Source organism: Streptomyces sp. NPDC058371 (genome assembly GCF_042723265.1).
GTDB lineage: Bacteria > Actinomycetota > Actinomycetes > Streptomycetales > Streptomycetaceae > Streptomyces.
In genome coordinates, this window is sequence record NZ_JBHXJC010000015.1 from 106,944 (window position 1) to 163,636 (window position 56,693).

Genomic DNA, 56,693 nt, shown 5'->3' on the forward strand with positions numbered 1-56,693 from the left:
TGCGAATTACGTCAGGCCTTCGGGTCAAACACACTTGATAAAGCGAGCCAAAACACAGCTCTCACACCAGTGATGACACAACGCTTCAACAGAATGTAAAGCAACTATTTAGCCTCAGTTGTGACATGTCATTTGCAACTAGGTTTCCTCCGGCTTCTATCCTGTTTTATTGCATGATTGCTTCACGTACCTAGGAAAGGTCGGATCGCACTCCTTTTAGATTGACGGCTCTCCTGTGTGTTAGCCAACCAATATAAATTCCTCACTGCACACCGTCTTCCTACCTGACAACCCGGCATTGGACAAATATGTTGCACCATCCGTTTTCCCTCGATGTAAGAAGCAGACAGCGGAGTCGATTGAGCTTCTGTCGACTGTGCAGAAATGCACCTTTTCTATGCAATTGCAGCCGACGAGAAACGGGCCCTGACCTGCGGAAATGCGCCCAGGCGGCCAAACTCCGTCGCGCCGGGATGATTCCCTTTGGTGGGGCGCGATAGGGCCTCAGGCGGGCGTACAGGGCCGTCATGGTATTCATGGAGGACCTAGAGGAGGGGAGGGGTCGCGACGAGCCCCTCCAGGGGCATGGATCGGCAGGATCCCTCCGAGCGCCTTCTGGGACCTGACTAGGTGCGTGCTGCGGATCGGAACGCGTCTGAGGCAAAAAGAACCGACTCTGATGGCCACAGCCTGCGCATCCCTTTGGCCCTACACTTCACACCAGGAGGGCGGAATGCACTGAGCGTGTGCGCAACCCCAGCCTGCGATGCCATCAGTACCGCGTTGCCACGAGGTTTCTGCAATCGGCCGACATGCCGAGGTCCCACCCGGGGCGAGGCAACGCATGAAAGTGCTTGCAGAGGGGCCCCCTCCTACCGAGCCGGGGTTCTCCTTGTGGTTGGGGGTCCGCATCCGCAGTTCCCGGAAAGGGAAACGCCACTCCACGACTCGACCTGCCTCTGTTCGGCTCCACTTCTCTTGAACGCGTCACCGCAGTTCTGCTTCCCTCAACGCAGACGCCTCATGTCCGATCCTTGGGAGACCGCCGGCATCGCAAACCTGGGTATTTACGCAGACCTACATCTGCCCGTCGTCTTCGCTTCCAACTCCGGTTCCGCCAGCACCGCAGGGCCAGCAGAAGACCGTACGCGGCAGGAGAGGACATTCCCGCGAAGGTCCTGCGTGCAAAGACGCGGCGGGGGAGTAGCTTCCAGTACCCAACCCCAACCCCCGGACCTGGGCCGGGGTTCTCCTTGTGGTTGGGGGTCCGCATCCGCAGTTCCCGGAAAGGGAAACGCCACTCCACGACTCGACCTGCCTCTGTTCGGCTCCACTTCTCTTGAACGCGTCACCGCAGTTCTGCTTCCCTCAACGCAGACGCCTCATGTCCGATCGTTGGGAGACCGCCGGCATCGCAAACCTGGGTATTTACGCAGACCTACATCTGCCCGTCGTCTTCGCTTCCAACTCCGGTTCCGCCAGCACCGCAGGGCCAGCAGAAGACCGTACGCGGCAGGAGAGGACATTCCCGCGAAGGTCCTGCGTGCAAAGACGCGGCGGGGGAGTAGCTTCCAGTACCCAACCCCAACCCCCGGACCTGGGCCGGCCAGTCGTGAGGCCAACGGTCTGTGCGATCACCGTCCGTGCTCTGTGACCGAGTGTGCCCACATCGGAGCCCGCCTCGATAGGGCCGAGCAAGGAGGATCAGAGGTGCGGAAGCATTGGGGCCTGCACGCCGCTCATCACCGACAGATTTAGTCGAACCACCCAAGCAGTCAGAGGCTCGGCCGACTGCGTAGCGGAGAGGGCGGGCAATGTCACTAGGGAACACGTAAGAGCATTCGAATCGCGGTGACGGACTGACTGCAGGCTCCCGTCTACCATGGGTGATCTCCCCCTAGAGCACTTGATCGACAGGACAGCCGCGTTGAGGCCGCAGCGATCGCTCCCAATCGCCGAGAGCCAGGGGAGTGCCGTAAGCCCCTGGCTCCTGACGCGGATTGCCGCTTCCTGATGGGCCGGTCTCGGTCGCCGTATCTGCGAATGCGCGGCGAGAGCTATGGGCGGCCGCGCTCTCTACTCGCTCAGGGTGGACTCAGCTTCGAGCAGTCAGATCTTTCGGCCAAGGCGTTGTCGTTCTAAGTCCTCGGTCCCAGCATCGGCCTCGGTGGAGGACTCACGGCAGAAGGCGATCGACCGCTTTATGCCAGTTTGCGCATGGCCTCACGTGCCCCCTGACCTGCGCTTTCTCCGCTACGCGGACGAACTCGGTGCGGCTGGACTGATTGCCCACCCCCGGAGTGAACGACGCTCAGAAGGCGATCTACGGCTTTCGGGGGCCTCTCCAGGCGCACTCTCTGCGCTGCCTGGGGCTCAAAGGGGTGGGTTCGGAGGGAAGACGGACAGCCGTGGGGCGCTCGGCTCGGCGATCCGCTGCCGCAAGCTGGAGCTTCTGCGTGGGCACCCTCGTTTGGACTGGGGGCGCGACTTCCCGCGGTCCATCGGCGGATCACCTACATGTCGGGCCGCCGACCCCCGGGAATGGCACAGTCCGTGGACGCCGGATGATGGACGGGGGAGGAGGGCAAAGTGAGCTGCCCGCAAGGTCCCAGGGCGTATGCCGGAGTCGACGCTCAGCACCATTGATGAGGTTAATTAAGTACGTCGTTGGCAAGGAAAGCGGCGCGCTCCTCCCGTTCACCCTTCGCTGGATCCTTCACCGAGACAATTCCCGCACCGAGTAGCTCATCAAGTGCGCTGGACGCCGCGGGGAAGGTGACCTTGAGGGGAGCTTCGACCGCGAGGGCAGTAACGATGGGGGACTCCCGGCAGTTGCTCCATCAACCGGAGTACACCACCGCGCCCTTGCGCGGCTGCGGGCGGAGAACCTGGCTCTCGCGATAGTCAGCCAGTCGGTGGCCTCGGTGCCGCTGGCCGCACCGAGACAGCCGCCGCCCCCGATTGCTGCGGGTCGAAGTGCCTGCCGTCTGGGTCTCAACATGATCCACGGCACACACAGCTTGACGTCTTGCGTTCCTTTGATCGACTAGCCACTCCTGTGGTCGGTGGCTAGACTGCGACCGATACCAGACACACCGGGGCCCCCGCGAGAGCGGGGGCCCCGGTGTTTTGCCTGTCGTCGGCGCCGCCTACTCGGCCGAAACCGCCGCCACCCGGCGGCTGCGCCGCTGACGGTGAGTTGCCAAGTCAGTGGGCGGCATGGCGGGCGCCTTGCGAATAGCGGCCTTCCGCTTCAGAGCTTCCTGATGTTCCTCGACGGCGGCCCGATAGCGCTCCTCGAAGTCTTCGACGTCCAAGCAGAACGACTCGTCCATGTGCCTGATGGCGTCCTCTGCCTCGGCTGGCGTTGTGAAGCCGGCCACCTGAGGATTCAGCTGGTAGACGCCCTGCCGCTCCTTCCAGACAATCCGAGCGAACTGCAGGTGCTGGAGACTCAGGCCAACGGCTGAGCGCTTCATTCCGAGAGCCGATGCGATGTCTTCCTGCGTGATAACGATGCGACCGCCAGGTTCTTGGACCCCCAGCAGGAACAGCATCACGCGCAGTGCAGGCCCGGGAACACTGGGAACGTATGCAAAGGCGCTGGGCGACGTCCAGAGCTCCGGAGCACGCTCCTCGGCAGCTTGTGCTGACATCTATCCCTCCGACGCTCTGGGCTTCTTGGGTGCCCTGTTAGGAAGCATGAGCTGTGTGAACTCCTCAGGAACAGCCGGATCTTCAGCCAATTCCTCGATGAGCTCGAGCTGATCGACCTTCCGAGTCGCAGGCTTCCTGCTCGACGATCGACCAGGTTCCTCCACCTCAATCGTCCCACCCCTGAGAACGACCTGCGGATTCAGCTGGTACAAGCCGCGTTGAACCATGTGGACGAGCCCAAGGTCGAAGAGACGGCCAATAGCCCTGTTGACGTGCACCCGGTTGAGCTGCAAGGCGTGAGCGATCTGCTTCTGCGTTGCCCTGATCGTCCCTCCTGGCTCCTGGCTCCCCATCAGGTAGAGCAGGGAACGAAGGCAGGCGATGTCGTCATGGAAGTAGATGGCCATCCACTTCAAGAACTCGAGGCTGTCCATGCTGAAGGCACCGCCGAGGAACCCCACGCTGGTGGGGTTCCTCTCCACAATCGCGCGATGGCCTTCAGGCAGCTTGACAACTGTGGCCGGCTTTGTGCGCGGCACTCCACGGGCCCTGCGGTACGGGCTGGGTGCAGGTGCGTTCCTTTTCGGCCCCGGTGCTGCCTCTCTATCGGGAGCCCGCTGCCGCTTCGGGTCCTCGGAGGGGAGTGCTGACATGGGTGCATGTACTCCTCATGATCGATACCAGACGATTAGCACCCTATCCAGCGCAACTATATGTGGCAAAGACGCCATGCATAGTGGCATCGCGCGTGTCGAATGTAGCCCGTGAGGTACCTTCGCGCGCCTCTCGGAGGCACGCGCTGACCTCAAATCGCCTGCACGTTCGAATCTGCCGTACTGCCGAGCACCTCGACCTCCGCGGGCCTCAGGAGTCAATGATGCAACTATATGTTGCAAAACGCGCATCGACAGCACCTCAGGGGCAACATCGACCTGCCCCAACGTTGCCCCTGGCGTACCTTACTTGCAGGTAACAAGGCACTGACCTGCACTGATGCTGACGACCAAATCTTATAACGTGCGCGCGCGCGTGATACTGTGCCGGACCTTCCTCGTCAAGGACAAAGCCCCGTAAGTTCAGACCGCAACTCACACGCGTCTCTCCTCCCCTCAGCCAGCTTCTCCCCGCACCCAACCCCTCTCTCACTTCGGCCTTCTTCCACGACTCACTCAGTTCATCCTCCCCGTCACCATTCGGTCCTCCGACTTGCTCGCGCCCCACGACCCCTCACCCCCTCGAAGCTGAGCTCTGCCAACTTGCCTTCGACCAATGGCAAAGCAGGGATGCGCAAGTCGATCGTTCGTCCCACGTGCCCAAGGAGGGCGCTCCGCGCCCGAGTGGTGCGTCAGCGACGTTAGGAGCTGGCGCAGGGCGCGTGGGGTGGGCTGGTCCAGGCCGCCAAGGGCCTGGCGCTGGGGGTCTGGGGGGCGAGTAGGCCCCCAGTACGGGGTGCAGGGGGCGTCGCCCCTTGCCGGGGTCGGGGGCTGGCCCCCGCAATGCGGGTCCAGGGGCCGCTCGCCCCTGGCGGGGTCCAGGGGCAGCGCCCCTGGGATGTACGGTCCGCACTTTTCGAAGCTAGAGACGCCTCAATTCACGCACCCGATCAGCTCCGCGTTCCGCGTTGCGGACCTTGCCCCAAGTTCCTTCCGCATTCGGTCCCGCCCGACGGAACTAAGCAGCTCAGCGCCGTTATCTGCCTTCTTGCCCGCCAAGTATCGGTTGCTGGCGGCGTAGGAGGAGCCTCTCCGAGCTGATCGTTCTGCGCTGCCCACCGGACGTGGGGAGTGTGGACGTGAATCAGTACAGGCGGCTGGCACAGCAGCACTGGCGGGAGTTCCGGCCCGGGCGCATCACGGAGATCGATGACCCTGAGGCCTTCTTCACCGAGCTGGGCACCGATGTCCAGACCGAGGTACGGCAACGGTGGACCGCTGAGCGCGTCGCCGCGTCCGCCGTGGCGGGGGAGTCCTACCTCGAGCGGGCCAGCCGACTCCAGCAGATGCGCCGCGATGCCGAGGCCGAGGTCCTGCGCGAGCTCGTACTGCTTCCTGCCGACGACGACATCGACCTGGCAGACGATCCGCACCTCACCGACACCGAAGCAGCCGAAGAGCAGTGGCGTGAGCACCACCTTCACGAACTGCTGGACGGCCGCAGTGTTCCGGGGGACTTCGGCGCCGCGGACCGTCTCCGGCTCCGCGCCGGCGCCCCAGCCCGGCTACTGGAGCTGACCGGGCTCTCCGATGAGGCACTGCGCCGGCAGGGGCTGCTGTGATGGCGGCCGAGGAAGGGGCGTTTCGCCCCGAGACCCAGAACGATCTCGCTCCGGCGGCGCCGATGGCCCGTCTGGAGGCCAATCTCGCGGCACTGCACGTGCTGCGCCAGATTCAGCGCGAGGAACGGGAAGCCACCGGCGATGAGCAACGGGTGCTGGCCCGCTGGTCGTCGTGGGGGTCGTTGCCGAACGTCTTCGACCCGTCCGGGGAGCGCACCAAGACCCGGCGTGAGCAGTACGAGGCGGCGAACGCCGAACTGCGAGAGCTGCTGAGCGAGAAGGAGTACGCGGCCGCCCGCCGCACCACGCTGAACGCGCACTACACGGATGCGGCGTATGTGCGGATCATCTGGCGGGCGCTGCAAGCACTCGGGTTCGAGGGCGGTCGGGTGCTGGAGCCGGGATCCGGTGTCGGCACGTTCATCGGGATGGCGCCCGAGGGTGCGGAGGTGACCGGTGTCGAGCTGGACTCGGTCACCGCCGCGATCAGCAAGGCCCTCTACCCGCAGGCGCGGATCCTCAACGAAGGGTTTCAGGACTCCCGGATCAAGAGCGGTGAGTACGACGCCGCGATCGGGAACGTGCCGTTCCACTCGGCACGGCTGACCGACCCACGGCACAATCCGGGCAACTTCCCCATGCACGACCACTTCATCATCAAGGCACTGGAGGGTGTCCGGGTTGGGGGAGCGGCCGCGTTCATCACCTCCACCGGCACGATGGACAAGACGTCCAAGGCCGCTCGGGCGGAGATGGCCGAGCTCGCCGATCTCGTGTGCGCGATCCGGCTGCCCAACGGAGCGCACTCCGCTGCTGCCGGCACCGATGTGGCCACCGACTTGCTGGTGTTCCGCCGCAAGGCGCCCTCCCACAAGCGCCAGGGCGCGATTTTCGCCAAGACCGAGACGCTGACCACCGAAGACGCCAAGTCCATGGACGTCAACGAGTACTTCAAGGGGCGCCCCTTCAACGTGCTCGGCACCCTCGTTCCCGGTCGCCGGCGGGGCGGCAAGTACCGGCCGGAAGTGAAGGTCAAGCGAGGTGACACCGCGGCCCGTCTGCAGGACGTGCTGGACCGGGAGATCGCGGCCGCCGTCGAGGACGGCATGGTGATGACCGCGAACCCCGAGCGCCGCCAGGAGGAGCTGCTCGGCCCCGATGCGCGCACCCAGTTCGGTGAGGACGCGGAGCGGTTCGACGGACGGATCATAGAGCTTGAGGACGGCAGCTTCTGGGCGGCCCGGCTGGAAGACAGCGAACCGCACCCCTGCGCCAAGACCCAGCGCAAGGAACTCAAGGCGCTGCTGGACATCCGCGACGCGGTGTCCGATCTCCTGGACGCCGAGACGAGCCCGGACTCCGACGAGGCCTACCTGGCGTTCTTGCGGAGCGCTCTCAACGCGAACTACGACGCCTACGTCAAGAAGTACGGGCCCGTCACACGCTTCACCCGCCAGGAGCGCACCCGGAAGCTGGCCTGGGACGACGTGCCCGAGGAACTGTCCGAGCAGCTCATGGACGCCTCCCTGGAGGTCACGGGCCGCCTCGGGTCAAAGCAGCAGGCCGCGATTGAGAACCTCGGCGACGGTGTCCTCAACGACGACGACCTGAAGGTCCTGCTCGACTGGAAGGCCACCAGCGCTCCCAAGGCCCTGCGCAAGCCGCTGGATGAACTGCGCGCTCTGTACAAGGAATTGAAGGACGCCGGAAAGCTAATCACGTGGGCCCGGGTACCCCCGACGCAGGGCGGTTTCGCGGACGACCCGCACGCCCCCCTCGTCTACGCTCTGGAAGAGTTCGACGAGGAGACAGGCACCGCGACCAAGGCGGAGATCTTCACCCAGCGGGTCACGGCCCCCCGCCAGGTGCCCGACCGCGCGGAGACCCCCGAGGAATCCGCCGCGATCAGCCTGGACATGTACGGCGAGATCCGTCTCGACGTCGTGGCCCGCCTCCTCGACTTGGCCGACGAACAGGCCGCGCGCACCGCGCTGGGCACCGTTGTGTTCACCGAGCCCCACACCGGACGCCTCGTGCCGGCGGCCGAGTACCTGTCGGGCAACGTCCGCATCAAGCTCACCCAGGCCCGCGACGCCGCCGACATGGACGAGGCCTTCGCGGTCAACGTCGCCGCCCTTACCGAGGTCCAGCCCGCGGACGTCCCACCGGAGGAGATCAGGGTCAAGCTCGGCGCTCCGTGGGTCGCCGCCCCGTATGTGCAGGAGTTCCTGCGGGAGTTGCTGCGCGATGACTCCATCAAGGTCGAGCGAGCCGCAGGCTCCACCTGGACGGTCAACTGCCGCACCGAGCGCAACGTGATGACCACCGCGGTCTGGGGCACCGAGGAGATGCCCGCCGTCCAGATCATTCGCGCCCTGCTCAACCAGAAGCCCATCAGCATCAGCCCCAGCTACCCCGAGGAAGCCTCGACCGCGGAGAAGGCCCGGCTGCGGGCCGAGGCGATGACCGCGACGACCATCGCCAACAAGTACGCCGACCGCATCAACGACGAGTTCCGCAAGTGGCTGTGGCGGGACGACGAGCGCGCCGAGACCCTCGCCGACCTCTACAACACCCGCTTCAACAGCATCGTCCTGCGCAACTACGACAACACCCCGGCGATGTCGTTCCCGGGCCTGTCCAACGAGTTCTCCCCGCGCCCGCACCAGCAGGCCGCGGTCTCCCGAATCCTCAACGAGCCCTCCGCGCTCCTCGCCCACGAAGTCGGCGCCGGCAAGACGCTCGAAATGTCGATGGGCGCCATGGAGCTGCGGCGCCTGGGACTTGCCCGAAAGCCCGCGATCGTGGTGCCTAACCACATGGCCGAGCAGTGGACGCGTGAGTTCCTCCAGGCCTACCCCGGCGCCAAGATTCTGACCGCCTCCACCAAGGATCTCTCCACCCGGCGCAAGCGCAAGAAGTTCGCGGCCAAGGCCGCCACCGGTGACTGGGACGCGATCATCATGACGTACGGCGTCATGAAGGCGATCCCGCTCTCCTCGGCCGAGCACGAGAACTACATCTCCAATCAGCTCGCCGACTTCGCACGCGACCTGGAACAGCGCCGCGCCAAGCTCATCGCCGACGGCGAAGACCCCGAGGACGACGACACCGTCAAAGCGGTCGAGGGCAAGAAGCTCGTGCGCGAGCAGGCCCTGCGCGACCGGATGCGGTCGATCCGCGACGGCGGCCTCAGCTGGGAGCAGCTGGGCATCGACTACCTGTTCGTCGACGAAATCCACAACTTCAAGAACCTCTACAACCCCTCCAACAACGCCGGGCTGTCCATATCCGGGTCGATCCGCGCCACCGACCTGCACATGAAGCTCGAGTACATGCGGGGCAAGTACGGGTCCCGCGTGGTCACCGGCGCCTCCGCGACCCCGGTCGTCAACTCGATCGCCGAGGCGTACGTGTGGATGAAACTCCTGCGCCCCGACATCCTCAAAGCCCTCGGTCTGGAGTCCTTCGACGACTGGGTCGCCAACCACGCCGAGATCGAAACCAGCATCGAGATCGCACCCGAAGGCGGCCTGCAGACCAAGTCCCGCTTCGCCCGCTTCACCAACATGCCCGAACTGCTCACCGCCTGGTGGGTGCCCACCGACGTCAAGACCGCCGAAGACCTCGGCCTGCCCGTGCCCGCGGTGGCCAAGGGCGGGCCGCAGATGGTCGAGTGCCCGCCCACCAGCGTCAACGCGGAGATCGCCGCGGAGGCCAAGTCCCGTGCCAGGGACATCCGCTCGCGGGCGGTGTCGCCGGACGAGGACAACATGCTCAAGCTGGCGTCCTGGATGCGCCAGGCCGCCCTCGACCCTCGCCTCGTCGGCAAGGCCCTCGACCCCGACGAGCCCACGAAGATCTCGATGGCCGCCGACAAGATCGCGGCCCTTTACCACCAGCACAAGAACGACGACTACGGCGACGACCTGCCCGGAAGCCTCCAGCTCGTCTTCGCCGACCTCGGCACCCCCTCCAAGGAAGCCCTCAAACAGGGCAAATGGACCGTCTACGACGGGCTGCTCATGGAGCTCGCCGCCCGTGACGTGCCCACCGAGGGCATCCGCTTCATGCAGGAGGCTCAGACCGACCGCGAGAAGGCAGCCCTCTTCCGCGACGCCCGCAACGGCAAGATCTCCGTCCTCATCGGATCCACCGAGACCATGGGCACCGGGACCAACGTGCAGCGCCGCGCCATCGCGGTGCACCACCTGGACTGCCCCTGGCGCCCCGTCGACCTGCACCAGCGCACCGGACGCGTGGTGCGCCAGAAGAACCTCAACTACGACCTCGGGCGCGAGGTCCACGTCTACAACTACGTCACCCAGAACTCCTTCGACGCCTACGTGTGGCAACTCGTCCTCGGCAAGGCCCGCTTCATCACCCAGCTGATGAGCGGCAAACTGACCGACCGCACCATCGAGGACATCGCGATGGAGGACTTCGAGCACATGCTCGAAGCCGTCAGCATCGGCGCCGGCGACCCCCGCCTGCTGGAAGTCGGGCGGCTGCAGAAGGAGATCGACGGCCTGGAGGCCGAGAAGCACGCGCACAACGCCGCCCAGGCCGGACTGCAGTACACCATCGACACCCAGGCTCAGCTCGCCGAGCAGCTGCAGGCCGACATCGACCTGCTCAACGGCTACATCGGCACCGCCACCACCCCCGGCACACGCCAGTCCACCCGCGGCGACGACTTCGCCTTGACCGTCCTGGGACGCACCCACACCAAGCGCAAGCAGGCCACCGCAGCCCTGGCCTTCCGCCTCGTCGACGTCATCGACGAGCTGCGCGGCAAGCCCGCAGGCATTGAGCCCGTCGAGGTGGCCGTCCTGGGCGGCGTCCCCGTCTACGCCCGCATGGGCATGTTCGACCTCTACCTCAACTTCGGCACCAGCGTCGGCGTTGGAGAGGAAGTCAAGGTCGAGCCCGCCCGGATCCGCAACGACCCCGGCTCGGCGGCGGGCACCATCCAGTCCCTGGAGTACCGGCTCGCACACCTGGAAGACGACCTCGCCCAGGCCCGCACGGACCGCAACACGGCTCTCGGCGAGGTGGAAAACGCCCGGGCCCACATCGGCAGCGTCTACCACGACGGCGACAACCTGGCCGAGACCAAGGCCAAGGTTGCCGCCCTGATGGCCGAGCTGGACGCCGAGTCGGAAGTCAAGAGCAGCGGACCGGCCAAGGCCATCCCCAGCTACGCCACCGGTGGTGGATCCCAGGAGCCCGCGATGGCCCGTGGCGGAGGGGGCGGGGGCTCCCGGCGTTCACGCTCCCGCAGCCGCTCCGCCGGCGCGGCCGGAGGCACCGACGCCACCAGCGACGACCTGGGAGAGAATCCCGAGCGGCCCGAGCACTACAGCGACCGCCTCAGCACACTGATCGCCGAACGGCTGCTCACCGAAGCCCTGCGCACCGTCGTGGAAAGCCACCCCCAGGCCGCCACAAGCCCCGGCGGACGCAAGCTGGCCAAAGCCGTCGACCGCTTCCACGACGAAAGCCGCGAGCTGCGCCGACGGCGCCTGGACGGCCAGCCCATAGCCGCCAGCGCCGCGATCGTGCCTCCCCAGTGGTGGCGCACCGCCATCGCGGAAGCCACCCAGGCGCTGGGCAGCAACCCAGCCGCCACCGACCTCAAGCGGCTGGACCGCCTGGCCGCGCTGCACGAAGAGCGCTGGAACGCCACCCTGGCCGACCCGGCCGCCCTCGCCCAGTGGGAGGACTCTCCCGAGCCCACCGCGGACCCGGGCGCCGGCGACAGCGGCCGCGAATACGTACGCCTCGACGACCTCGGCCTCAGCGCCAAGTACACCGTGGGCACCGACCCCGTCACCGCACACACCCTGCTGCGCGAACTGATGGAGGACACCCCAGTCCTGCTGAGCATCGTCAGCTCAGGACGCCAGCTCACCGCCCGGCGCCGCGACCACAGCACCATCGAAGCCGTCTCCAACGACGCCCGCTTCCTCGGCGTGGCCCGCCGCACCCCCACCCCCACACCGACCCAGACCACGCCCGCAACCGCAGAGCCCAGCAGCCCCGCCGCAGAGGCGACCGGTGCCGCTCCCGCAGCCGCGCCGCTGCCTTCCACCCCGCCCCCGTTCAACCCCCACGACCTGCGGCACACACCGTCCCCCACTCCGGCCCTGACCCAGGAAGACCAGACACCGGACGCGCCGACCGGCGAGACGCCGTCGCAGGACGCACCCCTCGACGCCGGCGCCGCCACCCGCCAGGAACCGGGCGAGCACGCAGCACAGGGCCCCGCGGAAGACACCGAGCTCGGGAGCAACCAGCAGGCGTCCACGGCCGAGACACCCGCTGAGAAAGAGGCGACAGCGCCCGAGCCTGAGGCACAGCCGGACACTGGTGCCCCCCTCGCCGAAGGAGACGCAGACCCCAGCCCCACGCCGCCCGAAGCAACGGCAGCCGCCGCCTCCCGCAGCCCCCGCGAACCAGGAGATGCCGCTCCAGCCAACCGGCCTGCCCGCACCGAGCACCGCTTCACCTCAGTGACGGCCGCCCGCAACCACCTCAGCAACGGGGTCCGCGACCCGCGCTGGAGGCGGCAGCCGCGCACCCACAACGGTGTCGCCATCAGGGGCGCCACCAAGCAGGAGAAGGCCCAGGTCCGCATCGACACCTACTCAGCCGGCTGGAACATGGACCTGGCCCGAAACTCGCAACTCTCCGACCTGGGGAACTTCCTCGTCACCCGCGAGGGCCGCGGCAAATGGGACGTGTACCACGTCGGCTCGGGCACGATCATGACCGACCGGGCCGCCTACCGAAACAGCGCCGACGCCCTGGACTTCGCCAACGCCCTGGAAGACGCCCGCGACGTCCAGGGCCGCCCCATTGACTGGGGAGCGCCCTACATCGGCGACCGGCTGGGCCTGGCCGACGGGCGAAACGAGATCGAAGCGGCGATCGCCCGGGGCGCCCAGCCCGCGCTGACGGCGACCTCTCCACAGGAACCGGACCTGCCCGCCGACGCCACCCAGCGACCGGAGCAACCCGCAGAAACCGAACCCGAGGCGCTGCAGCTCTTCTCCGCTGAGGACCAGGATCCCCCCGCGCCCGCCAGGCCCCAGGCCGAGAAGATTGAAACGCCGCAATCGGTGCCCGTGTTCACCACGCACAAGCAGTGGCAGGACGCCTTCGTCCAGGTCGACGGCGCCGAGGTCGCCCTGAGCCGGGCCGCCGGCGAGACATGGCCACAGGACTCCATCCCCCACGCGTTCACGCAACTGCGCAAGCACCTGCTCGCCGCGGTCGCCGCCATGGAAGACGGCGACTACCACGACACCGAAAGTTCGCTGACCCGGAGCCTGGAGCAGGCAGAGCGGCTACTGCGCAGCCTGCGCGGAGGCGACCGCGCCACCATGGGCCCGCCCCTGGAGACCTTCGCGAACCTGACGCGGACCTTCCTGGCCAGCCACCGCGCCACCCTCACCCAGCGCGGCGCACAAGACAGCCTCACCCGCACCATCGAGGCCGCCGCACGCGCCCAGTTCGAAGACTTCATGCGCACCTGGAGCGCCCAGAACACCGAGGTCACCCAGGCCATACGCGACGGCGCCGACGACGACACCGTACGCGCCATAGCCGCCGCGGCCGCGCCGCAGGCAGAGGACGAAGAGCCGATCCCTGACCCGCCCGATGACGGCACGGCCACCCCCGTCGCGGCCACTCCCGCAGCAGCAGCCGAGGGCGACAGCAGCGGCGTCCCGCAGACGGAGTCGACGGAGCCGCCCGCCCCGTTCCGTACGGACGAGGACATCGCCGAAGCCCTCGCCCGCCTGGAAGAGCCGCTGGGCAGGTGGACCGCAACCGGCCTTCGCGACGACCTGTTCATCCGCGGCTCCCACACCGAATCCCACCAGCGCGCGGCGGCGATCGAGCGCCTGCGTCAGTCGGGCAGGCCGAAGACGCGCGCACTGCGCGCCGCCCTGGAAGCGGCCGACGCCATCCTTCAGGAGATTCAGGAGCGGCCGGGTGTCGACTTCTCCGGCCGGGCCAAGCCCGCCCTCACCGCGCTGCGCGAGGAGCTGCGGACCATCCTCGCGCGGGCCACGCAGACACGCCCCAACAGCATTCCCGCTCCGGCGTTCGCCCTCGCCTCACAGCCGGGCCCGGACACCGCACCGGACGCCCCGCGTGACGCCCCGGCGGGGGCGTACCCTCCGGCCACGTGGCGGTGGGAGATCACCGAAGACCGGCCCGAGCCCTACTGGAGGGAGTACGACACCGTCTCTGCCGCCATGGGTGAACTGAACTCCCTGGTGGCGCTCGCTCACGCCGACATCCCCCCGGAACTGCCCGCCGACACAGCCCCCGAACTCGCCGAGATCCTGGCCGAGTTCAACGCGTCCTGGAGTGCGACCCACACTCTCGACAGCCGCGACTGGGCCGCTGCCCTGCAGGCATACACCCGCGCCCAGCTCGCCACGCTCGCCCTGGCTGCCCGCAAGGAGCTGGGGACGACCCTGTCGGGGAACCTGCGTCATCTGGCCCGCCGAGCTGCGCTGCACGTAGACCGGCTGGCCCACACCCCCCAGGACGAGCCGGACGAGGCCTGGCTCGAGGAGTTGGCCACCGCCGCCTACGAGCCGTTCAACACGAGTGAGGAGATCAACGAGGCCCTGGCAGTCCTTCGCGAAAGGGCCACCGACGAGTTCAGCCGAGCACAGCTGGCTGCGGCTCTCACTCCGCGGGGCGAGGGCGCCCACCTGCAGGCCATGCACGGCCTGGCCCGTGCCGTGTTCACCTCGCCGGTACCCAGCAGCCAGACCACGGGCGCGCTGCCGACCTACCTCGGGCGACTGGCCCACACCCTGCTCACCCACCCCGGCATCGCCCACGCACCGCTGCAGGGGCAGAGCCGTCCTCTGCACGCCCACTACCGCGACCTGCCCCCGGCCGCGCCGTTCACCACCACCGACGGTGTGAGGGACGACGCCGCCATGCAGCAGTCCCACGAGAGGGTGACCACCTGGGCCAAGCGCGCGGCCGAGCAGTACCGCGTGAATGAGTCGGCCGCCGAGCGGCGTCTGGTCGCCGCGTGCACCGAGATCCAGCAGCGGCCCCTGACCGCGGCCGACGAGCACATCTACGCGTCCTGGCCGCACCTACTGGCGACCGCCGCCGACCTGGCCCGCCAGGTCATGCGCGAGCACGACGACAAGGGCCAGCACGCGTACCGGGAGAAGAGCTTCTCCGACTTCGCCGAAGCGGGCATGTGGCACGCCCGGCGCCTGCACAGCACCCTGATCGAAGAAGAGGGCGCTCTCGACGAGGAGTTGCAGGCGCTCACGCGCACCGCCCTCGCCGACCAGACGCTTCTTGCGGCCCTGGGCACACCAGCCTCCCGACTGACCCGCCACGCCCCCGTACCGTTCGCCCCAGCCCTGAACACCTGGCTCGCCGAACGCGCCGAGAGGATGCCACCGCTCCTGCGGCACACCCTGGCCTCGGATACGACGCCGACCGGGTTCACCGGTGTCTTCGGCCGCCTGGCAAAGACGCTTGCCGAAAGCGCCACCGGCACCGATGTGCCGCGCACCGGCCGGCGTCTGCCCCTTCCGCCGCAGTGGGAGCAGCACGCCACGGCCGTCGACGCCCTCCTGGACGCGGCCGCCGACGATCCGCGCATCACCGCCCTCGTGATCAGCAACAACCCCTCCGACGACCTCATCCTCAAGGACGTCCATGACTGGATCCTCGAACACGTCATCACCCACCTCTCCGAGCCCGGGGCGCCCGGGGACGAGGAACTGATCGACGCGTTCTTCGGCGACACCGACACCCTGGACTCGTTGGTCACCCACATCACCGCCCAGACCGCCCAGACAGCGCGTACGGGCCTGATCCCCGAACCCGCCGCCCTGTTCGCCGTGCAGAAGGGGGAACAGCTCCGCGTCTACCGCGGCTGCGATCTGGAAACGTGGCTCGGCCCGGACGACGGGTTGATGCTGCTGCCCGCCGATGGGGCAAGCGCGCTGTGGTCGCGCGGCAACGGCCGTATCGGCGCCCTTCATGCCCTCCCGCAGCAGGAAGCCGAGCAGTTCGCGGCCGCCGCACAAAACCAGACTCCCGCCCAGGCCACGGCCCTTCTGCAGGACGAGGCACAGGCCTGGCCCGGCCTGGCAGCGCTCGATGAGCCGGTACGCGAGGCGCTCGTCGCCTTCGCCACCCTCTCTCCCGACACCCAGCCCGCAACCGCACCGACCATCGCGATCACGGTCACCGAACCCGAACCGGGGGAGTGGGACCCGGAGATCCTCCACCCCACGCCCTACCCGCCCCGGTCACAGGCCGTGGAGAGCGTCGACATCCTGCTCTACGACATGCGCGAGTGGCTCGCCGGCCATGCCGAACTGCTCGAGGACCTCGTGCAGTGGCAGGCCGAGGACGCCCGGGACGCCGTGGAGGAGGCCGAATTCGGGGTGCCCGAGGCAGGCGGCAACGGCGGTCCCGCCGAGCACTGGCTCCAGGTCGCCACGGCCGGTCAGTGGCTGCGGGTGATCCACCAGCGATTGACCGACAGCGACACCGCCCGCCCCGTGAACCAGGCGCTGAAGGAGCTCACCTCGCTGCTGCGCTCAGTGGACAACTACCTGTCGCGGGCCGCCGTCCGCGGCATTCCCGCACCCAGCCTCCAAGAGCTCGCGGCCGCCGCCGCAGCCGCGCCCGCGCCGTTCGCACGGGCCCAGGACGCCACGGCCGCCCTTGCCGGCCTCCAGGAGGCCTGGCGTGTGTGGGCCCGGGAGCTGGAGCCCATGGAGCAGCTGGGCGACGTGGAACGGCACACGGTCATCCGCTTGCACGCCCTGCTGGATAACCCGAAGCCCGGCGCCACACCCAACGGCTGGTACGCCCTGCTCGCGGGCGCCGGTGACCTCGCCCGGGGCGCATCCAGCGAGGTCGCGGACCGGATGCTCGGATGGGCGGGCCTCGCCGACGCCATCGAACAACTGCGCGCCCGGTGGGCTGCCACCATGCGCTCCGCCCCCGGCCTCGCCTCCGAAGCGGCACGCCGCAGCGGGGTGCTGCACCTGAGCAGGCCCGAACTCGACGCGGCCAACCCGCCGACCGACGCCGTGGAGTTCGCGGCCCGGCACACCTACCTCATCAGCCTCGCCCAGCGGCTGATGGTGGAGGAGCGGGGACTGCGTGCCGAGGACCGGCCGGACGAGCGCACCCTGCTGCGGCTGATCAGCCTCGTCACCGACCAGCACGCCGACATCAGCCAGAGTCTGTCCCCGGTGCTGCCCGCGCTCCTGCACGAAATCAGCGAGCGCGCGCTGAAGGTCTGGCACGTCCAGTCCGAGGAAGGCCACCGCAATCACGGCGAGCTCCTGATGTCGCTGAGCAGCACCGCGCGCCGGCACGCCGCCATCATGCAGAGCTTCGTCGACGAGGCCGACCCGCAGGTCCAGCAGGAAGCCGCGGCACTCGCCGCACAGGCCACAGCCGACCCGCAGCTGATGGCCGCCATCACCTACACCGCCTCCCCGTCCGCCCCGGTCCCCCAGGCGCCCGCCCTGTGGGCCTGGCTCGAAGCGCGGGGAGAGGACATGTCGCCGCGTCTGCGGCGAGCTGTGCACAGCGACATCGGCCCCATGGGCGACTTCACCGGCCTGTTCGGCTCGATCTGGCGTTCCCTGCGCGCCGCCGCACCGGGGCAGGACACCTCCCCGGGGCGGCTGCCGTCCGCCGGCACCCCCCTGCCCGCGCGCTGGCAGAAGTGGACCACTGAGATCGCCTCCCTGACGGACGCGGCCAGCAGCGACATCGACCTGCGCCTGCGCCTCGACGCGAGCCTCGGCGACGACCCGGAAGATCTGATCACCGCCTTCACCGAACAGCACCTCGCCGCCGGACAGGACATGCTGCCCGCCGGGCTGCTCGAGCTGTACTTCGCCGAGGACAACGCGCCCACCACTGCCGCCGACGCTCTGCACACCTACCTGATCACCGAGGTCACCGCACGCCTCACCGCCGCTGCCGCGACACCCGGGCCCGGGACGCCCGTTGCCGCTGGTGAGCTGGCCGCGTGGCACCTGGCGGACCCGCAGGGCATGGGCGACACGGAGGAGCCCTACCCCGACCAGGCCGCCGCCCGTACCGGGGCCCTGCGCGTGGCCGCCGCCCTGGGCGCGTTCACCCGCACCTGGCGCGGACGCCAGTACGTCAGCGAGAAGGCGCTCAGGGAGATGGCCGACGAGGCCGGCGCAGCGTTGTGGCAGGACGCGACCGCGCCGCAGCCCGGCATCCTGCCCGAGGCCGCCCAGTGGTGCCACCGGCTGGTGGACCTCGCCCACACCTTCCAGTTCCGCCTCGACGAGGACGGCATCCACGAGTCCACCATCATCGATCTGGCCTCGGCCGCCTACGACCACGCTTCCCGCATGCACCTCACCGCCCAAGCGGCGTCCGGGGACACCGAGTGGCCGGCCGGCACGGAAGGTCCCGAGCAGATCCGCGCCAGCACCCTCGCCCAGACCATCGCCGAACACATGCCCGCCTCCCAGCTGATGCGCAGCGCCGCCGGCGACACCTGGGACGAAACGATCACCTACACCGCACCCGAGCTGTATGCGCTCGCCCGGAGCCCGGGTTTCGATGCCCCGGTCTGGGAGAACGGCACGGTGAGCCTCACCGGCGACGGTGCGCGGCGCATCTTCACACCCGTGGGCGGGCAGCCCACCGACACCATGAACCTCAACCGGCGGGGCCCCTTCAGCCCGGCCGTGGAGGAACTCGCCCAGGCCTTCGACAACGCCACCGACGAGCCGATCACCACGGACACCGAACTCGACACCGCGGTGGCGGCACTGGCGGAGTTGCACACGAGCGCGACACGCCACCTGCGGATCCTGCTCACCGACGCCGACCGCGAGGAGGTCACCGCGTTCGAGAGGGCCATGCCCTCCCTCGGCGGAGCCCACGCCTGGCACGTCCAGGCCGCACAGGCAACCACGCTGGCGACCGCCTCCGTGCGAGCCCGCAGGAGTGTCGAGAACCTGATCGGGCGGCACAGCAGGCACCACACCGCCGTACCCGCCCACCACGCGCTCCTGCTCCTCGAGCAGGCGGCGGACCGGCTCGCCGAGAAGCTGGTGCCGCAGCGGACCACCACCACGGGTGAGACCTACCCGCAGCAGGACATGCTCTACGCACAGGAGAAGATCACGGCGCTGGCCTATCTCCTGCGCAACCTGCCCCTCTCGGACACCGCCCCGGCGGAGCAGACCCGGGACCTGGAAGCGGCTCTGCGTCTGTGCGACGGGCACCGTGACGTGGGCGGCGTGGCCGGGGAGGTCCACCGGTACCGGGAGCTCGCAGGTGAGGCCAAGGCGCTGTCCGAGGGGCGCGGGGGCAGCTGGTCGTCGTGGGCGCGCGAGCTGGCGCAGGCGGCCGACCGCCACGCAGACCGCCTCACCCGCCACCTGGCCACGCTGCCCACCGACGAGCTGCAGCAGCCCAGCCGTCCGGCACTGGCCCAGGTACCGCAGTCCGTGACGGTGGTGCCGCTGGGGGCGGAGCCCTACGCCGATGCCGCTGCCGCGCGCACCGGGCAAGATGCCCTGCTGGAGCTGGTGCGTGCCGTGGTGGTCGATGCGGACAACCCCCACCGGGCGGGTAACGCGCCCATCGTGCTCGCCGGACTTCTCCAGGCCCGCGACTGGGGAGAGGCCTACAGCGATCACGCCGCACTGACCACCTTCGCCGAACAGGCCCGGGACGCGGCCCGCTTCCGCCGCCACAACCGGATCGATGACGGTGCCGGTCTCGACGTCGCAGCCCAGGCCGCCCTCGAACACGCGGGAGCGCTTGCCGCCAGCGAACGTGACATGGGCCCGCAGCTGCAGCTCGCGCTGCTGGAACTGCGTGCCCGTCTGGAAACCGACGAGACGCTGATCGCACACGCCGACCCCGGCGCTGCCCCGGACCTTGCTGAGCAGGCCATCGGGGCGTGGCTCATCGGGAGGGACTGGCACGAGGGCCTGCCCGAAGCGCAGATTCGACTCCTGGAAGAGACCATCGGCCGCGCCGGTCACGATCTGAACGAGGCGCCGCTCGGCGCGTGGTGGGATGCGGTCAGGGCCGCGCGCCCCGCGGCCATCGCCGCGGCCCTGCGGGCAGAGTTCCCCGACGGCACGGTGCGCCGCTCCATTGCCCCCTTCCGCGGCGCGCGCGGCCCGCTGCTGGACCAGGTCGAGAAGGTCCTGGCCCTTGACACCGTCCGGGAGCGGCTTTCCACCCCCACCTTCGACGATCTCGGTGCCGCCTCGCTGCGCCGCGCCGCCCGGATCCTGGCTCGCGACGACAGGCTGGAAGACCGCGCAGACGCCTACCGGGCCAGCCTCGACCTGGCCCGGGCCGCCCGCTGCCTCTGGGAGCACGCCATACGCGTCGAGTTGCCCTGGTCCGACCGCGACACCATCCTCGAGCTGCGCGAAGCCGCCACATCCCTGGCAGCCGACTGGGTCGCCTCCGTTCAGGACGACCGGGCCCGCGCGCAGCTCTTCCGCGAGAACAAGAGCGAACACGTCCCGCTGTGCCCGCCCTCCCCGGCCACCGCGCCCTGGGACCAGGTCACCTGGGCCGAGCGGACCGTGGCCCGCGTCCTCGACGGCAGCGGACTCACCTCGGGCGCGTGGGGAGGCGGCGGCTACACGCTGGTCCCGCACCTGGACGGGACCGTCGCCATCACCATGACGATGATGCGCCTCGAGGCACCCAACGTGCGCGATGCCCGCATCGGGAGCCTGCACGACCTGGGCTGGCAGCCCGTCACCGTCGACGAGGACAACCCGCGCAGCGCCCACAGCGGCGAGGCCCGCCACGTCACCGTCACCCTGCCCCGCGGCCTGGACGCCGAGCGCTACCACCTCGCCACCGAAGTCCACGCCGTCCTGGACGCCCACCGCCGGCGCGGCGACCGCACCGAGACCTTCCAGGTGCGCCCAGCCACCGAACGGGACTTTCCCGGCGCCGCTGCCACCACGGCCGTCATCGCGACCGGACGCAGCATCCTCGACTCCGACCTCACGCGCGCCGGCTACACCACCGAACGCCTCGGCGAACACGGCGTGGTGGTACGCCGGCCGCAGGGCGCAGTGCCGGTCGGTCCGTACAGCCCCGCCCACACCAGCCGGCCCGAGGCAGTGCGCCTCGCCGCCGTGAACGCGGCCCTGCGGCCGCTGCACACACAGCTCACCAGCCTGTTGGCCGACGCCCAGGACGCGCCCCCAAGCCTGAACGGTCTCGACGCACTCAGGGGCCTGGGCGCCGAACTGGACGCGCTCGACCAGGACTTCCCCCTCGCCAGCTTCCCGCCGCACGTCCTGGACCGGTCGCCGCGCCGCCACGCCCTGGAGCGCACCGTCGTCTACGGCCTGCTCGACCGGATGAAGCGGGAGGACGCATCCCACAACGAGACACTCGACGGTGCCCTGGTCGAGGAGCACGGGCAGGGCGCCGACCGACACGTCCACGAGCTCGCCGCGGCTCTGCAGCAACTCCTGCACGAGTACGCCAGCGGCCGGGACGACCTGGCGCGCACACGACTGGCCAACCCCCGACCCACCTGGGAAGAGGAGCAGCGGCGCACCCGCGACCACGAACCCACCCCGACCCCGGCGACGGCACAAACGAACACCCCGGCCGCCCAGCCGACGGCCGGCCCTGCGCCGTCCAGCGACACGGTGCGCGCCGAGCGCGACACCGTCCCCGAGGGCGACCAGCAAAGTGCCCTCCCTCCGGCCGGGGGCGACCCCGTCACCCGCGAAACCGGGGAGACGATGCGTCCCTACTTGAGCGCGAAGGAGTGGCGCAACCACCTCGCCGAAGCTCCAGTGTCGCCGCTGCATTGGGACGCGGACCCCGACCTGGCCGAGGCCTTCCGGGTGGCCGACCCGGTTGCACACGCACTGCTGTTCACCACCGGGCTCAACGACCTTGCCCTGCATCCGGGCGAGGTACCGGCCCCGCCTGAGGTCACCGTCGCCTACGCGTTCCAGCTCGCCGACGCCGCCGACGTGCTCGGTGCGTTCCTCACCGACCAGGGCGCATCCGAACGCGCCCGCCAACAGGCAACGGCATGGGCGGCCGTGATGCGCCAGAGTGCACAACGACTGCAGCAGAACGCAGCGGGCGGCTACTGGGAGCACCTGTCCGCCTCCCTGCCCCAGGGAGCCCCGCCCGGTGCCGGGGAACGCAACGCCCGCCGAGCGCAGCGCGCCGCACGCTCACACGAGTTCACCGCAGATCCCTGGCGCCTGTATGCCCCCTTGAACGGAATGGACGCCAGGCCCTGGGAGGGCCACGAGGTCACGCACACCGCGAGGTCACTGATCGCGGCCGGGGCCCTGGCCTACACCGACACCGACAGCGCGGTCGTCGTCGACATCCCGGCCCATCCGGGCGCGGTACGCACACACCGCCTGGTCTTCACCCCCCTGGATCCTCAGGCAACCCTGGACCACCTGGCGACGCTGCCGCGGTTCGCCGCCCGCACGGACGGCACCCGCTTCGAACTCGTCGACGACCTTCTCGACCACCTGCGCTCCGACAGCCCGGAGCTGGCCGAACCCGACCAGAGCGCCCTCTCTCCCCACCGGGCGGCACACCTGAGGGCGATCGCCAGCTCTGGCCACCTGGCGCTCACCCCCAGTGGGAACCTCGCCGTCTACCAGCACCCCGACGACCAGCAGTGGCACGTGGCCCTGCCTGGCCCGATGGCCGACCTTCCCGGGGCCCCGGCCCTGGCCGACAAGCGCACCGCCCTGCGGTTCGCCGCCCATGTCGAGGCCGTCCTCGCCGGCCCCTTTGAGACGCCCTTCCCGTGCACCTCTCCCCTGGCCGGACACGTCGCCCGCCTGTGGCGCACCGACTCCGGTGACACCGTCGAAGAGGCGGTCCACGCAATGGCGGTCGACGACCGGCATCTGCCAGCTGACACAGAGCACGACGCCGAAGCCCGACGCACCCGGCAGGACACCGAACTAGCCGCGGGATACACCACGCTCGCCACCACGCGGGACCTCACCTCCGGCGACCAGATCAGCTTCCGCCACCAGGTCACCGCAACCGACGTGGCCGACAGCCTCCTGCGAGGCGAGACGGCGCCCGCCGAGGGGGAGTGGGTGACCGTGAGGGGCACCGTCACCGCGGCCCCGAACCTGCGTGAACGCACCGACGAGCATGGCCAGCCTGTCGACCTGCACAGAGTCATCAGCCTGGACGACGCCACCTGGAGCGACCACCAGGGCAGCGGCGGACCCGCGTCCTGGCTCCATGGGCCGGCGCCCCGGCACCAACTGCGGCGCCACGCCCGCATGCCTCACCTCCTGCAGGAACGAGCCACTGCATTCCTTAACCGGCTCCCCGACAGCCCGGCGCCGGACGACGACGATCGCCGCCTGTTCAAGAAGGTGCGGCCCAGCGCCCCCTGGCGCCTGGCTCAGGACGCCCTCACCCGACTGGCACAGGGCGCCAGCTACAGCGGCGATCCCTCCCAGGACCTGCACCTGATCGGTGACCTGCTCCGCGACTTCGACAAGCGTTTGGGGACCGGTTCTGGTTCCTATGCCCAGACACGGCAGCACGCGCGGCAGCTGGCGGACGACATCGCCGCGGCCGCCGACCTGTTCCCGCCCGGCGAGAGGGCTGCTCGGGGACGCGGCCGCCACGGCTGGGACCTTGTCTACCCCTGGGAGCTGCAGCCCGGTGACGAGGTCTGGGCGGATGGCTTTGAGAGCTCCACGTCGCAGCGCACCAGCAACGTCCACGGCCGCGTCACCGCACCAGGCAGCTTCACCGCCGCCGGCGACAGGCTGAGTGTCTTCCGCAGCCGCTACGGCAAGGGCGGCAAATACACGCTCGCGCACAGCATGAGCGGCCCGTTCAGTTCGGTGCTCGTGCCGCTGACTGGGCTGGTTGAGCGGGCGCCGCGCCTCCTGCGGCTGCCAACGTCGCCCGAGCGAGCGCACCAGCCCGCCCAAAAGAACCGTCCCGCCGCAGCCCTCGCACCTGCGATGCAGCCGCAGACAACACTGGCCGCTCAGGCGCAGTCCGGTGCCAGCCCTACGGGCGAAGCACCCCCCAGCCTCGCCGCCGGGCCCCGCGAGGGCCACGGCAGCGACCACGACCAGCGGGCCGCCGAGCCGCTCTCCGGGGGCGGCGCCGGCCCCGGCACTCCACCGCCCTCCGCACCTGGCGGCAACGACGAGGCCGACCAGCCCGCCGAACAGCCGGAGGGCAAGCAGCCTCGGGCCGGGGCCTTCACCCACTTCAAGGTGATCAGCGCACCACGCCGCGCCCTCAACCAGGCCATCCGAGCAGTAGCGCGCACCAGCCACTTCAAGGAGCAGGCAGCCCAAAGCGGCGCAGAGACGGCCCTGAGCGACGCCCTCGCGGCCTTCACCCGGGTCTCCCTACGCGATCCCGCAGCCTTCCACGCGGCCGTCGAAGGCGTCCACGCGGCCGTCACCGCCGTAACCAACGCCTGGCGGGACACGACGGTGCCCGGCGACGCCACCCAGGCCCTGACCGATCTGGTAGAGGCAGCCGACTCCTTCACCGCCGCGTGGCGGGCCACCGCCAGCTCCGACGCCTGGGAGACCCTGTACAACGACGCGCCGCGCCCCACCAGCGCGCAGGCACAGCTCGCGCCAACCCCCACCACCATGCCCACCGGCCCGGCTGCATCGGACGGCCTCGAGGTCACCGACTGGGCCGTGCCCGCCATCGCCCTCGCCCAACAGCACGCCGTCATCCGCACCATGATCAGCCACTATGGAGTGGTTGGCTCCAGCGAACGAGGATCAGGACTCGCCGCATGTGTGCGGCGGCTGGACGATCCCGCCCAGTGGCGCGCCTGGCACGACGAACTGGTCGGATCCGGCTACGGCATCTGGCTCGGAGCGTCCAACGTCCCCGAGGACCTGCGCGCCCTGGCACGGCTCGATCCCGCCCCCGACGGAATCCAGATCACCACCCGAGGCGACCGCACTCACCTTCCCATCCACATGGTGATGCGCTGGGAGGAACTGCCCGCCTGGATCCAGCTGCGGCTGAGCGACCAAACACGCCGCGAACTCCTCGACGCCGACGCCGAGTACGTCGTCGCCGTCACCGCAACGCCGGACGGCAGTGTCGACCGGACCCGGCTGAACAACGCCGAAGAGGCAGTCTGGGACGCCCTGCAGGCCGTCGGCGCCCCGACCTCCCAGGCCCTTGCCGCGTCCTGGAACCGCTACGTGGCGCCCGCCGCGCAAACGGAAGCCGACTCGCTGTTCGAGCTGGAGCCCGCCACCCCCCAGGACAGTCCCTACGCAAGCCTGGAGGAGTTCACCCGCGCCACCACGGACGTGATCACCGCGGCCTGGGCGCTGACCGCTCATCCGCAGTGGCCGGCCGCCGACCCGCGCACCTTCCAGCTGCGTGAGGCGATGGCGGTGGTACGGGCCTTAAGCACCAGCATGCCGTCCGAGATCGTCCGCCCGATCCTGATGCTGGCCCGCGCCACCCAGAACCCCGGCCTGCGGGACGTCCTCCCGGCAGAGATGGAACCCACCTTCGCCGCGCTCGCGGGCCAAGCCCGCCGGCACGCCGACAAGACAGCCGCCACCGCATGGAGCGAAGCATGGCGGCAGATATTCCCCACCGCGATCGAGCCCTGGTACCAGGATCCATTCCTCATGCCGCGCCTGGGCTACCCCGACCCTCGCCAACGCCCCCTGGCAACACACCCCATGGAGCCGCTCAACGACTACGAGGCCTTCGGCAACCAGACCTACGAGCAGACCACCCACCCCGGCCAGCCCGACCGGCTGGCATACCGGGTCCCCGCAGCGGACGGCTACACCGTCGTCCAGGAAGCGATCTGGAGCGGCCCCGCCTACACCCTGCGTACACCCGACGACACCATCCTCGCCACCCTCGTCAAGGAGGGCTCGGGCTGGCACACCGTCATGGGACAGCACCTGCCCGGCCAGACCAGCCAACCACTCACCATCCTGCCCCCCCGGCCCTACGGGCCGGACAACTTCCACCACGCGGTCCTCAATGCACTGCGCGTCTGGGCCCAGGAGACTGGCCAGCCGCTGCCCGGCCACCCCACCTACCCCGACGCGATGCGCGTGTCCTGGGCCTTCTCCTACCTCGAACCCGTCCCCGCCGCTCTGCGCACCGCCGCCCGCCACACCTGGCCGCTCACCTACAGCCAACAGCCCGCTCTCAACCGCGTCCTGGACGCCCTTGACCAGGTCGAGGCCCACGATCGGATCCAGCTCGACGACAGCCAGATCCGCACCAAGGCCGACGCTATCGAGCGCCTCGCCCCCGCTGTGGCCGCGCTGCGCAGCCAGCTCGAGAAGGAGCAGTTTCACTCCAGTGACCTCTACGGACTCGTGCGGGTGCTGTCCGGATACGTCCACGAGATGCCCGGCCGCCTGCGCACCTTCGTCGACAGCCGCCCCACCCCTGCACCCGAACCCGCTCCTGCTGCTACGCCGACGCCCGAGACGGCAGCCCCGGCACCGGAGGTCTCGATGACCACCAGCCCCGCACCCGGCGACTACATACCGGTGACGGAGGGCGGTGTCTGGGAGCCCGACTACCCGGTGCCCGCCACTGTCGACGAGCTGTGGCAGACCGCCCGGGCCTGCGGGTGGAGCATGACGCGCGAAACAATCCCTGGCAGCTACAGCACCGACCGGTTCAAGGTCGTCCTGGAAGCCCACACCGTCGTCGGACACTGGAAGTTCGGCCTGGAATGGGGACTGCGAAAGGGCCGGTACGCCGCCGACAAGGAACGGTCCTACGCCTGGTGGCCCGACGGGCGCACCGGACCGCGCGGTGGCGAAGTACACCCGACCGTGGCCGATGCCCTCAACGCCATGCGTCGCTACGAGGCCGACCCCGCCCTGGCCGAACAAGACTCCCCCGAGCCGCAGGCCGCCGCGCAGGCCACGGATCAGGTCGCCACCTTGTCCGCCGACCCGAGCAGCGCCGCCGCATCGGGCGGCACGCCGGCCCCGACGGCCGACAGCCGCCACGCCACCCGGGAAATCGAGGGGATGCCCGGCTACTGGTGGCGCCTGGAGCCGTCACGAGAGGGCGCCCGCGACGACGTCGAGCACATCACCGTGGGCTACGGCAGCGAGCAGATCGGCCACGGGCACGGCCCCAACGGCTGGGACGGCGCCGTCAAGTGGAAGATCGCGGTCGGCACGGACTACATGCCCGGCGAGCGCACCCCGTCCGCCAGCGCCAAGAAGATCGCCGAACGTCACCAAGCCCTTCAGGAGGCCGCTCGCCTCACCGGACCCCGGCCCGCGGAGACGGTGTGGGTCCACCACGAGCGGGAGTATGGCAAGGAGACCCGTACCTACGTCTTCGGTGTCGCCGAAGGGGACAAGGACGCCCGGGCCGCGCTGGAGGCCGAGGACTTCATCCGCATGCCCAGTGCAGGCGCTTGGGTCCAGAATCCGCGTATCCGTCCCGAGACCCGGGCCTACAAGACCGGCCTGTTCGTCCGGCGCATGCTCAAGCACGGCCGCTCCATCGCCGTCCACTACCACCGCGACGGCGCACCCGCCGACACCACCCTGCCCGAGCTCGACAACGAGCGGCGCAGCGAACTCGACGCCTTCACCGAGACCGAACGCAGGGACTGGAGCCCGATCGAATTCCAGGCCGGGGACCAGGTCCTCCTGAAGGGCTCACACAGCTGGTGGCACACCGTCACCGACGTCCAGCCCAGGAAGCTCACCGTCGAGCTCGAGACCGTCGTGTACGACGATGTCCTGGCCCGCCGGCGCGGTCAGGACCTGCTCACCGCCGCCGACCCGGTCGGTGAGATCACCACCGCCCGCCCCGGAACCACTAACCTGCGCGGCCAGGCCCCCGAGGTCCTCGAACCCGAACAGGCCCGGCTGGAGCTGCCGTTGGCCGATCCCACGCACGCTCCCTTCGTCGAAGCACGCCGCGCCCAGATCACGACCGAGCGGGAGCGAGTCTCGGGCAACCTCGCGGCCACGGAGAAGCGGCGGGCCCGCCTGCAGGCGGTCCTCACCAATCCAAAGGCGCTCAAGGACCACGGGGGGAAGCTGCTGGTCAACGAGTGGGACGAGCCGCTCGGCGCCGTCATCAAGAAGGAGTTCATCGAGAACCTGCCGCGCATGCACAGTGCGTACAAGTTCTTCCTCATCGACCTGGACGGCAACCCCCTGTTCCCCCTGGACCGAAAGGGCGCGGCCCAGGGGGACGCGATCCGCCGCGAGGACCGTCTCAGCGCCAAGGCACCGGCCGGCTGGCAGCGCAGCAGCTGGAGCCAGGTGGAGCCCGGCACTGTCATCCGCCTGCCCGAGACCGCCGAGAAGGGCCTGTCGCCGGAAAACTGGTCCCAGCCCCTCACCCTGACCGGCATGCACCGCGGCCCCGACGGCTCCCTCACGGTCGAGGGCACCCAGGACGGACAACTCGTGCGGCGTGAGCTCAGCCGGGTCAATGCTCTGCCGGGGCCGCTGCGGGAGGCGGTCGGCGCATGGGCGGTACGCCCCGAGACCGTCGTCGCCCGCGCGGCACGCCCCGCGCTGATCGAGGCCCTGCTGCACACCCACACCAACGTAGTGCTTCCCGGCAGCAGCCTCGAACTCACCGACGCGCTGAAGGCCATCCGCAAGGCGGAGGAGGCGCTCGACGAACGGCCTACCCCCATCCCCGCCCTGCGCAAGCAGATTGCCGCCTCCCGGGACGCTGCCGCCCGCCTCGCGGCCGATGCCGAGCGGACCGGGTGGCCCGAGGTTGCCAAGCGGGCACAGGCAGCCCATGAGGTGGCCCAGCACTGGGCCGACGCCTTCGAGGACGTCGAGGCCACGGCCCAGCAACTGCAGGCAACCAGCACCGCGCCGACACCTGAACACGAGCGTACGCAGGAGCCTTCTGCCGCCACCTCCTCCGCCGACCCGCAGGCCACCGAGCATTCGCCGGCGGGCCGGCCCTGGACGCAGATGCGCCGCGAGGACTTCGACAGCACCCCGGCACCGGCCACACCGGACAACAGTGCCGTGCCGGAAGGCCCACTGGACCTTGACAACTCCGTCCCCAACCCCGAGCGCGACGACAACCAGTCCGCCAGCGAGGCGGCAGAGGCGGACCACGGCATATCCGGGACGGCCGCAGAAGAGGAGACGCAGCCGGACGAGTCCGCTGCCCGAAACGCCCCGGCCCCGGACCGCCCGGAGGACAACTCGGTCTCGATCTATGACGCCATGCGGCTCGGCGGCCAGGAAGTGGCCCGGGCCCTGCTGGCGCGCGTCACCGTGGGGGAATTCGCGGCCGAAGGACAGTTCCAGCGCGCCCGGGTCCTGCTGGACGGCGAGGACATCGGCTCCGTCGTCGCCCGCCCCGACGGCGGGTTCGCGGCCACCACCATCGAGAACCACACGACGAGGCACCCGTACGAGACCGTGTCCGGCGCGGTCGCCCAGGTTGTCCAGTCCTACGACGAGTGGGTCGCCACCGGCGAAGAGCGCCGGGCCCGAGCCCGCGAACTCGGGCTCGAGCAGACGCCTGCCGCGCCCGACGGGGAGCTGCCCGAGGGCGCCACGCCTGTGCTCGGCTTCCCCGACTACCACCAGGTCAGCGGCTACCCCGGCACCGTGGTGTACGGGCCGGGCAACCGGAAGATCGGCTCGGTCGAGAACCGCCCCTACAACCAGGGCAAGCACAAGACCCTGTACGGCGACGACAGCCCGATCAAGGGCCACGACACGATCGAGCGTTCCGTCCGTCACCTGGTGGAAGTGCACGCCGAACTCAACGACGTGCCCAACAACAAGACGTGGCTGAACGTGTGGATTGAGCACCACCCCGACCACACCAACGTATGGGGCGCCTCCGAGCAGTACCGCGAGCTCGTGTTCGCGCTCGAAGTCGTTGGCGGCCCGCGCGGCTTCAACCGGCGCAATGGGGTGGACGGGGCTCACCGCCAGCACGGCACGTCCCAGCACACCATGCCGAAGAACCTGACGTACGAAACCCGTACTGAGAAGATCAACACGCTGCGGGCACTGATGTTGGCGCGCGGCCGCGAGATACCCGTCTTCGTGAGCCTTGAGGCCAAGCAGGAAGCCGAAGCCGCCGACAGGGCACAGATGGCCACGCCCGCGCCCACCGCAGCAGCACGCGAGGTCGGCGCCGGGACTGCGGACGACTCGGCACCGGCAGTGCAGCAAGAGCGCACCGCACCAGCGGGCCAGTCCGCCGGCCAGCCGTCCCAGGGCCTGGCCGCGCACGTCATGACGTTCCCTGCGATGGATGTCGATGACCTCGACGAGACCATCGATGCGCTGAGGGACGCCACCGATCCGCTATCGCTGGCCTACCGGCTGGCCGCCGAGCGGCGCCGCTGGGCGCTGCTGCGCCAGGAGGCCGAAGACTGGGTGTCGCAGCCGGAGTACGACGCCGAGGGCAACCGGGTCGAGCCGTCCCGTGGGCGGATCCTGCGTGAGCGGGCCGACGGCTACCGGCTCAACCCCAACGAAGCTCAGGGCGCCGTCACCAGCGTGGACGAACTGTTGCCAGCGAAGCCCGGCGCATACACCGATGCCCGGTGGGCGGAGATCGTCGCGGCCGCCGCGGCCGCGGAGGCATTCCCGCCCACTCCTGAGCAGGACATCATCATCGAAGCCGCGGCCCGGCGCGGGTTGGACCTGCGGGTGATGGCTCTGGCCGGCACCGGCAAGTCCACCACCTTGAAGATGCTGTCGCGGCGTATGCCCGGCAAGCGCATCCTCTACCTCGCCTTCAACCGCTCGGTCGCCGACGAGGCGATCGAGGCGCAGCAGCGTGGCGAGTACAGCGAGAACCTGACTCCGACCACCGCGAACGCCTACGCCAATAGCATGGTCGACGAGGCCTTGCTGACCCGGCTGAACTGGCCGAAGCTGAACGAGCAGCAGCTCGCTGACCGGATGCGCTGGCGCTCACGGATCCGAGCCGGAGGCGAGTCGCTGACCCCGCAGCGGGCCGCGTACTTGGCCAACCGGCTGCTGTCGGAGTGGGTGAAGTCCGCCGACGACGAGTTCGCCGTGCACCACCTGCCGGACGGCCTCTCGTACAACCGGGAGGCGATCTTCGCCGCGATCCGGCCCCTCGCCCAGGAAATGTGGGACAACCTCACCGACCCGAAGGCGACCAACAAGGACCGCGATCTTCCGCTGTCCTTCGACCACACCGTCAAGATGTGGGCGCTCTCGGGCCGGGTTCCCGATACGGATGTGCTGTTCTGGGATGAGGCACAGGACGTCAACCCCGTCATGGAGTCGATCGTCGGCAACGTTCGCGAAGCTGGCATCCAGGTCGTGGCGGTGGGCGACTCCAACCAGGCCATCTATGGGTTTCGCGGAGCGACCGACGCCCTGGGGAGGCTGCCAGCGGATGCGACCTGCACGCTCACCCAGACCTTCCGGTTCGGCGATGCCGTCGCCGACCTCGGCAACCGGTTCCTGCGCCTGGGTGGCACCCGCATGCGGCTGGTGGGCTGGGACCGCAAGACCTCCCACATCGGTGAAATCACCCCGGGTGACGAGACGATGCTCATCGCCCGCACCAACGCTGGAGTGGTGCTCGGCGCCGTGGAAGGACTGCGGGCCGGCCGCAAGGTCGCGGTGTCCGGAGGGTTGAGCGACCTGCGGAAGTTCCTGGAAGCCGCCGAAGCCTTGCGCGAGGGGGAACGCACCAGCCACCAGGAACTGGCCCGATTCAACGGCATGGCCTGGGACGAAATCCTCGAGACGGCCGGAAGCGAGCCGGAGCTCAAGCAGCTCGACTCGATGTTCAAACTGATGGAACGGCACAGCGAAGAACTCGACGCGCTGCTGGAGTCCGTACGGATGCCGCGCCCGTTCGTCGAAGACGACGGCGAGCGCTTGTGGGTCAAATTCGCCTTCGGAGACGGCAACTTCCGAGCCACAAAGGAGTGGCTCAAGAGCAAGGGCGTCGACTTCGGATGGGACGAAGAGGGCAAACGGTGGGGCTACCCTCGGCCGAAGCAGCCCGCCACCGCGACCGACGCCGAGCGCCACCGGCTGCGCGAGCGAGTCGAGCAGTACATCGCCGACCGCTACACCACCCCCGCCAGCGACAACGGGGGGCAGATCGTCGACCAGGCCGCACCGCACGACCTCCTGGTGTCCACCGCGCACAAAGCCAAGGGCATGGAGTCGGAGCGCGTGCGGATCGCCGGGGACTTCCGCGGCCCCAAGGAATCCGCTGCCGGCGGCATCGACTGGGACACGATCCCCAAGGACGAGGAACTGCGCCTGGCCTACGTCGCGGTCACCCGCGCCACCGACATCCTGGACACCGGTTCGCTCGGCTGGATCTTCGACGTCACCCGCGACGAAGACCCGATGCATGAGCCGGAGGGCATCTACCAGCGCGACTGGCAGGTCAACGACTTCCAGCCGGGCACCGCTGTGTCATTCTGGACCGAAGACGGAGAGAGCCTCCTCAAAGGGGACATAGAGGAGCTCGACGGCACCGCCCTACGCGTGCGAACCGAAGACGGCCGCACAATGACGGTGGTACCCGGTCAGATCTTCCGCCGCGGCGGACAGGACCGCCCGCGCCTACCCGTCGCCAGCGACGAGGAACTGGGCGAGGCCCTCAAAAGCGGCCAATTCGTACCGATAGCGGCCTCGAGCCTGAACGGCGCAGCTGCGCAGGACGTCCCGAGTCCCAGCGGCGCTCGGACCACCGGCGGTCTGGCGCCGGAAGCTCAGAACACGCTGTCCGCCTCTGACGACACACGGGAGGAAGCCTCCGTTGGCGCCCCGGCAGCACCGGCTTCCCCTCCCGAGGAGACCCCCCGGCAGACGGTGATTCCCGAGGGTTCCACCTTCACTGTGATGAAGCCGGGCGTGGCCGCCGAACTCGCCACGGCCGATGGCACCCTGTGGTGGGGAGGCCGGGGAGCGGGCCGCAAGAACCCGATGAAGGAACCGGTCCTCGTCCGCCTCCGGTTCGGGCCGCGCGGCGTCGTCGACGTCGAGAACGCCGCAACAGGCGAGAACATCGAGCGCATCCGGACCGGTACGCCATTCTTCGCCGCTCCGGCCGTCCCCGTAGCCGAGCCGGCGTCGTCGGCCGAAGCCGACACCCAGACCGCCGTTGAGACCACTGAGGAACCGTCACCGACGGCGCCGCGTGAAGCAGAATCCGGCGACGGACAACACGCCGCCACCGAGCCGGGGTCCGGTGGCGTGGGGGCGCCGCCGTCGGCCGCAGCCGTCCCGGCGTTCCAGGTCAGTGCCCGGGCCACGGCCGCCGGTCGACGCTGGGCCGTGGTGGACCGCACCACCGGGGACATCGTGTGGATCCGCCAGCAGGGCGAGGAGCCCTTCGAAGCCCTCTTCGCGGCCAAGGAAGACGCCGAGCGCATCCGCGGCAGCGTCGCCCTCGCACCCGACATGCGCGTCCCCGCCCCTGAACCGGCAGACGTCACGCTGACTGCGGCCGAGGCGCTGCCCAACAGTCCCGGCCCCGCCCTGGCTCCGGTCCTGGGCAAGGTCATCGCCAAGGGCACTCGCGGCACCGACCAGCTGGTGAAGATCCAGGTCGGTGACAGCACCGACGGCATGCGGATCTTCGTGGCCTGGAACCCCGTCGGCGGCGACCAGGTCCAGCTCCACCAGTCCGTGTACATCTCCGGAACCCTCGGCGCCGAGGTCCACTTCAACGGGCGACTCGAAACGCCCGTCGAGGGCGGCACCGTGGAAGGCGAAACCGCCGCCCACGACCGCCTCAACCGCACGCAGCCCGCCCCCGAAGGCTGGACAGCCGCCGCCCCGGACACGCTGCCCGCCATTGAGGTGGGTCAGCAGGTTCGCATCCTCGACCCGCACCACCCCGCGCACGCGGCCACCGACCGGCAGGGTGGTGCGCAGCAGCTGTACAGCACCGTCAGTGTGGAGCTGGCCGACGGCAGCTACTTCCTCGGTGTCACGCCGGATGGCCGCGAGGTGGACTTCACCAGCGACGAGGTCATCGCGGTGCCGGTCACCGGCCCCGCCCCGCAGCCGCAGCAGACCGCTCTCGCTTCGGCATCCGACGCAGAGCAGGAGGCCTCGCGCGAGGTAGCCGCCGCCCTCCTCGCCCGGCTGAGGGGGTCCGAATTCACCTACGCCAAGCGTGCAGGCCGGTGGACGGTTGCCGAGCTCGAGCCGCGACCTGGCGGCTCGCACGTCGAGGTCCTGCTGCGCAAGAGCGGCGAGTGGGCCCAGGCCGTCGAGGTCGGACCGCACACCCTGCGCGACGAGCGCGGCCAGTATCACGGTCTCGAAGACGTGCTGGCCTGGCGAGACGCCACCCAGCTCGTGACCCTCCTGGACCGCCCCGAGCGCGCACCTCGACCCGGCGCGGCAGCCCCGGTTCTGGTGCAAGAGCCTGCTCCCAAGCCCCCACTGATCTCCCGCTCCCCGCGGAGCATGGCGCCCGCCGAACTCGAATCCAGCGCCAAGGCCCTGGACCAGTGGCTCAACGCATACGCCGCACAGAACGACACCGGTGCGAGCGTCCGCGCTGTAGAACGGCGCGACGCGCTCCGCGCCGAAATGGCACAGCGGGGCCTGCGGCAGACGGATGCCGAACAGCTCGGTGGCGTTGCCCCCTTCCGCCAGGACCTGGACGCCCTCACCCTGGAAGCCGCCGACCCCAGCGGCACCCGCGGCGTCCTGCGCAACGGCACCCGCCTGGGCACCATCGTGGCCAGCGCCGAAGGACACCACTTCGTCGCCGACGGCCAACTGGCCATGGCCGAGGGCACCGCCTACGCCAGCCCCGAGGGCGCCGCAGTCGCACTCAGCCGCTACCTGGCCGGCGTCCCCGAGAACCAGCCCCTCCACACGCCCGCAGCCAAGACTGCCCCCGCCGAGGCACCAGCCCCGCGTTTCGTCCTCACCGACGAGGACAAGTACGTCCTTACCGCTGAGGGCGTGATCGCCCGCACAGCGGACGGGAAGAAGATCCCAACCGGGGCCGACCCCAACATGCTGCTCAAGGCCCACCTGAGCGGCGTCGTCCGCTACAAGGCAGACCCGGACCAGCGCAGTCAGCGGACGATCGTCGAACTGTGCAACAAGCACGGTAAGCGGGAGGCCGGAACCCACCTGAGCTCGGGCGGCCGCCTCGCGATCATCACCGTCGGCCCCGAGCGCTACGCGGTCCGCGCGCCGGACCGGCTCACCCAGGTATTCGGCCCCTGGGGCGAGAAGATCAAGACGCGGGAGCGGGCCAACCGGATCGCAGACGCCCTGGAGAGCATCCGCGACGCCGAAGGCCGACCCTTCCCCTGGGATATGGAGAACCCCACTTTCCGTGCCCTGCAGATCAAGGCAGTCCATTGGAGGGACGAGCGCGGCCACGACATCAAGCAGGCGATCCTGCACGCTCTGGTCACCCAGTGTGTGGATGAGCGCGACGGCCGCTACGCCAAGGCGTACTACGAGAGCACCGGTGAGCGCCTGAACGCGCCCGCCCCCGAGGCACCCCGGGCTGCCCCCCAGCAGACCAACCCCTCCATGCCGGCCCCGGACGCCTTCGAGATCACCACCGTCAAGAAGGTCCTCGGGGAAGTGGCCGCCGCAGACGGCACCTTCTGGTGGAGGGGCGAAGTCAATAACCCTCGGCAGACGAACCAACTGCGCTCGAATCTCGAGCCCCTTGAGGTGCCGATCCTTGTCCGGATCCAGGAATCCGACGACGAGAAGGGCGCGAGCATCGGCTGGGTCCAGGTCCTGGACGCGGCCACCGGCGAGCCTCTTAGGAACGCGGCCACCAGCAAACCCCTCAACGTCCGCTCCACCAGTCACGTTCTGGCGGCCGCGCCCCTCGCGTCCGTTCCACCGGGGGGAGAGCAGGCCTCGGGACAGCGGCGATTCGTCTCCCTCGGCCAAGTCCGTACCCACCTCATCGCCGCGAAGATTCCCGGACTGACCCCGGAGCGGCGCACCGAGGTGCGCAAGCTCGCCCAGGAACGCGAACTGGTAGCGCTCACGGACGACGGGCAGTTCGCCATCCGCCAAACCGGCGAGACCTTCGAGGTGCTCCCTACCGGCAGCGGCCTGCCCTTCGACGGCCTGCTCCCCGACCTCTACCTCACTCCCGAGACTGCCCACGACATCTCCGTCACTCCCCGGCCCCTGGAGGGCCTGCCCTCCCTGGAGGAAGCGCGCAGCTTCGCGGGCCGGCTCACCGAGTTGCAGACCACCGGCGGAGAGCCGATCGACTGGAGCGACCCGCAGCTGGGCAACCGGCTGCGCACCGAGGACCTCGTCCACCTGAACCACACGATCCTGGAAGAGCGCGCACACCACGACCGTGCGAACGACAACGCCAACTCGCCCAGCGACGCCATGTGGCAGCTCTTCGAGGCCCGGTCCCAGCGCCCCGACCAGAGTGCCGACTCCCTGCACTGGGCGGACACCCTCAACCCCGGCGACTGGGTCTGGCTGCGGATCAACGACGAGGACAGGGCCTGGGAGGTCATCCAGCGCGCCGACACCGAGTTCGGCACAGTAGAAATCACCCTGGACGACGACAGCACCTGGCACCTGCCCCGCAACCTGCGCGTACAGCACCCGGGGGAGGACATTGTCCTCGACCCTGACGGCGAGCCCGTCGGCCTGCGTCTGGACGCGGACTTCGTCCACGCCGACGACGTCATCGAATTCGACCTGGCCCACGACGGCACCCCGCTCGAACCAACCGGTATCGCCGGAATCGCTGCCTCAGACACCACCCGGATCCGCGGCCGCGCACGCGTGACCCACCACCACCCTCACGGCGGCGGCGAACGCACCTACCTGATGGATGCCACGATCGTCAACGGCGCGGACATCGAGCCCGCCGCCTTCAAGTTGGCCGCAACGGCCTTCGAACTACCCCAGCACGTCTACCGGCTCTCCCTGCGCGTCCCGCTCGCACACCAGGAAGCACAACCGCAACCCCCGTTCTTGGCCCGGCCGATTAACACGTCGAGGCAGGAAGCGGGTGCCGACTTCGCTGAGGATCTAGGTACCAGGTTCCCGATCCGCTTTGCCGGCGAGCTTCGGCTCTCCGCAGAACTCAAGGCAGAACTCAAAGCAGAGCTGGCGGCAGACTCCGACCCGGATCTGAACATCGAAGAAGAGCTCGAAGCGACTCTGGAGCTGGCAGCCGAGCTCGAAGCCGAAGCCGAGCTGGACTACGCCACAGATCCGGAGCAGGACGATGACCCCGAGCTCGAAGCCGACAACGAAGCGGACGACGAGCCGGATCGCGAATCCGACCCCGAACTACAGGAGGAGGCGGAACCGCAGAATCTAACGACGCTCCCGACCCAAGTGTCGAAGGGAGACGACCTACGCCGGAGCCTATTGCGCCTGCTCAACGCCCCGGGCGCCCCCACCAAACCCACCGAACACGCCGTAGTCGACGACGCCTTGCTCTACGTACGCGTCGCCGAGGTCCCCCGGCACGGACGCGTCGTCCAATTTGGATTCGATCCCAAGTCACCCCGCGCCGCCGCACAGTTCACCGCTGCAGAGCTCGAAGGCGCTACCGGAGAACAGGTGCTGCGCGGCGTACTGGCCCGACGCCCCCAACCTCAACTTCACTCGGCGGATCCCCGACCGCTCACCCCCGATCGGCTGCGTGAGGACCTCTTGAAGCTCATGGACAATCCGGACGCGCCCAGCGTGCCCACCCTCCAGAGCAAGATGAGCGCCCTGAACCTGTACGTGGCAGTCACTGGACACCCGCAGCACGGGAGCGTGCTGCGCTTCGGATTCGACGCCGAGGCCCCGCCTGCCGGCCTGTTCACCCGGAACGACCTCCAGGGCGCCACCAGCGACAAGGTCGTCCGGATCGTGGAGCGCTACGGCGAAACCTTCGTGCAGGAGCGTTTCGACGCCGCTCGCGCACAGTGTGCCCTCGACCGGGTCAAGGCCGCGGCTCATGAACGCCAAGTGCCCCGGTCGCCCTCCCACAGCACCCCCTCCGGACACATGCGTCAGCAGCGTCCGGACGACCACGGGCGCCAGGCCGCCCCGGCCGCTTCTCCGAGCCGGTGAGGGGGAGCAGACCGTCTGGAGGAATCGGCCACCAAACTTCTGGGCGGCTCGTCCCCCCAGGCGGGAGGGACGCCGGGAATACGGCGAGCCCGAGCACCCGTGATCCCTAGCGTCGAAAGGCACTTGACTGCCCCAGGAAATTTAGGCGGCCCCGCCGCAACCGGACCCACCAATGAGGTGACGAATTGGCCACAGCCCCACAGGAGTTCCCGCACCCGCACTCCAACACACATGGTGCGTGGGAGAAGGACGCGCCCCCGGCTCTTGACGCTGTAGCTCCGGGGTGGGCGAGCGAAGAGGACGCGACTCGCGTCTTGGCGCCTGATTCGGGTTGGGCGGCGGGGGAGGATCTGCCGTCAGGGTTGGTGGTTCCCGAGCCGGCTACGGGTTGGTCCGCTATGGATGACGTTGCCCGCGTGCTCTCACCCGAGCAGGACGCCGAGGAACGAATCGATTCCGCCGTCAGCACTCGTGCAGATGGTGCGTGGGAGGAGGACGCGCCCCCGGCTCTTGACGCTGTAGCTCCGGGGTGGGCGAGCGAAGAGGACGCGACTCGCGTCTTGGCGCCTGATTCGGGTTGGGCGGCGGGGGAGGATCTGCCGTCAGGGTTGGTGGTTCCCGAGCCGGCTACGGGTTGGTCCGCTATGGATGACGTTGCCCGCGTGCTCTCACCCGAGCAGGACCCAGCCGGTCACCCCAACCTGCCGGGTCAGGACAGGCCCAGCGACGACCGCACTACAGCCCAGACGAATAGCCCCGCGGGCGCCGGGACTCCCCGCAACGCTGCGCGAAGCCCCCGCAGCACCGGCAGCAAGGGGGAAGACGCCGACGCACGCGGTGACCCAGAGGCACCTGACCGCTCCACCACGCCCGACACTTCCGGGGACGCCAACCCCGAACGCAATGACCCCGGGAGGCACCCGGCACCACCTGACTTTGCCCCAGCAGGCCCTCCGCCGAAAGAAAGGGCGACGGGGGAGGCCCCGTCCGCGCACGGGAAACCGCCTCAGCATCCCTGGACGGATGAGCGTGACGAGACGCCCTTGGCCTTCGATCCCGCGATGGACAGGCAGGGCACCGCGCCGAAACAGCAAGGCGACGCCCGGCAGACGCAGCACAGCACCCCCGTGCCCACAGGCTCCGGGGAGGGCAGCGACGTGTCCTCAGCCCCGGGCCACGTGCCAGAAGAGCTCGACGAAAAGCGTCACATCGCAGCTCTCATAGACGTAGCCGACCGGGCCTTCCAGTACGCGGAAGAGGCAGCCAATGGGGCGGAGCGAGCTCTGTCACGGTCCTCGACGAGGAACGAGGAGCGGTTGGAGACGGTCATGCACGCCGCCCACGCCCACTGGCTCGTCGCTGAACGCCACTACGGCAGCGCGCGGGATGCACACGCCAACGGACAGAAATCGCGACTGGCATACCACGCCTCCGAGGCGGTAAGTGCAGCCGTGGAGACCCAGCGGACGGCTGGCGTCGCTACGACCGCGCACGCCCTGAGAGAGGTTCTCGAGGGGCTCAGCCCTCCTGAAGAGCGAGCCCGACAGGCAGAGTTGAGTGAACGGCTGGAGGCGGAGCTCGACAGGGAACTGACCGCTGTGACACGCATGGACGCCGCCAGTCGTGACCGGCTGCAAGGCGCTCGATGGCATGCCGAGAGTGCGGTGCCCGAACTGGGCTGGTGGCCGGCACTCGCCGCGGACATGGCTCATGCGTCCCAGGGGCGCTTGTGGCTGGACGAGACCGGCACCTCTCGTCTGCTGAGGAAGACCGCTGACGGTCGCGGCGTGGCGGGACGGAAGGTCGATGCAGATCGGGTTGCGATGCTGCGCGCAGCCGGATTCCTGGTGACGGATACGGAAAGTGAGACCTCGACGCCCTTGCACCCCTCGGACATGGGGCGAGAGGCGTTGTACCTCGCGACGCTGTACCCGGAGGGGCTATACGCGGATGCACGCGCCGCATACGAGGCGCGGTACGAGCAGTCGCGCCGGTCGTGGATGAACAACGAGGACCGCAAGTCGGCGGCGCGGCGTCTGCCGCCGTTGGACCGTTACGCGATGCGGGCCGTCCGTGAGAAGCCGGTGCTACTGGAGGATGACCAGGTCCCCCAGATCAGCACCGAGGATATCGTCCATCATCCTGACATGGCGGACTTGGCGCAGCGGCTCGGACGCTGGGCGGCGATCAGCCATGGCGAGAAGTTCGACGTCAACCAAGCCCCCGGCACGGCTGGGACTCAAGAGCCGGAAGCGTTGGCCGGTGAATTGGGACAGGACGACGTCGGCGATGCGCGTGCTGCTGCGGCGCCCTCCATCGAACTGCCACCGGCGCCCGGCCAGAACACCCCACTGGCAGGCAAAACCCCTTCCACCACGACTCGCCACGAGGCGGGCGAAGAAGCACATCCCACCGCAGACAACCCAGCCGCAATGGGTCTGTCCAACCCCGCTTTCGAGACCACCGCACCACCGCCTCACAAGCCGTCCGGGGGGACAACCCCGTCCCCATCAACCACCCCGCTTGCCCGCGTCTGGGCCCTTGCCCTGACCGACGTGGGTGCCCCGCACAGCATCGAGGCGGCGACCGCCGCCTGGGCACTGCGCGGAGTACTGGCAGACAGCGCCCTCATCGAACTCATGGCCGCGCTGGACGACGACGCTGCCTTTGCCCGCTGGAAAAGCCAGCACATGCCCCACTATGGCGAGGGCACGGGGTACGTCAACAAAGACCTCGCACCCGGTGAGAGTGTTAGCCACAAGCACGGCGCCAAACACTTCGAGGCGCGGATCGGCGACCAGACGGTCAAGGTGACGTGGGACAGCATCCGAGCCTGGCTGCGCGAAGCCGTCTCCTCCGATGCACTCAGCCTGCTGCAGGCCGCCGAAGAGGCGGGCGCCCGCCTGCGGGGCGGCAGCCGCGGCGACTCCCTGCTCGAGGCCACCGGAGAACTGGCCCTGGCTCGCGACCTGCGTGCCCAGGTTGAGCGGCTTACCACTCAAGTCCTCGACCACATCACGCAGTTCATGGCGACGACGCCGGTGCCCACCGGGGGCCGAGGCAAGCAGTCCGCCCGCGCAGCCGCCGACTCCCTCTTCGACCTGAACGAACCACTCGCCTTCGATCTGCCCGGGGCGGATAAGGTCCGCGCCGACCTGGACCGGTTGAACGACTACCTTCCAGCCCCGCATGCGCCCAGGGCACCCGATGCCGTGCCTCTCTCCCAGGTCACGGTGGGCACGGTCCTGGACGTGGATGACCGGCCCATCGTCGTCACGGAGATCATTCGCCACGACGGGCGCTGTGACGTCATCGGCGAGTTCCGCGACCCGATCCGGCCCGCGCGCATCAAGCACAGCGTGGACCTGTCCGGGCAGGCTCCGGATCCACTCCTCAAGCTCGCCCCCGTACTGCCCTCTCTCCACACGCTGACCGGCCGACGGCCCGAGCCGTACGAAGACCACGTGCAGGGCCCCTTGGTAGTGGGTCATCCCGCACGCAGTGCCCCTGCCGCATCGCGCGCTCACCGCGAGGCCGGCCCGCCTGTGGCCCCGCCGGCCCCCCGCCTGCTCGAGCTGACCTGGGACAAAGAGCGGCGCCAAGCCCACGGTCAGGCTCTGACCACCCTCGCCGGGCAACGCCCGCCGCTGTCCGCCGCACGCCGGGCACTGGAACCAGACGACCCATACACCCAGTTCACCGACAACCTCGCGCACCAACTGCACCAGCTGACCAGCCCCGATGAGCGCACAGTGGTCGCAGACGGCGCCCAGAAGATCCGCGAAGCAGCCGCCGATCTCGCTACGCGAGCCCGCGCCTACAGCACGGAACGGGTGCAGACCGCCGACGGCGACGCGGCCCAGCTACTTCAAATCACCATGGAGCCGTCGCTGGCCGACCCGTTCGTCCAGATAGCGATGAACACCATCATGCGTGTCACCGACGCGGCCGAGGCATCGGTGACCGGCGCCGCGGCCCAAGCAAGAGTGCGTGCTGCCCTGGCCGCCGTCGTCTGCTCGGATCCACCGAACACGCCGAGCGGCGACAGCCCACGAGAGTTCGGCGATGCCCTGATCGAGATCCAGGCGGTGGCGTCGCATACACGCGACACAGTGGCCGAACTGCTGGCGGGGCCTGCCCAGTGGGCGCACTTCGCCGACATGTCCGCGCGCGTCGAGGCCGCCACGGCCACCCCTGACCCCAGCCCGCCTCCGCCGCGGTTCGTCGACGTCGACGAACTGCGTGCCCACCTGGCCGATCTGGCACAGAGGCCTCTTCCCGACATCGAGGCGGACCCTGCCGGGCTCATCCGGTACGAGCTGCGGGACCGGGCAACCTTCGCGGGACATCTCGCAGATGAACCGACCCTTGAACTCACCCCCAGCCGTCGACTCGCGATCTACGGCTCGGCCAAGAACGGCTGGCACGTTGTCGCACCCGGCTCCGCCAACGCGATCGTGCCCTGGAGTGTGAAGACACGTCGGCACGCGCTGCGCTACGCCGCACTGTTGGAGCGCCTCACCGATACCGAAGGCCATGCCTACCCCTGGGACGCCGACGACTTCCCGCACCCCAGGACTCCATACGAGCCCGGGGGCGGACACCTCCTCTACGACTGGGTGCAGAGCAACCAGTCCCACCGCAGCCTTGGCTTCCGGCACCGGCTACGCGTCCTGCGCGAGGATTCAGGGGCGTACCGCTGGATGGAGAACCTGGCACTGTACGGGTTCGAGTCCTTCGACTACCTCCACCCCGCCAGCCCGGCCGACCTCATGCCGGGCGACGAGGTCATGTTCACCTTCGACCAGGACGAGTTGGAATACGCCTCCAGCCTGGCCGGCTACTTCCCTCCGCTTCAGGGCGGCGACCTCGCCATCGGCACCGCCGTGGTCGGTGGAGACGGCGAGCTGATCCCGGGCTTCTGGTGGCCGGAAGGCCACCCCGGCCAGGCTCAGCGTCTCACCAAGGACGTGGCCCTACGTGAGGGAGTACGGCGAGCGCGGCCCGGCGAGTACTCGCTGCACGCCGGCATCACGAAGTACCTGCCAGAGCACACCCAACAACAGGCCCCGACGCCCGGGATGATGACCGGCCCTTCCGCTCAACCTGAGACACCGCAGGCCGAGACCGATCCAGCCCCCGACGCTCCGGCCCCCGTGCCAATCTCAACGCCAGAATCCGGCTGGCGCCAGCACGCCCAACTCACGGAAGTCGGTGACCTGCGACGCACCGGACTGCACAGCGCGCCACCGCCCGTCACGGTCGAGGCGGACCTGCAGGAGCAACCTGCCCTGTTCGCAGTCCCGGAGCCCACCGCGTCACCAGTCCCTGCCGATGCCCTTGCGACAGCGGAGGCCGCTGCCTTGGCAGCGGGGGCGGAGGCGGAGGCGGCGGCGGCGGCGCTGCCAAGGTACTCCAGAGAGCGCCACCAGGCCCTCGTTGATGTCGCGCGCGGCACCATCAGCGTGATCGACGGTGAGTTCATGCTGACCAACCCACGACGCCCCATCCGGAAGGCACCCTCGCAGCAGCACCTCCGTACCGTCCTGAACGAGGCACTGGCACATGAGGTGGACGGGCAGGTTCACCTTTCCGACCGCGGCGTCGACTGGTTCGCCCACCACAAGCTCACACCCCCTGCCGTGGCACGCAGTGTCGAGACCGTGGAGCAGGCACCGCTCCCTCCGATCGATTACGCCCCTCTTGATGTCCTTCCCGCGCCGAAGGAACAGCACGACGGACCCCGGCCGCCCGCTCCGACGCCCCTGCCCGACAACTGGCACAGGCGTTACGGCGAGCCTGACGACGACGACATCCAGGCCACCTTGGCCATGGCGGAAGACGCGACCCGACGCAAGGCGCAGTCCACGGCCCGCGACGTCGCAGATCTGGCGGCAGGCCCCGACCATGCGCTGTGGACGCACCAGCATCCGCTGGCCCAGTTCGACGAGAACGCTGCCGCCGCTCTGGAGACCGTCACCGACCCGCGCACCCGTGACTACGCGAACCGGGCCGTACTCCATTTGCGGACTGCGCTGGTGGAGGCCGGCCGCCGGGCGACAGACCACTACGTGAGCAACGTCCGAAGCCCTGAGTGGCGCACCATCATGGGAAGGCAGTCGGACGACGTCCACCGGACCCGCGTCCGCGGCATCGTCATCAGCTACCTCATTGAGCTGCGTACACACGCCGTAGAACAAGGGCTCGACGCCGACACCATCATCCATGTTCTGGAGGACGCCACCGGGTGGACTGGTGACCTGCGTCCACTGGGGCTGAAGGCGGTCGAGTACCCGCATCTGCCGGCCGCGGAGAGCGTGGCGGAGGCAGCCCAACACGTGGCCAACGCCCTGCTCTTCTACGCCCGGGGGGAGACAGAAACCGTCGATACCCGTGCCGAGCGGCGGGCGATGTGGCTCCCGGTCGGGCCGCGGCCCGACCAGACCGCATCGCCAGCCGCCGAAGACCCTCAGGAGGGGGCAGGAGGCCTGCTGGCCGGGGATGAGACTCCACCCGGCCCGGACGCGGCCGCGGACGTCAAGGAGCGCTTCGATCGCCGCTTCGACTTGCGCTACAGGGTGGGCCAGTTCGTCGATCACCGCGATGACAACGGCCAGACCGTGACCGCGCGCGTGGTCTCCGACACCTTAAACCCGGTCCTGCGCGCGCCCGACGGACACGAATTCCGCGCGTTCTCCGAGTACCGGAGAAACAACTTCCTCCAGGTCCTCGCCGACGACGGATCCGACCTGCCCGCTCCGGCGTGGACAGCCTCCCTGCCCGAGGGGCAGCGCGCCGTCCCCCCGAGCACGGTGAGGCCCGGAGACGTCATGCACGACTACCGGGAGAACGGCCAGCAATGGACCTCCCGGCTTGTCATCGAGGTCAAGGAACAAGACGGTGGGACGACCCTGACCTGCGTGGGACTGGAGAAATTCTCGGGACTCTGGGTGCACTACGACCACCGGAGGATCGCAGTCCTTGATGAGACGGAGCAATCTCGTCAACGGGCCGAGGCAGCCCTGAAAGGCCGGGAGGTTCGCGCATTCGCGAAGGCCTTCGGTATCTCCCTTGCGGGTGTCCTCGTCAGTCCCTCCGAGGCAGCCCGTGCGCCCTTGGCATCGCACCATGAGAGCGAGCAACCCTCCGCGGAGCCGCAGGCTCCGGCCTCCGTCGGTGGAGCGGCAGCAGCCTCGCCGGGGGAAAGGGTCACCGACACCGAGGCCGCTGCACCGACCGCGTCGGCGTCCAACGGCAGCCCTGCTCCCTTCGACAGCCAGACGTCAGCCCAGGACCGAGCAGCACCGGACCCGGACGGCCCTGGTCCCCGACGATCGGAACACCCGACAGGTCCTCGCCTGCCCCAGCACCAGGGCCCCGCTGCCCCCGCCTCAGCGCCGGCGACGCCGACCCGAGCCGAGCCGCAGTCTGCGGCTGCGACGACGGGTGGACTCGACTCCCACGCCGCGCCCGTTGAACCCGAACCTGGGCTGGTACCTGCGGACGGGGAGGGTGGTGCACCCGGCTCGGGGGCTGATGCCCAGGGGGCCGGAGTCGTTGCTGACATGCCCGCCAATCGGACGGACCCAGTCCTGGCCAACCGGGGAGACAGCCCGCCGCCGAGCCCAGCGGCGGCCGTACGCAAGGAGGGCACCGTGGCCACCAGTACGCCTTCGAGCGCGGGCGCCGCCGAGGAATCCGTCGCCTCAGTCCCGACGGAGCCGAAAAGGTCGACGACCCTGGAACCCGCTACCGCCTACGTCAACGCGGCCGCGTACGCCGTCGGCCACGAGGCACTGCTGGGAGAACTCGACCGGCACGAACGATGGCTCGCCAACACCCCTGCAGCAGCAGAGGCAGCGGCCATCTTGGCCGACGACAGCACCCTTGGCCCTGAGAGCCTGACCGCCCTGCTCGCCCTCCACCGCGCGCTCACCCCCACGGCGGATCAGGCCGACGATCAGCGCCCCCACCTCGTACAGCGTCTGGCTCATCACATCCGGTGCGCTCAACTGACCCTGTCCAAGCGCGTCTTCGGACAGGCCGCGCGCAGCACTCAAACCGACCGGCTGCGCGAACTGCACCAGATGGCGTTCCAAGGGGGGTTCATCACCTTCCGTGAGCAGACCGAAGTCGGGGAGCTGGAGCTCGGCCAGTACCTCCATCTCCGCGCTCAGCAACTCACCCAGCACTCCGCAGACACAGAAGGCCATGCCGCGGAGACGCCCGCGATGACGCAGGAGGTCCCCACCGTGGCTGCGGATCCGGAGGACGACATCCAACTGCCCGTCTTCGAAATGCCCGGCGAGAGCATCATGACCGCCGAGGAGGCCGCGCCTCGCCTGCTCGCCCAGGTACGGACGCACCTGGCCGCTGCCCGCGTGGACGTTGAACTGCTTGCCCACGTCCACGGCAGCCCGATCTACGCGACGGTCGACCAAGCCGGGACCCCGGCAGCGGCGCTCCACCTCGGGCTCACCGCGGTGGGCGAAGAGGGAAGCCCGCGGGCTGTCACCCTGCGGGAAGAGGAACTCGCGGTCGTCGCCCCGGAGACGTTGCTGACGGCGGTCACTGCCTGGATGAACGCGACCGACTTCGGAGACCGCCCGCTCCTGGACTACGCACCGTCCACCAGTGCCCAGACGCCGCTGTCCGCGACATCGGATCCGTCGCCCCGCAGGGAGGGAGAGCACACCCCGGAGGAGCCCGCGGCCACCGTCACTCCGATCGCCACAGCCCCCGCAACGAGCCAACCGACCCCAGCCCAGAGTCCCCAGGAGACCGCCGAACGACCTGAGCCTGTCGCCTCGAAGCCCAACGCCGCGCCGCAACCAGTTCCCGCGGCACCCCCTGCGGTGGCGACGTCGGCCGGGGGAAGGGGGAGGACCGCTTCGCCGCTGGCGTCCACCACCCGAGAAACGCAGGCAACACTGTCACTCGACGCCGACGCCGACGCCGACGCCCCGTCGCCCCAGCCCGCGGCCGCTGTGAGTTCCATCGCAGAGCAGCAGGACGACGAGGCCCGGCAGGCAGAGAAGACTCCCGCACCGCTCACTGATCGGCCCGCTCCACCCGAGACCGAGCCCGTCGCCGAGCTCACGACCCTGGCCCGCGCCGCCCTAACCGAACTCGGCTTCCCTGCGGAGGCAACGGGCATTCTCACCGCCCCCCGCACGGTTGTGCTCACCCTAGAGACGAGCGGCAACGCCGAGCGCGACCGCGAGATCTCGGACAATCTCCGCGCTGCCCTCACCCAGGCTGTCCGGCAGCACCCGGACCAAGGCCTGGCCGCCTACCGTATCGACATCGAGCGCACCCAACAGGTGGGCCAATATGCCCTGTCCACGGGCACCCCCGCGCCTCAGACAGTCCCGGTCCCGCGCGAGCGACTGGTCGCCGCAAACAATGCGGCCGCAGCGATTCTCACCGAACGGCTGCGCACGGATCCCAACGCCGCGCTGGCCCGCACCTACCTGGGCGAGGAACGACACCTTTCGACTGAGATACAGCAGGAGTGGGGCCTGGGGTATGCGCCCTCCGACCGTGGCGCGGGCCGCTTCGACGTGCTGGTCCGTGAGCTCACGGCCGAAGGGTTCACCGAAGATGAACTCCTGCAGGCGGGCCTCGCCATGCGCAGCAGGCGCGGCAAACTCATCGACTACCTCGACGACCGCATCGTCTTCCCGATCCACGACGAACACGGTGACATCGTCGGCTTCAGCGGGCGGCGCATCGACCGGCCCGGCGAGACGAAGGAGGAGACCAAGGCGCGGCAGAGCCAGAAGTACTTCAACACCTCCAATCAGGCCCCCCTGTTCAGCAAGGGCGATCTGGTCTTCGGGCTTCATCACCCTGCTCAGGCGCAGGCCCTCGCCGGGAGCAGCGGCCCTCGGATCAGCGTCGAGGGCTACTTCGACGTGATCGCTGTTGCGCGCGCGGCCGCCACCCTGCCGCTCGACCAGCGGCCCGTGGTCGGTGCCCCCATGGGCACCGCGTTCACCGAGCGGCAGCTCACGGTCCTGCGGGGACTCGACACCGACGAACCGCGCCCCCACATAGCCTTCCTGGACGCGGATGACAGCGGCCGCAAGGTACTGCTCGACAAGTGGGACCTGCTGCTCAAAGCCGCCGGCCCCACGATGGTGACCACCGCGCCAGGTGCCAAGGACGCGGCGAATCTTTGGGAGGAGGGCATCGAAGCCGACGGCGACGGCACCGCACCCGTGCTGCACGCCCTGGCACAGCGCCAGCCGCTCCTGGACGCCGCAGTTGAGGCCGTCCTGGTGGGAAAGGCGGACGAAGGCGAACGCGCCAGGCACGCCTTCGGCTCCGACACGTCCTTCCAGCGCAAGGGGGCCATCGCCGCCGAGGCCGCGCGCTACATCCGCCAGTGGGTACAGACGCAGGCACCCGGCGACACCTCAGCGCTCGAGCAGGCCGCGCTCACCTGGGCGACGAGACTGCATCAGGAGTGGTCGATCCCCGGGTACATGACCGCCACCGCTGTCTTGCTCGGGCCCGGCAATCACCATGAGGACTACGAAAACGAGGTCTACCAGCAGGCCCTGGACCTGCTCGCGGCCCACCCCGAGGGGTACTTCGCGAACGACTCCCACGTCCGAAGCCGCCAGTCCGCCGCCCCGCCTGGGCAGTGGCCCGCCGGGTCAGGCGCGAGCGGCCCCGTGCCCTCCACCGGCCCTGCTGCCGAACCGGCCCCCGCCTCCGAAGAGCTGGGGCTGAGCATGTTCCTGCCCAGCCCCGTCGACAGGCAGCCGGTCGAGCACACTGATCGCACCACGGCGGCGTACGCCCTCCACACCGCGGTACACGAACGCCTGGGCCAACACGCCGCCGAGACCCCCGAGCCCGACCGGCTGCCCCAGCCCTTGAACTTGGGCACCATCCACGGCGTCGACCTGGGCACGTCCGGAGACGACCAGACCGGCGAAGACCCCACCGTCGTGGTGTGGCTGGGCCCCGCACGCTCCGACTCGCTGCGCCTGTCCTACAGCCGCCTCGTCGAGATGACCGGCCCTGAGCTCCTCGCAGCGGTGGAGTGGCGCGCCGCTCAGGCCGCCGGGCTGCTCGGTGCCCCCCTGAGCCAGACCTGGCGGGATGCGGTGCGCAGCATTCTCCCGCTTCAGTTCCCCGCCCAGCCGACCCCAGCTCAAGTCGCCGACCTCCTCGACACGATTGCCCAAGGCCCCGACGCTGACGACGAGAGGACCCGGCACCGAGCGGAGCAGGCCATCTCCCTGTACACCGCCGGACACCCGGACCTGGCCCTCAACCATCTCGCCGGCACCGACCACATCTGGGTCCTGCGCAACGACGGCTCCTGGATTGAGGAAGAGGCCGTCGACACCGAGCTGAGCTGGGAGGAACTCGACAACGGCTTCAGCAAAGAGGCAGCCGAACTCGCCGACGTCGCCCAGGCCGCCGCCGCACTGCCACCCGGCAACCCGGCACCGTTGCCGGTCGACCTCACCGTCGCCCACCACAGCGCACACGAAGCCCTCGCCGTGCTCCGTCCGTACTCCATCGGCCTGCCCAACACCTGCTACGAGAAGATCACCGACCTCGTGGCCCAGATGGACGCAAGCCAGCCCGCTCTGCGCCGACTTCACGGCCCGGACGGCAAGCAGCTGATGAACCGGGCCAGGACGTCCTTCGTCCGGATCCTCGAAGGACTGGCCACCGTCGCCTCCAAAATCCGGCTCACCGGCCTGAGCGCTCGCATAGAACGCACCGTCGCCCGTCTGCGCGGACAGGATCCCGCCGCCCTCCCCGCTCAGCGCGCGGTGCGCGTCGACCGGCGCATGCAGGACCTGGCCCATATCGAGCGCGACCTGGAGCGCCGCATGGCCGAGCCCACCACCACGCTCGACGAGCGCGGAGAACTCCAAGAACAGTGGATCATCAACCGTGCTCGCCGGCGGGCCCGCTACGAACAACTCCACGGCCAGCCCCCGGGCGCGGACTTCCTGCCCGACAACGGCCTGGTCGCCGGTGCTCCCCCCGTCCCGAACCTGGTCGCCGCGCACGACCTTCTGCTGAACCGCCTGTCCACCAGGGTCGATCAACTGCGGGACACCGACCCGCACACGGGGGAGGCGTCCAACCCCTATGACCCCACCGCCGACGTCTTCAACGGTGTGGCCTGGGCCTACCAGCAGCGCCTCGTCGGAGCCATACCCGCGGGCGAGGACCCGCAAGGATCCATCCCTGCGGCCCAGTTGCGGCACGCCGCACTGACCGTTACATCCCACCAGCAGGCCTCCCCCCTCACGCTCCGGCGCACCCTGAACGTGACCGGTGAGCGCGCAGACCGCCTCCTCCACCGCCTGGAAAAACAGCAAATCCTCGGCCCCTATCGGGCCGACGCACCCCGAACCGTCCTGGCACGCCCCGGCGACATCGACGCCCTGCTCGCCCGGCCCGCCACGCCGTCCGCCCGGCGTAAACCGGCCGCCGAGCCGACAGCCGCACCCACCACCGCTCCCGGCCCCGACGCACTGGACGAGACCCGGATCCAGAAGATGGTGAGCAAGATCCTCGCCGACCAGCACAAGCGCACCGAGGCCCACGGCGAGCCGGATCCGGCAGAGCGTACGGCGCCCGCAACCCGCGTGCGCAAGTCCGCCCACAGCCAAGCCGAGGCCCACGCACTGGCTGCCGGGCAGCCCACCTCACTCGCACCCAGCCAGCCCTGACGCGGAGACAGCGATGACAACACCGACCCCACTCCAGACACAACCGACCCCGCCTATACCCGAGCTGTCCGCCGACGCGCCCGCCGGCATGACGGTGGACGCGCTCGAGCGCAAGGGGCGGTTGGCGAACCTGCAGCGCGGCCTGCGACTCGCGCGGACCCTGGACCACGCCGACGCTCCGCCCGAGGCCGGCCCCCGCGATCTGACCGGCATCTACGATGCGATGGCCACCGCCCAGAACGAGCAGGCCTACTACTTCAGTCACCCCAACTGGCATGCCCTGCGCGACATCCGCCAGCAGGTCGAAAGCGTACTGCAGCGCCTCAACGAGCAGGCTGAAATCACCCCCCAGGCAGCAATTCAAGCGGCCAAGATCACCACGCTGGCTGCCAGCCTCATCGCCCGTCACGCTGCCAAGATCAGCGCGCACCTCGACACCTGGGACCAGCGCAACACACCGGGCGGGCGGGCCATGCGCGGCCTCACCCGCGTCGCCGAAAACCACGCAGCACGGGCATCCGGTCTCGACTCCGCACAGGCTCTGGAGACCCCGCGCCTGCTCATCGCCCACGTGCACAACCTGACCAAGGAACTACGGCGGGCCGAGACACCCCGGGAAGGCACTCCAGACCCGGGCGTAGACGACCCGAACGACCCCGAGCTGGACAGCGCGCTCTCCGCCGGCGCGGCCGTCGACCCCGAGCTCGCCGAAGCCTCCCAGCTCATGAACGCCCTGACCGAGCTCGGCGGCCAGGCCCGTCGCGCCGGACACCGCCTCACCCTCGACGTACGCCTGCACGGCCTGGTCGAGACCGCCCAACTCCGCGGCTTCGAGATGGTCTCCGGGATCGCGCAGTCCGCGATGCGGCGCTACGACAACCAGGACCGAGCCACCGACGGACGCCGCAACATCGCCGCCATGATCTTCCACTACGCCGAGCAACGCCTGGAACGCATGCGCGGAACCCTTGGCGCAGACGAACAGCACGACTTCGGCCACTACGAGACCGATCCCCCCGACCGGTACATGGACGCGCTCTACGAGGAATCACGCGCCGTCGCGCGGGCGCTGCGCAACAAGAGCATCACACCGGAGGAACGCACGGACCTGCAGATCCGCTTCCTCCTCGCCCAGACGGAAATCTCCGTCGAAGCTGACAACGGCCAGGAATGGGGCACCCAGGCCGTCTTCCCCCCCAGCGACCTCGTGGGCGGCATGCAGACCGACGACCCGGTGGAAAACCGCCTCACTCTTGTCAAGGCACTGCGCCGACGAGTGGACAACAACCCCTTCGACCGGAACGCCCACTTCCTCAACAAGGTCGCCGACCGGCTCGCTCAGGAGATCGCCGGGCCGCCTGAACTCACCGCCCAGGCCCTGGAAGCCGACCTCCACGCCGGCCAGGTCCGCGCGGTGGCCGCACACCTGGTGGAGCAGGGCACGGTCGCCTCGCCGCTCGTGCTGAGCGAGATCGCCGAGCTGAACCTTACCCATGGGCAGGCGGAACGGGCCCTGGCCGTGCTCCAGACAGTGAACGTGGTGGGCCCACCCAACGGCCTCGAACCCCGTGAAACCCTCACCGTCTCCAGCCGCCAACTGCCCCGCCAACTGGCATTGCTGGAGCAGCACCTGCCGACCCTGCTCAAAATGCAGAAGGGTGCCGCAGCCAACTCGGCATCCACGGTCCCGGCCACCCCGGACCCGCCGGCACAGCCGCAATCCGTCCCGGCGGCCGAACCTCTTGCCGCTGCCGAGCCGGAGCCGGCACCGGCCGCACCCACCGAACCGCCTCCGCCGAGTGCGGCACCCGAGCTCCCGCAACGGGACCGGTCAGCCGAGCGCCGGCACCCAGGCAACATCCGCCGCCAGCCCGCTCCTGCTGCCGAGACCCCGACCGACCCCTACCTAGCCCAGCTACTGGAGGGCCACGAGGCCCGGCTCAAGGAAGTGAGCCAGAGTGTCATCGCCGGCAGGGAAGACCGCGCAGCCGCCCACTCTGCCCCCGCCGTTGTCACGGCCACCAAGCCCACGCACCCTGACGAGGCACAGCACAACGCCCAGCACGCCCAGCAGACCGCCGACGTCGGCGTGCGCTGACCACCGATACCCCAACCGGACACGAGAGGACGCGTCGGATGCCAGACGAGCGACTCGACGAGCACACGCGACAGGCGCGACTGCGCGAGCAGGAGGAAGAGCGCCGGAGAAGAAAGGTCACTGCGGACGTTCGGCTGCAGCAGCAGGAACGCCAAGCCCAGGACGAGTCACGCCTGTCGGAGGCGCCACCTGCCGACGAGCAACAGCAGTACGCGCAGCTGCCTCGGCACTCCTACACCGGCATCCGGTGAGCGGGACAGCCGGGCATATCCCGCCCCCTGCGGCTCTGCCCGGCCGCCCCCGCAGCCCGTGCGCCTCAGATCAGGGGCTAGCCTGCGAGCCCACCCGCACCCGCCGGGCAATGCTTTCGTAGGCGTCCAGAGTCCGTCCATGGTGCGGGCCGAACTCCTCGCGCAGTTCCTTGGCAAGCTGGTCGTACAGTGCGATCGCCGCGCCGGGATGCCCGTGCATCCCCGTCAGGTCAGCCACCGCCATCCGCTGGGCGAGGACCTCTGGGTGGCTGGTGGATTCGTGCCGGGACAGCAGCTCCTTCAGACGCTGCCGGGCGTCCCGAAGATCGTCTTCGCTCCCGGACATCGCCTTGCCTTCTGCCTCTCGGGCGATTCCCGCCGACGCGGCTTCGGGGCGGTCCGGGAGCGGGCCGCGCACCGCAGGCTCGCCGAGATCGATCACAGAGCGGAGGGCCTCTGCGACCTCTCGCAGGTCGAATGCCGCGCCCTCGGTGATGACGGCTTGGATGCCCTCGACTTGCCACAGCAACTGCGTCAGGCGATCAGTGACTGGGCCTGCGCGGCGAAGACGCCGGACCGTCACATCGGGCCATTCATCCACCGGGGCGAAGGCCACCTGCGCCCGAGGACCGTCGGCGCCCGTGTGGACCACCAGTGGCGACAGCCCCAGTGGCTGTGCACGCAGGAACTGCCGTGCGGCGTTCGCGACAGCCGGCCACCAGGTGGCCCGCTCTGTACGCCGGGGGGCCACGGCCTCGTCGGCCAGGACGGCATCCCCGAACACGAGGCGGGGTGGTGGGTAGAGCGACACGGCTCGCGGCGTGCGCGGCCGTTCAGACGGGTACGCAGACTCGGCACGGGGGGCGGCGCGAGTACCGGCGATCGGCGGCATGAACCGCGAGGGGGTGAGATCGCGAGAGGCTCGTGAGCCTCCCGCGATGACTACGGAGTGTGGCGTCCGGCGTTGCTGGCGAGCAACTGCTCCAGACTCAACTTCTCGGCTCGGCTACGGAACTCGGCATCGCTCTCCAACTGCTTCGCGGCCTGGCGGAGACGGTTACCGCCCCAGGTCTCGCCTAGGCCGTAGAGCGCGCCGAACGCCTCGCTGGTGGGCCGGCTGTCCGCGAGGATGAGGCTCGCGGCGTACAGTTCGGCAGCCTCGCGCTGAGCCTTCAGAGCCTCACGGCTCGGCGTGCCCCAGCTTTGCGACGTTGCCGTTCGCGAGCCTCCCGAGACACTCGCCCCGACGGTTCCGTCTCGCGTTTCGCGAGGCGGTACTTGGCTCGTTCGCGAGGTCGACCTCGCAGCCTCGCGAGGTTCGGTGCTACCTACCCTGGCCAGCTCTTTTTCCATTCTGCGAGCTTCTTCGCGAGCGTGGCGCTCAGCCTCAATGCGAGCCTCGCGTTCGAGTGCCTCGCCCTCGAGACGGGCAGCCTCGCGAGCCTCGCAGAGCCGGGTCTCGGACTCGGCCGCGAGCCTCGCAAGTTGAAGCTCGTGAGCCTCGCGAGCCGCCTCGCGAGCCTCACGCTCGGCCCTTTCACGAGCCTCACGAGCCTCGCGCTCAACCTCGCGACGCTTTTGTTCCTCCGCTGCGCGAGCCTCGCGATCCTGCCTCTTGCGCGCCTTGCGTTCGGACTTGCGAGTCCTCTCGCGAGCCTCGGCCTCGGCCTGTTCGGTTTCCTCTCGCTCGGTAAGTGGCGGAGGAGGGAGTGGCTCACCGTAATCGTTGAGCCTCAGGGGGAGAGTTACCTCGACGGGTGCCTTGCGCTGGGAGCCGTAGCGGGCCCTCAGGCGGTAGAGGTACACCAGGCGCTCCCGCTCTCGCAGAAGCGCCTTCGCGTAGGAGGTGATCTCCCACAGACGCATTCGCCGCCAGAGACCGAAAGTCCGCAGCGGATCGAGGACCCACCGGGAGGCACGGACCTTATCCATGGAAGTGTCCTCCGCCAAGTGCGCCAGGCGGCGAACAGCGTGGCGGGCGGCTTCCACGGTCGCTACAAATAGAAGGGGGAGCACGGAGTGCATTGCCACGGCGAGCGGATCGTCCAACAGGGACGGGTACGGATTCGCCACTGTGGGGTCCGGAACTCCGGCGTTGGCGTTGAAGTAGATCGTTGCGACAGTGAGAATCCAAGCCGTCTGTCGCATCAGCGGCATAGGGATCTTCATTCTCGTGAGCCAGAGATCGAGGCCGAGGAGAACGATTATTCCCGCATCCACACCCACCGGCAGGAAATAGGAGAGTTTACCGAACCCCTTGTTTTTCGCGAGTTCTTTCAGAGAATCGTACGAACCGGCGAATCCGATGCCTCCTACTATGGCTGCGCCGACGATGATGGCGGCCGTGAGGAGGCGAAAGGCGATGATGCTGCCTCGGCTGGGGGCCTTCATGGAATTCGCGGTGGTCACTTCTCTTTCTCCCTGGGCTTCAGTTCTTCTTGCCGGTCAGGCGACGTCGTCCAGGGAGGCGTGGGTCCTGGACGACGTCGTGCGGCCGCTCAGCTGGTCGGCTCCTCGACACCGGCGACGGGGGCGATGACGGGACTGCGGTGAGTGGCTCGGTTGAGGCAGGACTCCCAGTGGAGGTGGCGCGTCGCGCCCCTATCGGGCTCCTCGCAGTCAGTTCGGGCGCAGGACCGGGCGACGATCCCGTCCCCCGAGCAGTCGCGGCACTCGTTGCTGAGGGCGATCTCGTAGAGGTGGATCCGGAGCCGTCCGATGAGCGCATGGGCCTGCGCGCGGCCGTAGTTGCCTTCGCTCAGGGCGAGGGAGGCGGCGTGGTCAGCGGCGTGAGCTTGAGCGAACAGCTCTGCGGCGCTGCGGTCGGAAATGATGGTGTGCTGCATGGTCGTTCCCTTCGGCCGATCAGTTCGGCCCACGTACAGGGCGGGGGCGCATGTCGGCTGCCGACGGCAGCCGGGTAGGGGTCGGGGCCGTGCGCGTTCCCGGCGGCCGCGAAGGCCGCGCCCTAGGTGGCGGATCCTGAGGCGCCACGCACGCCGTGCATGCGCGCCTTGCCGCCTCGTCCCTGGCGCTCCAGGCGGGGCGTGCTGCCCGAGCCGAAGTAGGCGTCCCAGTTCATCGGCCGCACCAGCCGCAGCTGAGGAGCCCGCGGTGGTGCAACTCGCTGACGGGGCGCGGATTTCGGCCTGTTGCCGGAGTTGAAGTAGGCGTCCCAGTCCCACGCCATCAGCGGCCACCGCCGGTGCGCGCGATCCTCTCGCGGCTGAGGCGGGCCGACCTGGCGCCCTCGGCGGCCTTGCGGATGTGGTCGATGGGTCGGGAGACGTCGTCGGTAAGGTTCAGCACTGCTGCGTCCTCCAGGTTGGTTCTGGTGGGTGCGTGGCATGCGGGCCGGTGTGTCCTCACCGGCCCGCGCCGGTCGTCCGGACGGTGCGCTTCCCTGCGGGTGGCCTGCCGGTCCGGGCGGCCGGGTCCCTGTCCCACCCCCACTCCCCCGGGGTCGGGTACAGTCCCCCTGCCCTCCCGGGAAATTTGTCCCCCCCCCCCCAAGATCCGAAAGCTTCCCCCAGTGTTTGTGTCGGCGAAACGGAAGAAAACCCC

Annotated in this window: 11 protein-coding genes; 5 read left to right on the forward strand and 6 right to left on the reverse strand. The window is 69.4% G+C overall.

Going from position 1 to position 56,693, the window contains the following annotated elements; genetic code table 11:
* Positions 1 to 3,149 precede the first annotated feature (3,149 nt).
* Positions 3,150 to 3,557: a hypothetical protein gene (locus ACFWM2_RS33035; protein ID WP_383287603.1), complete on the reverse strand. Its 408-nt coding sequence runs from the start codon at positions 3,555 to 3,557 to the stop codon at positions 3,150 to 3,152.
* Between the two features lie 99 nt (positions 3,558 to 3,656).
* Entirely contained in the window at positions 3,657 to 4,118 is a 462-nt protein-coding gene (locus ACFWM2_RS33040; protein WP_383287605.1) for a helix-turn-helix domain-containing protein, read from the reverse strand.
* 1,331 nt (positions 4,119 to 5,449) lie between these two features.
* Between ACFWM2_RS33040 and ACFWM2_RS33045 the strand changes: the two genes are divergently transcribed.
* The 5 genes from ACFWM2_RS33045 to ACFWM2_RS33065 all read left to right on the forward strand — a co-directional run bounded on the left by ACFWM2_RS33045 (position 5,450) and on the right by ACFWM2_RS33065 (position 53,129).
* Entirely contained in the window at positions 5,450 to 5,932 is a 483-nt protein-coding gene (locus tag ACFWM2_RS33045) for a hypothetical protein (RefSeq protein ID WP_383287607.1), read from the forward strand.
* Complete coding sequence (locus ACFWM2_RS33050; protein ID WP_383287609.1) at positions 5,932 to 38,067, forward strand: UvrD-helicase domain-containing protein; 32,136 nt, start codon at positions 5,932 to 5,934, stop codon at positions 38,065 to 38,067. Before ACFWM2_RS33045 ends, ACFWM2_RS33050 begins: the two co-directional genes overlap by 1 nt.
* A gap of 1,043 nt (positions 38,068 to 39,110) precedes the next feature.
* A complete protein-coding gene (locus ACFWM2_RS33055; protein ID WP_383287611.1) occupies positions 39,111 to 50,780 on the forward strand; it encodes a toprim domain-containing protein in 11,670 nt (3,889 codons plus the stop codon).
* Between the two features lie 13 nt (positions 50,781 to 50,793).
* Positions 50,794 to 52,878 carry a hypothetical protein gene (locus ACFWM2_RS33060; protein WP_383287613.1) on the forward strand — a complete coding sequence of 695 codons (2,085 nt, stop codon included), beginning with the start codon at positions 50,794 to 50,796 and terminating at the stop codon, positions 52,876 to 52,878.
* A gap of 38 nt (positions 52,879 to 52,916) precedes the next feature.
* On the forward strand, positions 52,917 to 53,129 hold the full coding sequence (locus tag ACFWM2_RS33065; protein ID WP_383287615.1) for a hypothetical protein: 213 nt from the start codon (positions 52,917 to 52,919) through the stop codon (positions 53,127 to 53,129).
* Between the two features lie 70 nt (positions 53,130 to 53,199).
* Here the strand turns inward: ACFWM2_RS33065 and ACFWM2_RS33070 are convergent, their stop codons facing one another.
* The 4 genes from ACFWM2_RS33070 to ACFWM2_RS33085 all read right to left on the reverse strand — a co-directional run bounded on the left by ACFWM2_RS33070 (position 53,200) and on the right by ACFWM2_RS33085 (position 56,319).
* Entirely contained in the window at positions 53,200 to 53,940 is a 741-nt protein-coding gene (locus tag ACFWM2_RS33070; protein ID WP_383287617.1) for a hypothetical protein, read from the reverse strand.
* A gap of 131 nt (positions 53,941 to 54,071) precedes the next feature.
* Positions 54,072 to 55,538, reverse strand: a complete 1,467-nt coding sequence (locus ACFWM2_RS33075; protein ID WP_383287619.1) for a DUF2637 domain-containing protein — start codon at positions 55,536 to 55,538, stop codon at positions 54,072 to 54,074.
* Positions 55,539 to 55,627: 89 nt separating this feature from the next.
* Complete coding sequence (locus ACFWM2_RS33080; RefSeq protein WP_383287621.1) at positions 55,628 to 55,975, reverse strand: hypothetical protein; 348 nt, start codon at positions 55,973 to 55,975, stop codon at positions 55,628 to 55,630.
* A 122-nt stretch (positions 55,976 to 56,097) separates the two neighbouring features.
* Positions 56,098 to 56,319, reverse strand: coding sequence for a hypothetical protein (locus ACFWM2_RS33085; RefSeq protein ID WP_383287623.1), 222 nt, complete (start codon positions 56,317 to 56,319; stop codon positions 56,098 to 56,100).
* Between the last annotated feature and the right edge of the window lie 374 nt (positions 56,320 to 56,693).

What these genes read in the sequence shown, in the direction of transcription:
- ACFWM2_RS33060 (WP_383287613.1), top strand. Translation starts at nt 50,794, where the DNA reads ATGACAACACCGACCCCACTCCAGACACAACCGACCCCGCCTATACCC.
- ACFWM2_RS33065 (WP_383287615.1), top strand. Translation starts at nt 52,917, where the DNA reads ATGCCAGACGAGCGACTCGACGAGCACACGCGACAGGCGCGACTGCGC.
- ACFWM2_RS33050 (WP_383287609.1), top strand. Translation starts at nt 5,932, where the DNA reads ATGGCGGCCGAGGAAGGGGCGTTTCGCCCCGAGACCCAGAACGATCTC.
- ACFWM2_RS33080 (WP_383287621.1), bottom strand. Translation starts at nt 55,975, where the DNA reads ATGCAGCACACCATCATTTCCGACCGCAGCGCCGCAGAGCTGTTCGCT.
- ACFWM2_RS33035 (WP_383287603.1), bottom strand. Translation starts at nt 3,557, where the DNA reads ATGCTGTTCCTGCTGGGGGTCCAAGAACCTGGCGGTCGCATCGTTATC.
- ACFWM2_RS33085 (WP_383287623.1), bottom strand. Translation starts at nt 56,319, where the DNA reads ATGGCGTGGGACTGGGACGCCTACTTCAACTCCGGCAACAGGCCGAAA.